This window comes from Kitasatospora albolonga, from assembly GCF_039535905.1.
Lineage (GTDB): Bacteria > Actinomycetota > Actinomycetes > Streptomycetales > Streptomycetaceae > Kitasatospora > Kitasatospora albolonga.
In genome coordinates this window covers 113,841-169,484 of the sequence record NZ_BAAAYB010000037.1, presented here as the reverse complement: position 1 = coordinate 169,484, position 55,644 = coordinate 113,841, and the positions used below count along the sequence as shown (strand labels likewise).

At 71.9% G+C, this 55,644-nt stretch carries 53 protein-coding genes (2 of these 53 running past the window's edge); 19 read left to right on the top strand and 34 right to left on the bottom strand.

What is annotated here, in order from left to right:
- From ABD946_RS10205 to ABD946_RS10140, 14 genes are all read right to left on the bottom strand, one after another.
- Positions 1-581 carry the 5' portion of an ABC transporter ATP-binding protein gene (locus ABD946_RS10205; RefSeq protein ID WP_345282166.1) on the bottom strand. 475 nt of this gene lie to the left of the window's left edge, so only the first 581 of its 1,056 coding nucleotides appear in the window; its start codon is at positions 579-581; its stop codon lies off the left edge, out of view.
- Between the two features lie 19 nt (positions 582-600).
- Positions 601-1,608 carry an ABC transporter permease gene (locus ABD946_RS10200; protein WP_345282164.1) on the bottom strand — a complete coding sequence of 336 codons (1,008 nt, stop codon included), beginning with the start codon at positions 1,606-1,608 and terminating at the stop codon, positions 601-603.
- A complete protein-coding gene (locus ABD946_RS10195; RefSeq protein ID WP_345282162.1) occupies positions 1,601-2,527 on the bottom strand; it encodes an ABC transporter permease in 927 nt (308 codons plus the stop codon). Before ABD946_RS10195 ends, ABD946_RS10200 begins: the two co-directional genes overlap by 8 nt.
- Before the next feature lie 82 nt (positions 2,528-2,609).
- Positions 2,610-4,229, bottom strand: coding sequence for a peptide ABC transporter substrate-binding protein (locus tag ABD946_RS10190; protein ID WP_345282160.1), 1,620 nt, complete (start codon positions 4,227-4,229; stop codon positions 2,610-2,612).
- A gap of 179 nt (positions 4,230-4,408) precedes the next feature.
- The gene (locus ABD946_RS10185; protein ID WP_345282158.1) at positions 4,409-5,422 is read right to left on the bottom strand and encodes an ABC transporter ATP-binding protein; all 1,014 of its coding nucleotides are present in this window, start codon (positions 5,420-5,422) and stop codon (positions 4,409-4,411) included.
- A complete protein-coding gene (locus ABD946_RS10180; protein ID WP_345282156.1) occupies positions 5,415-6,464 on the bottom strand; it encodes an ABC transporter ATP-binding protein in 1,050 nt (349 codons plus the stop codon). Before ABD946_RS10180 ends, ABD946_RS10185 begins: the two co-directional genes overlap by 8 nt.
- 14 nt (positions 6,465-6,478) lie before the next feature.
- Positions 6,479-7,420: an ABC transporter permease gene (locus tag ABD946_RS10175; protein ID WP_345282154.1), complete on the bottom strand. Its 942-nt coding sequence runs from the start codon at positions 7,418-7,420 to the stop codon at positions 6,479-6,481.
- Positions 7,413-8,342, bottom strand: coding sequence for an ABC transporter permease (locus ABD946_RS10170; RefSeq protein ID WP_345282152.1), 930 nt, complete (start codon positions 8,340-8,342; stop codon positions 7,413-7,415). Before ABD946_RS10170 ends, ABD946_RS10175 begins: the two co-directional genes overlap by 8 nt.
- Before the next feature lie 146 nt (positions 8,343-8,488).
- Entirely contained in the window at positions 8,489-10,114 is a 1,626-nt protein-coding gene (locus ABD946_RS10165; RefSeq protein WP_345282150.1) for a peptide ABC transporter substrate-binding protein, read from the bottom strand.
- A 406-nt stretch (positions 10,115-10,520) separates the two neighbouring features.
- A complete protein-coding gene (gene typA, locus ABD946_RS10160) occupies positions 10,521-12,428 on the bottom strand; it encodes a translational GTPase TypA (protein ID WP_345282148.1) in 1,908 nt (635 codons plus the stop codon).
- A 354-nt stretch (positions 12,429-12,782) separates the two neighbouring features.
- A complete protein-coding gene (locus tag ABD946_RS10155) occupies positions 12,783-15,362 on the bottom strand; it encodes a SpoIIE family protein phosphatase (protein WP_425558576.1) in 2,580 nt (859 codons plus the stop codon).
- A gap of 222 nt (positions 15,363-15,584) precedes the next feature.
- A complete protein-coding gene (locus tag ABD946_RS10150; protein WP_345282144.1) occupies positions 15,585-18,323 on the bottom strand; it encodes a SpoIIE family protein phosphatase in 2,739 nt (912 codons plus the stop codon).
- Between the two features lie 190 nt (positions 18,324-18,513).
- Positions 18,514-18,903: a (deoxy)nucleoside triphosphate pyrophosphohydrolase gene (locus tag ABD946_RS10145; RefSeq protein WP_425558577.1), complete on the bottom strand. Its 390-nt coding sequence runs from the start codon at positions 18,901-18,903 to the stop codon at positions 18,514-18,516.
- A 23-nt stretch (positions 18,904-18,926) separates the two neighbouring features.
- On the bottom strand, positions 18,927-19,100 hold the full coding sequence (locus tag ABD946_RS10140) for an SPOR domain-containing protein (RefSeq protein WP_345282140.1): 174 nt from the start codon (positions 19,098-19,100) through the stop codon (positions 18,927-18,929).
- 392 nt (positions 19,101-19,492) lie between these two features.
- On the opposite strand from ABD946_RS10140, the gene ABD946_RS10135 reads away from it, so the two are divergent.
- Positions 19,493-20,347 (top strand): DsbA family protein, encoded by an 855-nt coding sequence (locus tag ABD946_RS10135; RefSeq protein ID WP_345282138.1) that lies wholly within the window; start codon positions 19,493-19,495, stop codon positions 20,345-20,347.
- 20 nt (positions 20,348-20,367) lie between these two features.
- Here ABD946_RS10135 and ABD946_RS10130 read toward each other — a convergent pair whose 3' ends face one another.
- Positions 20,368-21,186: a methyltransferase domain-containing protein gene (locus ABD946_RS10130; protein ID WP_345282136.1), complete on the bottom strand. Its 819-nt coding sequence runs from the start codon at positions 21,184-21,186 to the stop codon at positions 20,368-20,370.
- Positions 21,187-21,334: 148 nt separating this feature from the next.
- Between ABD946_RS10130 and ABD946_RS10125 the strand changes: the two genes are divergently transcribed.
- Positions 21,335-21,916 carry a pyridoxamine 5'-phosphate oxidase family protein gene (locus ABD946_RS10125; RefSeq protein ID WP_345282134.1) on the top strand — a complete coding sequence of 194 codons (582 nt, stop codon included), beginning with the start codon at positions 21,335-21,337 and terminating at the stop codon, positions 21,914-21,916.
- Between the two features lie 46 nt (positions 21,917-21,962).
- On the opposite strand, the gene ABD946_RS10120 is transcribed toward ABD946_RS10125, so the two are convergent.
- The 3 genes from ABD946_RS10120 to ABD946_RS10110 form a co-directional block, all read right to left on the bottom strand.
- A complete protein-coding gene (locus ABD946_RS10120) occupies positions 21,963-22,616 on the bottom strand; it encodes an HAD-IA family hydrolase (protein WP_345282132.1) in 654 nt (217 codons plus the stop codon).
- Positions 22,617-22,690: 74 nt separating this feature from the next.
- Positions 22,691-23,137: a deaminase gene (locus tag ABD946_RS10115; protein ID WP_345282130.1), complete on the bottom strand. Its 447-nt coding sequence runs from the start codon at positions 23,135-23,137 to the stop codon at positions 22,691-22,693.
- Between the two features lie 65 nt (positions 23,138-23,202).
- Entirely contained in the window at positions 23,203-23,754 is a 552-nt protein-coding gene (locus tag ABD946_RS10110) for an excalibur calcium-binding domain-containing protein (protein WP_345282128.1), read from the bottom strand.
- Positions 23,755-24,143: 389 nt separating this feature from the next.
- Here ABD946_RS10110 and ABD946_RS10105 point away from each other — a divergent pair, with 389 nt between their 5' ends.
- On the top strand, positions 24,144-24,413 hold the full coding sequence (locus ABD946_RS10105) for a type II toxin-antitoxin system Phd/YefM family antitoxin (RefSeq protein ID WP_345282127.1): 270 nt from the start codon (positions 24,144-24,146) through the stop codon (positions 24,411-24,413).
- Complete coding sequence (locus tag ABD946_RS10100) at positions 24,406-24,669, top strand: type II toxin-antitoxin system RelE family toxin (protein ID WP_345282126.1); 264 nt, start codon at positions 24,406-24,408, stop codon at positions 24,667-24,669. Before ABD946_RS10105 ends, ABD946_RS10100 begins: the two co-directional genes overlap by 8 nt.
- 86 nt (positions 24,670-24,755) lie before the next feature.
- Here ABD946_RS10100 and ychF read toward each other — a convergent pair whose 3' ends face one another.
- Together ychF and ABD946_RS10090 are read right to left on the bottom strand one after the other, a co-directional pair.
- Positions 24,756-25,829, bottom strand: a complete 1,074-nt coding sequence (gene ychF / locus ABD946_RS10095) for a redox-regulated ATPase YchF (RefSeq protein WP_345282124.1) — start codon at positions 25,827-25,829, stop codon at positions 24,756-24,758.
- Positions 25,830-25,917: 88 nt separating this feature from the next.
- The gene (locus ABD946_RS10090) at positions 25,918-26,298 is read right to left on the bottom strand and encodes a VOC family protein (protein WP_345282122.1); all 381 of its coding nucleotides are present in this window, start codon (positions 26,296-26,298) and stop codon (positions 25,918-25,920) included.
- 282 nt (positions 26,299-26,580) lie between these two features.
- Here ABD946_RS10090 and ABD946_RS10085 point away from each other — a divergent pair, with 282 nt between their 5' ends.
- Positions 26,581-27,036: a DUF6542 domain-containing protein gene (locus ABD946_RS10085; RefSeq protein WP_345282120.1), complete on the top strand. Its 456-nt coding sequence runs from the start codon at positions 26,581-26,583 to the stop codon at positions 27,034-27,036.
- Between the two features lie 122 nt (positions 27,037-27,158).
- Here the strand turns inward: ABD946_RS10085 and ppgK are convergent, their stop codons facing one another.
- Positions 27,159-27,899: a polyphosphate--glucose phosphotransferase gene (gene ppgK, locus ABD946_RS10080; protein WP_345282118.1), complete on the bottom strand. Its 741-nt coding sequence runs from the start codon at positions 27,897-27,899 to the stop codon at positions 27,159-27,161.
- 95 nt (positions 27,900-27,994) lie between these two features.
- Complete coding sequence (locus tag ABD946_RS10075) at positions 27,995-28,972, bottom strand: 4-hydroxy-3-methylbut-2-enyl diphosphate reductase (protein WP_380149420.1); 978 nt, start codon at positions 28,970-28,972, stop codon at positions 27,995-27,997.
- Between the two features lie 85 nt (positions 28,973-29,057).
- Between ABD946_RS10075 and ABD946_RS10070 the strand changes: the two genes are divergently transcribed.
- Complete coding sequence (locus tag ABD946_RS10070) at positions 29,058-30,401, top strand: APC family permease (RefSeq protein ID WP_345282114.1); 1,344 nt, start codon at positions 29,058-29,060, stop codon at positions 30,399-30,401.
- A 6-nt stretch (positions 30,402-30,407) separates the two neighbouring features.
- On the opposite strand, the gene ABD946_RS10065 is transcribed toward ABD946_RS10070, so the two are convergent.
- Entirely contained in the window at positions 30,408-31,856 is a 1,449-nt protein-coding gene (locus ABD946_RS10065; RefSeq protein WP_345282112.1) for a TerD family protein, read from the bottom strand.
- Positions 31,857-32,136: 280 nt separating this feature from the next.
- Here ABD946_RS10065 and xseA point away from each other — a divergent pair, with 280 nt between their 5' ends.
- On the top strand, positions 32,137-33,348 hold the full coding sequence (gene xseA / locus ABD946_RS10060; protein ID WP_345282110.1) for an exodeoxyribonuclease VII large subunit: 1,212 nt from the start codon (positions 32,137-32,139) through the stop codon (positions 33,346-33,348).
- On the opposite strand, the gene ABD946_RS10055 is transcribed toward xseA, so the two are convergent.
- Positions 33,339-34,736, bottom strand: coding sequence for a helix-turn-helix domain-containing protein (locus tag ABD946_RS10055; protein ID WP_345282109.1), 1,398 nt, complete (start codon positions 34,734-34,736; stop codon positions 33,339-33,341). The genes xseA and ABD946_RS10055 overlap by 10 nt on opposite strands.
- Before the next feature lie 229 nt (positions 34,737-34,965).
- Between ABD946_RS10055 and ABD946_RS10050 the strand changes: the two genes are divergently transcribed.
- Both ABD946_RS10050 and ABD946_RS10045 read left to right on the top strand, forming a co-directional pair.
- Positions 34,966-35,139 carry a hypothetical protein gene (locus ABD946_RS10050; RefSeq protein ID WP_345282107.1) on the top strand — a complete coding sequence of 58 codons (174 nt, stop codon included), beginning with the start codon at positions 34,966-34,968 and terminating at the stop codon, positions 35,137-35,139.
- 30 nt (positions 35,140-35,169) lie between these two features.
- The gene (locus tag ABD946_RS10045) at positions 35,170-36,357 is read left to right on the top strand and encodes a glycosyltransferase family 4 protein (RefSeq protein WP_345282106.1); all 1,188 of its coding nucleotides are present in this window, start codon (positions 35,170-35,172) and stop codon (positions 36,355-36,357) included.
- A gap of 50 nt (positions 36,358-36,407) precedes the next feature.
- Here ABD946_RS10045 and ABD946_RS10040 read toward each other — a convergent pair whose 3' ends face one another.
- Positions 36,408-36,749, bottom strand: a complete 342-nt coding sequence (locus ABD946_RS10040) for an HAD family hydrolase (RefSeq protein ID WP_345282104.1) — start codon at positions 36,747-36,749, stop codon at positions 36,408-36,410.
- 482 nt (positions 36,750-37,231) lie between these two features.
- Between ABD946_RS10040 and ABD946_RS10035 the strand changes: the two genes are divergently transcribed.
- Entirely contained in the window at positions 37,232-37,552 is a 321-nt protein-coding gene (locus ABD946_RS10035) for a hypothetical protein (protein ID WP_345282103.1), read from the top strand.
- 7 nt (positions 37,553-37,559) lie between these two features.
- Here ABD946_RS10035 and ABD946_RS10030 read toward each other — a convergent pair whose 3' ends face one another.
- Positions 37,560-38,042 carry a GNAT family N-acetyltransferase gene (locus tag ABD946_RS10030; protein WP_345282101.1) on the bottom strand — a complete coding sequence of 161 codons (483 nt, stop codon included), beginning with the start codon at positions 38,040-38,042 and terminating at the stop codon, positions 37,560-37,562.
- A gap of 70 nt (positions 38,043-38,112) precedes the next feature.
- On the opposite strand from ABD946_RS10030, the gene ABD946_RS10025 reads away from it, so the two are divergent.
- Positions 38,113-38,355 (top strand): exodeoxyribonuclease VII small subunit, encoded by a 243-nt coding sequence (locus tag ABD946_RS10025; protein ID WP_345282100.1) that lies wholly within the window; start codon positions 38,113-38,115, stop codon positions 38,353-38,355.
- A 160-nt stretch (positions 38,356-38,515) separates the two neighbouring features.
- Positions 38,516-39,106: a malonic semialdehyde reductase gene (locus tag ABD946_RS10020; RefSeq protein WP_345282098.1), complete on the top strand. Its 591-nt coding sequence runs from the start codon at positions 38,516-38,518 to the stop codon at positions 39,104-39,106.
- 81 nt (positions 39,107-39,187) lie between these two features.
- On the opposite strand, the gene ABD946_RS10015 is transcribed toward ABD946_RS10020, so the two are convergent.
- On the bottom strand, positions 39,188-39,691 hold the full coding sequence (locus ABD946_RS10015; RefSeq protein WP_345282097.1) for a DUF4245 domain-containing protein: 504 nt from the start codon (positions 39,689-39,691) through the stop codon (positions 39,188-39,190).
- A gap of 233 nt (positions 39,692-39,924) precedes the next feature.
- Here ABD946_RS10015 and glpX point away from each other — a divergent pair, with 233 nt between their 5' ends.
- The gene (gene glpX / locus ABD946_RS10010) at positions 39,925-40,962 is read left to right on the top strand and encodes a class II fructose-bisphosphatase (RefSeq protein WP_345282095.1); all 1,038 of its coding nucleotides are present in this window, start codon (positions 39,925-39,927) and stop codon (positions 40,960-40,962) included.
- 64 nt (positions 40,963-41,026) lie between these two features.
- Here glpX and ABD946_RS10005 read toward each other — a convergent pair whose 3' ends face one another.
- Positions 41,027-41,374 (bottom strand): WhiB family transcriptional regulator, encoded by a 348-nt coding sequence (locus ABD946_RS10005; RefSeq protein ID WP_380149457.1) that lies wholly within the window; start codon positions 41,372-41,374, stop codon positions 41,027-41,029.
- Positions 41,375-41,678: 304 nt separating this feature from the next.
- On the bottom strand, positions 41,679-42,389 hold the full coding sequence (locus tag ABD946_RS10000; RefSeq protein ID WP_345282093.1) for a DUF1707 SHOCT-like domain-containing protein: 711 nt from the start codon (positions 42,387-42,389) through the stop codon (positions 41,679-41,681).
- Between the two features lie 161 nt (positions 42,390-42,550).
- Here ABD946_RS10000 and ABD946_RS09995 point away from each other — a divergent pair, with 161 nt between their 5' ends.
- Positions 42,551-44,218: a fumarate hydratase gene (locus tag ABD946_RS09995; protein WP_345282091.1), complete on the top strand. Its 1,668-nt coding sequence runs from the start codon at positions 42,551-42,553 to the stop codon at positions 44,216-44,218.
- 60 nt (positions 44,219-44,278) lie between these two features.
- Here ABD946_RS09995 and ABD946_RS09990 read toward each other — a convergent pair whose 3' ends face one another.
- Entirely contained in the window at positions 44,279-44,515 is a 237-nt protein-coding gene (locus tag ABD946_RS09990) for a hypothetical protein (protein ID WP_345282089.1), read from the bottom strand.
- A gap of 178 nt (positions 44,516-44,693) precedes the next feature.
- Here ABD946_RS09990 and ABD946_RS09985 point away from each other — a divergent pair, with 178 nt between their 5' ends.
- From ABD946_RS09985 to ABD946_RS09975, 3 genes are all read left to right on the top strand, one after another.
- Entirely contained in the window at positions 44,694-47,648 is a 2,955-nt protein-coding gene (locus ABD946_RS09985; RefSeq protein ID WP_345282087.1) for an AfsR/SARP family transcriptional regulator, read from the top strand.
- 588 nt (positions 47,649-48,236) lie between these two features.
- Positions 48,237-48,923, top strand: coding sequence for a class I SAM-dependent methyltransferase (locus ABD946_RS09980; RefSeq protein WP_345282214.1), 687 nt, complete (start codon positions 48,237-48,239; stop codon positions 48,921-48,923).
- Between the two features lie 117 nt (positions 48,924-49,040).
- Positions 49,041-50,909 carry a SpoIIE family protein phosphatase gene (locus ABD946_RS09975; protein ID WP_345282085.1) on the top strand — a complete coding sequence of 623 codons (1,869 nt, stop codon included), beginning with the start codon at positions 49,041-49,043 and terminating at the stop codon, positions 50,907-50,909.
- A 7-nt stretch (positions 50,910-50,916) separates the two neighbouring features.
- Here the strand turns inward: ABD946_RS09975 and ABD946_RS09970 are convergent, their stop codons facing one another.
- The 3 genes from ABD946_RS09970 to ABD946_RS09960 form a co-directional block, all read right to left on the bottom strand.
- Positions 50,917-51,645, bottom strand: coding sequence for an HNH endonuclease (locus ABD946_RS09970; RefSeq protein WP_345282083.1), 729 nt, complete (start codon positions 51,643-51,645; stop codon positions 50,917-50,919).
- Positions 51,642-52,739, bottom strand: coding sequence for an AAA family ATPase (locus tag ABD946_RS09965; protein ID WP_345282081.1), 1,098 nt, complete (start codon positions 52,737-52,739; stop codon positions 51,642-51,644). Before ABD946_RS09965 ends, ABD946_RS09970 begins: the two co-directional genes overlap by 4 nt.
- Before the next feature lie 249 nt (positions 52,740-52,988).
- On the bottom strand, positions 52,989-53,933 hold the full coding sequence (locus ABD946_RS09960; protein WP_345282079.1) for a LysR substrate-binding domain-containing protein: 945 nt from the start codon (positions 53,931-53,933) through the stop codon (positions 52,989-52,991).
- 130 nt (positions 53,934-54,063) lie between these two features.
- On the opposite strand from ABD946_RS09960, the gene ABD946_RS09955 reads away from it, so the two are divergent.
- Both ABD946_RS09955 and ahpD read left to right on the top strand, forming a co-directional pair.
- Positions 54,064-54,615, top strand: coding sequence for a peroxiredoxin (locus ABD946_RS09955; RefSeq protein ID WP_345282077.1), 552 nt, complete (start codon positions 54,064-54,066; stop codon positions 54,613-54,615).
- 3 nt (positions 54,616-54,618) lie between these two features.
- A complete protein-coding gene (gene ahpD, locus ABD946_RS09950) occupies positions 54,619-55,164 on the top strand; it encodes an alkylhydroperoxidase, AhpD family (protein ID WP_345282075.1) in 546 nt (181 codons plus the stop codon).
- A gap of 68 nt (positions 55,165-55,232) precedes the next feature.
- On the opposite strand, the gene ABD946_RS09945 is transcribed toward ahpD, so the two are convergent.
- On the bottom strand, positions 55,233-55,644 hold the final stretch of the coding sequence (locus ABD946_RS09945; protein ID WP_345282073.1) for an AI-2E family transporter. The gene runs 806 nt beyond the window's last position; only the last 412 of its 1,218 coding nucleotides appear in the window; its start codon lies off the right edge, out of view; its stop codon occupies positions 55,233-55,235.

The window sequence follows — 55,644 nt, the reverse complement described above, 5'->3', positions numbered from 1 at the left end:
ATGATCAGGTCCGGCTCCAGGGCCAGCGCCATGGCGATCATGATGCGCTGGCGCATGCCGCCGGAGAACTGGTGCGGGTAGTCGCCGACCCGGTCCTTGGCGGCCGGGATGCGCACCCGGTCCATCAGCTCGATGGCCTTGAGCTTGGCGGCCTTGCCGGACATGCCCCGGTGGGCGCGGTACATCTCGCCGAGCTGGTGCCCGACGGTGAGCACCGGGTTGAGCGAGGAGAGCGCGTCCTGGAAGATCATCGCGATCTTCTGGCCGCGGATCTGCCGCCGGGCCTCCCGGTCCATCTTCAGCATGTCCTGGCCGCGGAAGCGGATCTCGCCCTGCGGGATCCGGGCCGGCGGCATGTCGAGGATGCCCATGATCGCCTGCGCGGTGACGGACTTCCCGGAGCCGGACTCGCCCAGCACCGCCAGGGTCTCGCCCGCGCTGACGCTGTAGTTCACCCCGTTGACGGCCTTGGCCACCCCGTCCCGGGTCTTGAACTCCACGTGCAGGTCCCGGACTTCGAGCAGCGGGCCCTCGTACGGGGCTTCCCGGGCGGGCTTCTTGGTGTCGACTGCGGTGGTCATCGCCTTCGTTCCGCCTCTCTCAGCGCAGCTTCGGGTCGAGGGCGTCGCGGACCGCGTCGCCCATCATGATGAAGGCCAGCACCGTGAGGCTGAGCGCGGCGGCCGGGAAGAACAGCGCGAACGGCGCGGTCCGGATCACCCGCTGGGCCGAGGAGATGTCCACGCCCCAGGAGATGGTCGGGTCCTGGAGGCCGATGCCGAGGAAGCTCAGCGTGGCCTCGGCGGTGATGTAGCCGCCGAGCGCGATGGTGGCCACCACGATCACCGGGGCGATCGCGTTCGGCAGGATGTGACGGACCATCAGCCGCGGGGTCCCGGCGCCGAGCGCCTTGCCGGCCACCACGTAGTCGGCCTGCTTGACCGTCAGCACCGAGCCGCGCATCACGCGGGCCAGCTGGGTCCAGCCGAGCACCGCCAGGGCGATCACCACGGACCAGACGGTGCGGGTGGTGAAGGCGTTCAGCAGCACCAGGGCGCCGAGCAGCAGCGGGATGCCGAAGAAGATGTCGATGATCCGGGAGATCACCGCGTCCACCCAGCCGCCGAAGTACCCGGCCACCATGCCGGTCACCCCGCCGAGCAGGGTGACGGCGAGGGTGACGCAGACGCCGACGATGATCGAGGCGCGGGCGCCGTAGATCACCCGGGCGTAGATCGAGCGGCCCTGACCGTCGTAGCCGAACCAGCCGGCGCCGAACACGTCGGCCCAGTCCGGCTTGCGCAGGTAGTTCTGGGCCAGGTTCGCCTGTCGCGGGTCGGTGCTGGTGAACAGGCTGGGCCAGACCGCCATCAGCACCAGCAGCACGATCAGCAGGGCCGAGATGATGAAGATCGGCCGCCGCCGCAGGTCCCGCCAGGCGTCGCCCCAGAGGCTGCGGGCCTCCTCCCGCTTGGCCGGATCGGGCTGGTTCAGGGTGTCCTGCGCCACCGCCAGCCCCTGCTGGCCGACGTAGTCCAGGTGGTCGCTGTCGGTCGGCGGGATGCGCCGCAGCGGGTCGTGCTCGTCGGGGAGGTCGTTGCTAGGCATAGCGGATCCTCGGGTCCAGGATGGCGTAGAGCAGGTCCACCACGAGGCTGGCCACCAGGTAGACGATCACCAGCACGGTGACGATGCCGACGACGGTCGGGCCCTCCTTGGTCCGGATCGCCTTGTAGAGGATGTTGCCGACGCCCGCGATGTTGAAGATGCCCTCGGTGACGATCGCGCCGCCCATCAGGGCGCCCAGGTCGGTGCCCAGGAAGGTGACCACCGGGATCAGCGAGTTGCGCAGCAGGTGGCGCCCGATGATGGTCCGCCGGGGCAGGCCCTTGGCCACCGCGGTGCGCATGTAGTCGGCCCGCAGGTTCTCGCCGATCGAGGTCCGGGTGAGCCGGGCCACGTAGGCCAGCGAGAGCGAGGCCAGCACCAGCCCCGGCAGGATCAGTTGGAGGATGTCGGTGGAGTCCTGGACGGTGGCGGTGACCCAGCCGAGGTCGATCGCGAAGATGGTCTGCGCGATGTAGCCGAGCACGAAGACCGGGATCGAGATGACGATCAGGGTCAGGATGAGCACCGCCGTGTCGGCGAAGGAGCCGCGCTTGAGGCCGGCCAGCAGGCCGAGCGGCAGACCGATCACGATCTCGAAGAAGAAGGCGACCAGGGCCAGCCGGATGGTCACCGGGAAGGCGTCGGCCATGATCTCGGAGACCGGGCGGCCGGTGAAGCTGGTGCCGAAGTCCAGCTGGAAGACGTTGCCCATGTAGATCAGGTACTGCTTCCACCAGGGCTCGTCGAGGTGGTACTGGTGCCGCAGGTTGGCCACGGTCGCCGGGTCGGCCGCCTTGTCGCCGAACATCGCCGCGATCGGGTCGCCGGGCAGGGTGTACACCATGATGAAGATCAGGAACGTGGCACCGAAGAAGACCGGGATCATCTGGAGCACGCGCCGGATGACGTAGTGGCCCATCGAACCTCCTTCCGAGGGGGTGACTTGGTGCCCGGGCCCCGCCCTCCCCGAGGAGGGAGGGCGGGGCCGGCGGGGGTGGGTGTCAGCCCTTGACCTCGACCTGGGTCCAGGCCGGGTTGCCGAAGGAGTCGAACTTCACGTTCTGCACCTTGGTGGAGTAGCCGGAGTTGGTCCGGTAGTACCAGAGCGGGATCGCCGGCATGTCCTGGGCGAGCACCGCCTCGGCCTTCTGGTAGTCCGAGGCCGAGTCCTGGATCGAGGCGGCCTGGTCGGCCTGGTTCGCCAGCTGGTCGAACTGGGGGCTGCTGTAGCCGAAGTCGTTCGAGGCGGCGCCGGTCTTGTAGACGTCGGACAGGAAGTTCGCGTTCAGCGGGTAGTCCTGCACCCAGCCGGTGCGGAAGGCGCCGTTGATGGTGTGTCCGGTGATGGCCGCGCGGGCGGTCTTGAAGTCGGTCTTCGGGTCGCCGACGCAGTCCACCCCGGTGGACTGGCGGATGGAGTTGCAGACCGCGTCCACCCACTCCTTGTGCCCGCCGTCGGCGTTGTAGGTGATGGTCAGCTTGTTGCCGGGGACGCCGCCGCCCTCGGTGATCAGCTGCTTGGCCTTGGCGGCGTCGAAGGTGCAGGAGTCGCCGCAGGTACCGGACTTGAAGCCCTCGACGCCCTCGGCCACCCAGGAGTTGGCCGGCTTGCGGGAGCTCTGGAGCACCGTCTTGGTGATGGTGTCGCGGTCGATCGCCATCGACAGGCCCTGCCGCACCTTGGCCTTGTTCGCTCCGGCCCAGTCGGCCTGGTAGAGCGTGAAGCCGATGTTCTGGATGGCGCCCTGCGGGGCGTCGATCGCCCGGTCGCCGAGGTCGTTCTTGTAGTTGGCCAGCGCCGACGGCGGCACCTGGTCCATCACGTCGAGGTTGTTGGACTGCAGGTCCGCGTAGGCGGCCTCGGCGGTGGTGTACATCTTGAACACCACGCCGCCGTTCTTCGGCTTGTCCACGCCCTGGTAGTTCGCGAAGGCCTTGGTGGTGATCTGCGCGTTGTGGTCCCAGCTGACGAACTCGTACGGGCCGTTGCCCACCGGCTTCTGGCCGTACCCGGACGGGTCCTTGAAGAAGCCGTCCGGCAGCGGGGAGAAGGCGATGTAGCCCAGCTTGTACGGGAAGTAGGAGACCTTGCCGCTGAGCTTGATGGTGAAGTGGGTGTCGTCCACCACCGTGAGGCCCGACATGGTGGTCTTGGTGCCCGCGCCCTTGGCCGGGTGGACGTCCGCGTAGCCCTCGATGTCGGAGAACCAGGAGCTGTTGATCTGGTTGTTCGCCGTGGTGGCGGCCCAGTTCCAGGCGTCCACGAAGTTCTTCGCCTTGACCGGCGTGCCGTCGTGGAAGGTCCAGCCGGTCTTCAGGGTGACGTTGAAGGTCTGCGAGTCACTGGTGTCGATCTTGTCGGCCACCTGCATCCGCAGCTTGCCGTCCGAGGGGTCGTAGTCCGCCAGCCCCTTGAACAGGTTCTGCGTGATGCGGCCGCCGCCGACCTCGTTGGCGTTCGCCGGCTGGAGCGGGTTCTGCGGCTCGCTGCTCTGGTAGCTGAAGGTCTTGCTGGCGTCGGAGGAGCCTCCTCCCCCGCCGCTGCTACCGCATCCGGTGGCCACCAGGGCCACGGATGTCGCACCGACTACGGCCCAGCGGACTCTGGTGGCTGCGGGCATCGAGCTTCCTCCTCAGGGGTCTGTGACGCATCACACCCCATTCGAAGGGCACCGGCCGCACGGCGCGACCGTGGTACGGCCGGATGGGTGCCCGCCGCTACGCCGACGGCCCCACAGCGGGGAGCTGTGGGGCCGTCAGACTGAGCGGGCGTCAGATCGCGCCGTGGTTCACCCGTGGCTCACGCCGCGGTGAGCTCGCGCTCGGCGGCGAAGTGGCAGGCCGACTCGTGTGCCGCCGGGCCGTCCAGGGACGGCACCGCCAGCAGCGGGAGCTCGGTGGAGCAGCGCTCCTCCGCCTTCCAGCAGCGGGTGCGGAAGCGGCAGCCGGACGGCGGGTTGGCCGGCGAGGGGATGTCGCCCTGGAGCACGATCCGGTCCCGGTTGGCGCGGGCCGTCGGGTCCGGCACCGGCACCGCGGAGAGCAGTGCCTGGGTGTACGGGTGGGTGGCGTGCTCGTAGATCTCCTCGTCCGTGCCGATCTCGACCATCTTGCCGAGGTACATCACGCCGACCCGGTCGGAGATGTGACGGACGATCGAGAGGTCGTGGGCGATGAACATGTAGGAGAGCTCGAAGTCCTTCTGGAGCTGCTCCAGCAGGTTGATCACCTGGGCCTGGACCGAGACGTCGAGCGCGGAGACCGGCTCGTCGCAGATGATGACCTCGGGCTTGAGGGCCAGGCCGCGGGCGATGCCGATGCGCTGGCGCTGGCCGCCGGAGAACTGGTGCGGGTACCGGTTGATGTACTCCGGGTTCAGCCCGACCACGTCCAGCAGGTCCTGCACCGCCTTGCGGCGGTCGCCCTTCGGCGCCACCTCGGGGTGGATCTCGTACGGCTCGCCGATGATGTCGCCCACCGTCATGCGGGGGTTGAGCGAGGTGTACGGGTCCTGGAAGACCATCTGGATGTTGCGGCGGACGGCCTTCAGCGCGGCGCCCGAGAGCTTGGAGATGTCCTCGCCCTTGTAGAGCACCTGGCCGGAGGTGGCCCGCTCCAGGTTCATCAGCACCTTGGCCAGGGTGGACTTGCCACAGCCCGACTCGCCGACGATGCCCAGCGTCTCACCGCGCATCAGGTCGAAGGAGATCCCGTCAACGGCCTTGACCGCGCCGACCTGCTTCTTGAAGAGGACGCCGGCGGTCAGCGGGTAGTGCTTGACCAGGTCCTTCACCTCCAGGATGGGCTCAGCCATGGAGGGTCTCCTTCCAGAGGTGGCAGGCGCTCTTGCGGCCGGCGAGCTCGGCGCCGTCCTTGTCGAGCACCTGGTGCAGCGCGGGGATCTCGCTGCGGCACAGGTCGGTGGCCCGGTCGCAGCGCGGGTTGAAGGCGCAACCGGCGGGCACCTTCAGCAGGTTGGGCGGCAGGCCCTTGATCGCGTAGAGCTCCTGGCCCTTCTGGTCCAGGCGCGGGATCGAGCGCAGCAGGCCCTCGGTGTACGGGTGCGCCGGGTTGGCGTAGAGCTCGTGCACCGGGGCGGTCTCGACGATCCGGCCCGCGTACATGACCGCGATCTTGTCCGCGACGTCGGCGACCACGCCGAGGTCGTGGGTGATCAGGATCAGGCCCATGTGGTACTCGGCCTGGAGCTCGGCGAGCAGGTCCATCACCTGGGCCTGGACGGTGACGTCCAGGGCGGTGGTGGGCTCGTCGGCGATGATCAGGTCCGGCTCCAGGGCCAGCGCCATGGCGATCATGATGCGCTGGCGCATGCCGCCGGAGAACTGGTGCGGGTAGTCGCCCACGCGCTGACGGGCGGCCGGGATGCGCACCCGGTCCATCAGCTCGATGGCCTTCTCCTTGGCCTCCTTGCGGGAGGCGCCCTGGTGCACCCGGAACATCTCGCCGAGCTGGTAGCCCACCGAGAGCACGGGGTTGAGGGAGGAGAGCGCGTCCTGGAAGATCATCGCGATCTTGCGGCCGCGGATCTTCCGGCGCTCCTCGTTGGACATCTTCAGCATGTCCTGGCCGCGGTACAGGATCTCCCCGGAGGTGACCCGGCCGGGCGGCATGTCGAGGATGCCCATGATGGTCTGCGCGGTCACGGACTTGCCGGAGCCGGACTCGCCGAGGACGGCGAGGGTCTCGCCCGCGCTGACGCTGTAGTTCACCCCGTTGACGGCCTTGGCGATGCCGTCCTTGGTCTTGAACTCGACGTGCAGGTCCCGGACTTCGAGCAGCGGGGTGCCCGGAGTGAGCCTCGGCTCGGACTGCGTCTTCTCGATGACGGTGGTCATGCTCGATCCCTCTCTCAGCGCAGCTTCGGGTCGAGGGCGTCGCGCACGGCGTCGCCCATCATGATGAAGGCCAGCACCGTGAGGCTGAGCATCCCGGCCGGGAAGAACAGCGCGAACGGGGCGGTGCGGATCACCTTCTGGGCCGAGTTGATGTCGATGCCCCAGGAGATGGTCGGGTCCTGGAGGCCGATGCCCAGGAAGCTCAGCGTGGCCTCGGTGGCGATGTAGCCGCCGAGCGCGATGGTGGCGACCACGATCACCGGGGCGATCGCGTTCGGCAGCACGTGCTTGAGCAGGATGCGGCCGGTGCCGGCGCCGAGCGCCTTGGCGGCGGTGACGTAGTCGGCCTGCTTGACGGTGATCACCGAGCCGCGCATCACGCGGGCCATCTGGGTCCAGCCGAGCACCGTGAGCGCGAAGACCACGGACCAGACGGTGCGCTCGGTGAAGGCGTTCAGCACCACCAGGCAGCCGAGCAGCAGCGGGATGCCGAAGAAGATGTCGGTCAGGCGCGACAGCAGGGTGTCGATCCAGCCGCCGAAGTACCCGGCCAGCATCCCGACGAAGCCACCGGTGATGGTGACCGCGGCGGTGACGCAGATGCCCACGATGATCGAGGCGCGGGCGCCGTACACCACGCGGGCGTAGATCGACCGGCCCTGGCCGTCGTAGCCGAACCAGTCGGCCTGGAAGAAGTGGGTGTAGTTCGGCGCGCTCAGGTAGTGGTTGCGCAGGTCGCCGGCGCGCGGGTCCACCGAGGTGAACAGGCCGGGCACCACGGTCATCACGACCAGGACCAGGATGAGCGCGGCCGAGATCAGGAAGATCGGCCGGCGGCGCAGGTCCTCCCAGGCGTCCGAGCCGAGGCTGCGGGCCTTCTCCGGCTTGGGCTCCGCGACGGTGCCCCGCTGGGCCGGGATCGCGGGGGTCTTCTTCTTCTCGATCAGGTCAGGCATACCGAATCCTCGGGTCCAGGACCGCGTAGAGCAGGTCGACGATCAGGCTGGCGACGAGGTAGACGATCACGAGGACGACCACGAAGCCGACGACCGTCGCGCCTTCCTTCTGGTTGATCGCGCGGAAGAGCGCGTTGCCGACGCCCTTGACGTTGAAGATGCCCTCGGTGACGATCGCGCCGCCCATCAGGGCGCCCAGGTCGGTGCCCAGGAAGGTGACCACCGGGATCATCGAGTTGCGCAGCAGGTGGGTGCCGATGACCTTGCGGCGCGGCAGGCCCTTGGCGATCGCGGTCCGGATGTAGTCGGCCTTGATGTTCTCCACGATCGAGGTGCGGCTCAGCCGGGCCACGTAGGCCAGCGAGAGCGAACCCAGCACGATGGCGGGCAGCAGCAGGTCGATCCACTTGTCCGAGTTCACCGGCACGGTGGGGGTCACCCAGCCGAGCTGGGTGGCGAAGACGTTCTGGAAGATGTAGCCGAGCACCGGAACCGGGATCGAGATCAGCACCAGGGTGAAGACCAGGGTGCCCTTGTCCGCGAGCTTGCCGCGCTTGAGGCCGGCCAGCAGGCCGATCCCGACGCCGAAGACGATCTCGATGGCGAAGGCCATCAGCGCGAGCCGCACCGTCACCGGCAGCGCCTCGGAGATCACGTCGATGACCTGACGGCCCGACATGGTCTCGCCGAAGTTCCCGGTGAACAGGTCGCCCATGTAGTTCAGGTACTGCTGCCACATCGGCAGGTCGAGGCCCAAGCGGTGCTTGAAGGCCGCGAGTTGGGCCGGGTCCGGCGCCTTGTCGCCCCACATCGCGGCGACCGGGTCGCCCGGGAGCACGCGGACCATGAAGAAGATCAGCGCGGTGGTCCCCAGGAAGACCGGGATCATTTGGAGCAGTCGCCTCGCGACAAAGCGCCCCATCGTGCCTCCAATTGCTGCTCTCTGACGGGGCGTCATCCCGATTTCAGAGGTTCTAGGCGTGCCGACGGCCGGTGCCGGACCGCCCTCGTGGGGTGGTCGTGGACACCGGCCGTCGTCGAGTCAGGCCAGTGTGGTGGTGGCCCTGGTTACTTCTGCTTGACCTCGACCTGGGTGAAGACCGGGTCACCGAAGGAGTCGTACTTCACGTTCTGGACGTTCTTCGAGTAACCGGCGGTCGTCTTGTAGTACCAGAGCGGGATGGCCGGCATGTCCTTGGCCAGCTCGGCCTCGGCCTTCTGGTACAGCTCGGCGGTCTTCTCGACCGTGGTCGCCTTGTCCGCCTCGGCGGCGTACTTGTCGAACTCGGCGGACGAGTAGCCCGCGTCGTTCGCGGCGGCACCGGTGCCGTAGACGTCACGCAGGAAGTTGGCGTTCAGGGGGTAGTCCTGCACCCAGCCGGTCCGCATCATGCTCTGGACCTGCTTCTTCTTGATGATGTCGCGCGAGGTCTTGAAGTCCGGCTTCGCGTCGCCGACGCACTCCACGCCGGTGGACTGGCGGATGGAGTTGCAGACCGCGTCCACCCACTCCTTGTGGCCGCCGTCGGCGTTGTAGACCACGGTGATCTTGTTGTTCGGGACGCCGCCGCCCTCGGTCACCAGCTGCTTGGCCTTGGCCGGGTTGAAGGTGCAGGCCTCGCCGCAGGTGTTGTCCTTGTAGCCCATCGCACCGGGGGCGACCCAGCTGTTGGCCGCCTGGCGGGAGCCGTTCAGCACGGTCTTGGTGATGGTGTCGCGGTCGATCGCCATCGACAGGCCCTGGCGGACCTTGGCCTTGTCGACGCCCTTCCAGCCGTCCTGGTACATCGCGAAGGAGATGTTCTGGATGGCGCCCTGGGCCTGGTCGACCGCGCGGTCACCGAGGTCGTTCTTGTACGAGGCCAGGTTCGACGGGTCGACCTGGTCGAGCACGTCCAGGTTGTCGGAGACCAGGTCCTTGTACGCGGCGTCGGCCTGCGCGTAGTTCTTGAAGACGATGCCGCCGTTCTTCGGCTTGTCGCTGCCCGCGTACTTGTCGTAGGAGGCGACGGTGACGGCCTGGTTGTGCTCCCACGAGACGAACTTGTAGGGGCCGTTGCCGACCGGCTTCTGGCCGTAGGCCGCCGGGTCGGTGAAGAACGCCTTCGGCAGCGGCGAGAAGGCCGTGTAGCCGAGCTTGTACTGGAAGTACGAGACCGGGCCGGTCAGCTTGATGGTGAAGTGGGTGTCGTCGACGACGGCCAGACCGGACATCTTGTCGGCGGTCGGGTCACCCTTCTCCGGGTGGACGGCGTCGTAGCCCTCGATGTCGGAGAACCAGTCCGAGTTGATCTGGTTGTTCTTGGTGTTGGCGGCCCAGTTCCAGGCGTCCACGAAGGAGGCCGCGGTCACCGGGGTGCCGTCGTGGAAGGTCCAGCCGGACTTCAGGGTGACGGTGTAGTTCTGCGCGTCGGTGGTCTCGATCTTGTCGGCGACCTGGTTGCGCAGCGAACCGTTGGTGGGGTCGTAGTCCACCAGGCCCTTGAACAGGGTCTTGATGATGCGACCGCCACCGACCTCCATGGCATTGGCCGGCTGGAGCGGGTTCTGCGGCTCGGAGCTCTGGTAGCTGAACGTCCCGGCCGCGTTGGCCGCTCCGCCCTCGCTCGACGACGAACCGCTACCGCAGGCGGTGGCCGCGAGGGCGACCGCGACGGCTGCGACGACCCACTTGGCCTGGCTGGCACCGCGCATGGGTGTGCCTCCTGAATCCGTGTTGCATACGTGGAGCGCACCGCAGGGGGACTGGCCGGCGTCATCGCCGTTGGCCAGGCGGTGCTTTCCTCGCTCAGGCTTCGGCGCGCACCCCTGCGCGAAACCCTGGACCCGAGCTCGACTGGCTCCACTATCCGTCACGCAGGGATACGAACTACGCCATTACCGATCTCAATTTGGTCACATGAAATCTCGGTAAACGGACATTCCAGACATACCCAGACAGGTACTAAACGGACAGTTGCCATGAATGACGGTTCGTCACGTCCGATTAACGAACACCTCCCCCCTCCGGCGACTACGCGCGTTGACGACTCACCGTCACAGAAACGGACCGGCCGGCGCCCCGTGCGGGGCGCCGGCCGGTCCGGTGTTACGGGGTGGTTCAGGCCTTCTTGGCCCGCGAGGCGGTGCGGCCGCGCTCCTTGGCGTCCAGGACGACCTTGCGGATGCGCACGGTCTCCGGGGTGACCTCGATGCACTCGTCCTCGCGGCAGAACTCCAGGCTCTGCTCCAGCGAGAGCTTGCGCGGCGGGACGATCGACTCGGCCACGTCCGCGTTCGAGGAACGCATGTTGGTGAGCTTCTTCTCCTTGGTGATGTTCACGTCCATGTCGTCGGCGCGCGAGTTCTCGCCGACGATCATGCCCTCGTACACCTCGGTGCCGGGGTCGGTGAACAGCACGCCGCGCTCCTGCAGGTTGGTCATCGCGAAGGCGGTGACCACACCGGAGCGGTCGGCCACCAGCGAACCGTTGTTACGGGTCGTCAGGTTGCCGAACCACGGCTCGTGGCCCTCGTGGATCGAGTGCGCGATGCCGGTGCCGCGGGTGTTGGTGAGGAACTCGGTGCGGAAGCCGATCAGGCCGCGGGACGGCACCACGAACTCCATCCGGACCCAGCCCGAGCCGTGGTTGGACATGTTGTCCATCCGGCCCTTGCGGACGCCCATCAGCTGGGTGACGGCACCCATGTGCTCCTCGGGCACGTCCACCGTGAGGCGCTCGACCGGCTCGTGGGTCTTGCCGTTGACCTCCTTGGTGACGACCTGGGGCTTGCCGACGGTCAGCTCGAAGCCTTCCCGGCGCATGGTCTCGATCAGGATGGCCAGCGCCAGCTCACCGCGGCCCTGCACCTCCCAGGCGTCCGGACGCTCGGTCTCCAGCACGCGGAGCGAGACGTTACCGATCAGCTCGCGGTCCAGGCGGTCCTTCACCTGACGGGCGGTCACCTTGCGGTCGACCTTGCCGGCGCCGGCCTTGGCGTCGGCGCCCTTGCCGGAGCCGCCCTTGCCGACCAGCGGCGAGGTGTTGGTGCCGATGGTCATCGAGATGGCGGGCTCGTCGACCGTGATCAGCGGCAGCGCGATCGGGTTCTCCGGGTCGGCCAGGGTCTCGCCGATCATGATCTCGGAGATGCCCGAGACGGCGCAGATGTCACCGGGGCCGGCCACCTCGGCCGGCTTGCGGGTGAGCGCCTCGGTCATCAGCAGCTCGGTGATGCGGACGCTGGAGATGGAGCCGTCGCGCTTGATCCAGGCCACGGTCTGGCCCTTGCGCAGCTCGCCCTGCTCGACGCGGAGCAGCGCGATGCGGCCGAGGAAGTTGTCGGCGTCCAGGTTGGTGACGTGGGCCTGGAGCGGGGCGTCCTCGTCGTAGGTCGGGGCCGGGACGTGCTCCAGCAGGGTGGAGAAGAACGGCTCCAGGTTCTCGGAGTCGGCCGGCACGGTGCCGTTCTCCGGCTTGGTCAGCGAGGCGACGCCGTCACGGGCACAGGCGTAGACGATCGGGAACTCGATCTGGTCCTCGTCCGCGTCCAGGTCCAGGAACAGGTCGTAGGTCTCGTTGATGACCTCGTCGATCCGGGCGTCCGGGCGGTCGGTCTTGTTGATGCAGAGGATGACGGGCAGCCGCGCGGTGAGCGCCTTGCGGAGCACGAAGCGGGTCTGCGGCAGCGGGCCCTCGGAGGCGTCGACCAGCAGCACGACGGCGTCGACCATGGACAGGCCGCGCTCGACCTCGCCACCGAAGTCGGCGTGGCCGGGGGTGTCGATGATGTTGATGGTGATCGGGGCCCCGCCGTCCTTGGGGTGGTACTTGACGGCGGTGTTCTTCGCGAGAATGGTGATGCCCTTCTCGCGCTCGAGGTCGTTCGAGTCCATCATCCGGTCGTCCAGCTGCTGGTGGGCGGCGAAGGCACCGGCCTGCTTCAGCATGGCGTCGACGAGGGTGGTCTTCCCGTGGTCGACGTGGGCGACGATGGCAACGTTGCGGATGTCATTACGCGTGGGCATGCTGAGCGGATTCTCCCGGAATCGTGGGTTGCGGCGCCCGGCTGCGTCAGACCCCGCCTGCTACTACCGGTCCACCCGCCGGGGCACGACATGCCACGGCTTCCTCCTATGGTACGTGGAACCCCGCAGCGAGGCCGAAACGGGCAGGCCCGTACGGGCCCGGTCCCGGATCGGCCGCCGTTCTTCCCCTGCCGTTGGCGTGCTGTTCAACGTGGTCGGGCGAGCGATCACCGGCTCGCTCGGACACCCGCCGGTCCGGAGCCGCGCCACCGGTCCGGAGCCGTCCACCCGGGCCGAGGTCCCCGCCGAGCGGGCCCGGGGGCCTGCGGTGGAGCGCCGGGGCGTGGCGGCGTGTCAGAGGGCCAGCTCGAACCAGACGATCTTGCCCTTGGGGGTGCGGCGGCTGCCCCAGCGTTCGGCCAGCAGGCTGACCAGCTGGAGGCCGCGGCCGCCCTCGTCGGTCTCCTGGGCGCGGCGCTGGCGGGGCTGGGCGTAGCCGTCGTCCCAGACCTCGCAGACCACGGTGCGGTCGCGCAGCAGCCGGAGCCGGATCTCGCCGTGGCCGTGCCGCAGCGCGTTGGTGACCAGCTCGCTGACCAGCAGCTCGGTGGTGTCCACCAGCTCGTCCAGACCGCGCACCAGCAGCCAGGAGCAGGCGAGCTCGCGGGCCTTGCCGACGGAGGTGAGCTCGGCGGGGAGCCTCCAGTCGCCCACCGAGTCCTCGGGGAGCGCCTGGACCTTGGCCATCAACAGCGCGATGTCGTCCTCGCCGTGATGGGGGATCAGCTCGTCCAGCACCTCGTCGCAGAGCCGCTCCAGCTCGCGGGAGCCGCCGTTGAGGGCCGTCCGGAAGGCCCGCAGGCCCTCGTCCAGCTGGTGCTTGCGGGACTCCACCAGGCCGTCGGTGTAGAGGCCGAGCACGGCGCCGTCCGGCAGCGTGACCTCGACCTCCTCGAAGGGCTCGCCGCCGACGCCGAGCGGCAGGCCGGGCGGCACCTCCAGCATCCGGGCCGGCTCGTCGGGGGCGAGCAGCACCGGCGGCAGGTGGCCCGCGTTGGCGAAGACGCAGCGCTGCTTGACGGCGTCGTAGACCGCGTAGACGCAGGTGGCGAGGTAGACCTCGACCTCCTCGCCGGGCACGGTGGGCTCGCCGCCGAGGCCGCGGGCGATCTCGTCCAGGGCGGAGAGCACCTCGGCCGGGTCGAGGTCGAGCATGGCCAGGGTGCGGACGGCGGTGCGGAGTTGGCCCATCGCGACGGCGGCCCGCAGGCCGCGGCCCATCACGTCGCCGATCACCAGCGCGGTGCGGCTGCCGGGCAGCGGGATGACGTCGAACCAGTCGCCGCCGACCTCGGTGTTGTTGTTGCTGGGCAGGTAGCGGCGGGCGATCTCCAGGCCGCTGGCGGCCGGCTTGCCCGGGGGTAGCAGGCTGCGCTGGAGGATCAGCGCGCGCTCGTGCTCGCGGCGGTAGAGCCGGGCGTTGTCGACGCAGACGGCGGCGCGGGCGACCAGCTCCTCGGCGATCGCCACGTCCCGGGCGTCGAAGGGCTCGCTGCCGATCGCGCGGGAGAGCTGGACCAGGCCGAGCACCTGGTCACGGGCGACCAGCGGGACCACCAGGGTGGAGCGCAGCAGCGGGTCCGGGCCGGGCTGCGGGACGACGCTGCGGCCGGTGCGCAGGGCCCGGGCGTGCGGGGAGCGGCGGGGGTAACAGAGCGAGCCGCCGGCCTCGGCGACCGGGACGGCGCCCTCGGCGCCCAGCACGCTGGAGGCGCCGCCGACCACGCTGGAGACGGCCACCCGGCGCAGCTCGCCGGAGCCGTCCGAGGCGCCGGGCCCGGCGGTCGGGCCGGAGTCGCCGGAGAGCAGGGCGGTGTACAGGTCGACGGTGGCCAGGTCGCAGAACTGCGGGACGATCACGTCCAGCAGCTCCTTGGCGGTGGTCTCCAGGTCGAGGGTGGAGCCGATGTGGGTGGAGGCCTCGTTGAGCAGCGCCAGGCTGCGGCGCACTCCGGCGGCCTCCCGCTCGGCGATGTGACGGCTCGTCACGTCCAGCACCTGGCCGGCCACGCCCATCGGGTGGCCGTTGGCACCGTTCAGCCGGTAGAGCGAGATGGCCCAGCGGCGGCCGCCGTCCCGGGACTGCACGGTGGCGGTGCGCGGGACCGCGCCGGTGAACCGCAGGTCGACGATGGGCCCGCCGCCGCCGAGCACCTTGCGCAGGGCGACCATCAGCCGGTCGGCCTCGCCGGGCAGGAAGAGGTCGTACGGGGAGAGGCCGGGCAGCTCGCAGGCGGGCAGGCCCACGGCGGTGGCGAAGGCCTGGTTGACCCGCTGGAGGCGCAGCTCGTTGTCGAAGAGGAAGAAGCCGGTCGGGGTCTGCCCGAAGACCGCCTCGGAGGCGGCCAGGTCGGTCTCGATCCGGCGCAGCCGGCCGAGGTCCACGGCCAGGCAGGTGGCGCCGCCGGGGGTGCCGCTGTCCGGCATCACGTAGAGCTCGGCCAGGCCCTCGGCGCCGGTGGCGTCCTTGTACGGGGCGGTGCCGACCCACTCCTCGCCGGAGAGGATGGCCTCCATCCGGGCCCGGCCGCGCTGCCAGAGCTCACGGGGCATCAGGGTGGTGACCGGGTCGGTGCCGACCGCCTCCTCGGCGGGGACGCCGAAGAACTCGGCGGCGCGGCCGCTCCACTGGGTGATCCGGCCGTCCGGGCCGATCGCGAAGGTGGCGACCCGGATGTAGTCGTAGATCGAACCGGCCTTGCCCTGGACGTCCCAGTCGTCGGCCGGGCGGCCGCCCAGCGAGGGACCCGCGTGCACGCCGCTTCTCGGACCGGCGACGCCCGCCGCACCGCTGCCCGCACCACCGCTCGGCTGACCGGGCACGGCCGCATGGCCGCTGCCGCTCGACGTCTTCCACGCCGGGATGCTGTTCAACGGTCCGATCCCCTCCAACCCGCGCCCATCCGGATGTCGAGAACACCGAGTATTCATCATCCGGGGGCGGGCGCACACGTCCCCAACATCACAAAACGGCTCAGCCTTCCGCTTCCCCGTCCCCCTTACCCGGGAGCGCCTGTTCGAACCGCCCCGGGAGCGGGTCTCCTCCGGCCCGCTCCACCGCGATCACCTGCGACGATGCCCGGTCGCCGGATCCGGTCAGCCGAGGTGGTCGTCCATGGGGTCGAGCTCGAACCAGACGACCTTCCCCATGCCCTCGGCGCGCGCGCCCCAGCGCAGAGCGAGACGGCGTACCAACTCCAGGCCGCGGCCGCCCTCGTCGGCCTCGGCGGCGTGCCGCTCGCGGGGCGGATCGGGCAGCGGGTCGGAGATCTCCACCAGCAGGGTGTCGCCGAGCGTGAGCCGGACCCCGATCGGCGCCGAGGCGTACCGGACCGAGTTGGTGACCAGTTCGCTGACCAGCAACTCGGCGGTGTCGGTGAGGTGTTCCACCCCCCAGTCGGTCAGCGCGCCACGGACCAGCCGGCGGGCCCGGGAGACGGCGGTGGGCTCCGCGGGGAGGGTCCAGCCCGCGGTGGGGGTGCCGGACTGACCCCGGCTCAGCCGCGCCACCAGCAGCGCCACGTCGTCCGGCTCCCGGCCCTGCTCCATGGTGTCGAGCACCGCCTCACAGGCCTGCTGGATCGACGGGTAGGGCTGTTCCAGCACGGTCAGCAGCCGGCCGAGGCCGACGTCCAGGTCCTTGTCCCGGGACTCCACCAGACCGTCGGTGCACAGCGCCAGCAGGCTGCCCTCGGGGATGTCCAGCTCGATCGACTCGAAGGGCACCCCGCCCACCCCGAGCGGGGCGCCGGAGGGCAGGTCGAGCACCTGGCCGACGCCGCCGAGCAGCGGGCCGCCCGTGCGGACCGGCTCCTCGCCGGGCTCCTTGGGCACCACCAGCACCGGCGGGATGTGCCCGGCCTTGGCCGCCACCAGTCGCCGGGTGGCCGGGTCGAAGACCGCGTACACGCAGGTGGCGAGCAGCGCCTCGTCCGGGCCCTGGGCCAGGTCGTCGGCCAGCTCGTGGACGTGCCGCAGCAGGATCTCCGGCGGCAGGTCGAGCCCGGCCAGGGTGCGGACCGCGGTGCGCAGCCGGCCCATCGTGGCGGCGGCCCGCAGGCCGTGGCCCATCACGTCGCCGACCACCAGCGCGGTGCGGCCGTCGGGCAGCGGGATGACGTCGAACCAGTCGCCGCCGACCTCGGTGCCGCTGCTGCCGGGCACGTAGCGGTAGGCCACCTCGACCCCGGCGGGCTGCGGCACCTGCTGGGGCAGCAGGGTGCGCTGCAGGGTCAGCGCGGCGGTCCGCTCGCGGGCGTACAGCCGGGCGTTGTCCAGCGAGCTGCCGGCCCGGTCGGCGAGCTCCACGGTGAAGGCCAGGTCGTCCCGGTCGAAGCCCTCGCGGTAGCCGGCCCGGCTCACCGCGAGCAGGCCGATCACGATGCCGCGGGCGCGCAGCGGGACCACCAGCCGGGAGTGCACGCCGAGGTCGTGGGCGGCCTGCACCTTGGGGTCGCCCGGGTAGGTGAGGTCGCTCAACTCCTCCGGGTTGGAGAGGAGTTCGGGCACACCGGTGCGGAGCACCCGGCCGAAGGCGGAGTCCTCGGCGAAGGTGATCCGGGCTCCCCGGCGGAGCATCACCTCCACTTCGGAGGAGTCCTGCACGGCGGCGGTGCCGAGCTGGAGCAGCGAGGTGCGTCGATCGTGGCCGTGCCGGGGCAGGTCGTCGCCGTGGGCCACCGCCTGCAGCAGGATCACCGCCGCGTAGTCGGCCAGCCGGGGCACCACCGCGGTGGCCAGTTCCTGGGCGATCCGGCCGGCGTCCAGCAGGTCGCCGACCCGGGAGCCGAACTCGTTCAGCAGCGAGAGCCGGCGGCGGGCGTGCTCCACCTTGGCCACCGCGCGGTACCGCTCGGTCACGTCCATCACGGTGCCGGAGATGCCCAGCACCCGGCCGGCCCGGTCGGTCATCCGGCTGTAGGAGATCGAGCGGAAGCCCGAACGGGCCGTCACCGGCGAGGCCAGCGTGACGTCCACCACCGGCTCGCCGGTGGCCAGCACCTGGCGCTGGATCGCGGTGATCTCGTCCGCCGCCCGCTCGGGCAGCGTCTCGCCGGTGGTGCGGCCGACGTGCTCCTCGGGCGGCAGGCCGTTCATCTCGGCCATGGTCCGGTTGACCGCGGTGTAGCGCAGCTCGGTGTCCAGGATCACGATGCCCAGCGGGGACTGCTCGAACAGCGCGTCCCGGACCGCCAGGTCGTGCTCCACCGCCTGGAGGGTGGCCGCCTCGGCCAGCGCCACCTGGAGGAACGGGGTGCCGTCGCCGTCCACCAGCAGGGAGATCCGCGCCTCCACCGGGACTTCGCCGTCGTCCCGGTGGCGCAGCTGGGTCCAGCCGTGCCAGCGGCCGGTGCGCAGGGTCTCCTGGATCGCCGCCTTCACCCGGAGGACCAGGTCCTGATCCTCCATCAACTCCTCGATCCTCCGGCCCACCAGCAGCTCGCTCGGCCAGCCGAGCAGCTCCTCGGCGGCCGGGCTCCACAGCACCACCCGGCCCGCGGTGTCCAGGATCGCGATGGCCACCTTCACCACGTCGAAGAGGCTGCCCTCGGGGCGCTCGCCGACCCGGGGCCGCCGGTCGGTGCCGGGCCCGCCCGGGTACGGGGCGCTCGGCGCGCCGCGGACGCCGCCCAGCCGGGGGTCGGCCGGGGCCGACGGGGGCTGGAGGAGGTGCTGCGGCCGGTCCGCCGCGGAGCGCTTGGGCGTCAGACGGCGGAGCCGGGCCCGGGCCGAGGCACTGCCGATGCTCCGGGGGCGCGGGGAGCCGCTCAGCCCGCGCCGTGCGGCGCCGTCAGCCGACGGCTGCTCGCCCTCGCCGAATCCCGTGCTCGACACCGACCGCCTCACCTATGGTGACGAATACCGCCGAAAAGTGACATACCCATCAGAACGCCCAGGCTACCCCGGGGAGCGAGGCGGCTTGTCCGATTGGCCTACCTGGCCCAACGGACGGGTCGTCAGGCGGTACCGGTACGGGGGCGGGGTGTGTCAGGTCGGCGGTGCGGCCGGCCACGCTGACCCGCCCTCAGGCCAGCAGGGCGGCGAGGTGGGGCAGCACCTCGCGGTCGTGCTCCAGCCAGGTGACCTGGTCCAGCTCGGCCGGGCCGAGCCAGCGCAGCTCGTCGTGGTCCTCCAGCGGGCGGGGCTCACCCTCGATCAGCTCGGCGGTCCACAGGCGCAGTTCGAGCCCGGGGCGCACCTGCCACCTGCCGGGCAGCCGGCCGAGGGCGCGGGCCTCGACGCCCAGCTCCTCGCGCAGCTCGCGCTCCAGCGCCTGCTCCTCGGTCTCCCCCGCCTCGACCTTCCCACCGGGGAACTCCCAGTAGCCCGCGACCGCCGCGGGCGCGCTGCGCCGGGCGGCCAGCACCCGCCCGCGGTGGACGAGGGCCCCGCCGACGACGATCCGGATGTCCATGGGCTTCTCCATGGACACCGACCCTACTGACCGTCCGGCTCGACCCAGTACAGCTGCTTGTGCCCCCGGGCCTCGAACTCCTCCGCCAGCGCCTCGGCCTCCGGCCGGGTCAGTCCCTTGGCGACCAGGGCCCGGTTGCCGTTGTCGTCCTGCCGCATCACCCGGTGCGTACCGCCACCCGCGCCCTCGCTCCCCATGGGCCTCACCCTAACGAGCGCCGCGCGGGCGGCACCACGGGCGGGTGGTGGGGCGTGGGCGGTGGGCGTGGGCGGTGGGCGGCTGACGTCGGGCGGGCGCCCCGGTCCGGTGGGGGGCGGACCGGGGCGTGGTGCTCCGCGAACGCTACGAGCCGACTGCTACCGGTGGGTACGGCGGCGGTTAACGGGAGGTAAGCGGTACGGGCTGAGCGGGCGTCAGCCGGACCACGGGCTCCCCTCGCGCCGCTCCCGCCCCGGCCGCCCCACCCCCGCAGGGACCAAGGTCTGGCCGGGTGCGGGCCCTGCGCCTCTGCTCCGACGGCCGGGGGCTCACTAGCGTCACAGGCACGGAGGCCCGCTCCCCCGGGCCTCCGGCCGGAGAGGAGCGCCCCATGCCCGCACCCGTTGTCCCCGCCGACGCGCCCGCCGAAGCACTCGCCGACGTGCCCGCTGGCGGGCCCACCGGCGGGGCAGCCGACGTGCCCGCCGGGCCGGCCCGCGGCCGGATGCCGCGCCGCCGCCGGGTGCTGGCCGGCTCGTTCGCCGCCGGGCTGCTCGCCGTCAGTCTGGCCGGGTGCGGCGGGGCCGCCGAGGGGCAGTCTTCCTCGGCCGCCGGCGAGCGGACCACCGTCCAGCCGAAGGCGCTGCCCGCCGCCGAGGCGACCACGCTCTCCCAACTCCCGGCCCGGCTCGGGGCGGACGGCACCACGGTGGTGGTCGGCGACCCGGACGCCCGGCACACCGTGCAGGTCTACGCCGACTTCCGCTGCCCCTACTGCGCGAAGTTCGAGGCGGCGGCGGGCGAGCTGCTGGCCTCGGCCGCGGCCAAGGGCGAGCTGCGGATCGAGTACACCCTGGCCTCCTTCCTGGACGGCAAGCTCGGCGGCGAGGGCTCGGTGAAGGCGGTGAACGCCGCCCGGGCCGCGCTGGAGGCCGGGAAGTTCCCGGAGTACCACGCCGCGCTGTTCGCCAACCAGGCGGCCGAGGAGCGGACCGACGTCTTCACCGACCGGTTCCTGCTCGAACTCGCCTCCGGTGTCCCGGGGTTGCGCAGCGACACCTTCGACCGGGCGGTGGAGGGCATGGCCCACCGGAGCTGGGCCTCAGCCGCCGAGCACGCCTTCGAGCAGTCCGGGGTCGGCAGCACGCCGACCGTGGTGGTGGACGGGCAGCGGATCACCGACGGCTCCCGCTACGACCGGGCGGCCTTCGCCGAGGTGCTGGAGCGGGCCGGCGTCCAGCTCTGACCCTCCGGCGCCACCTCTCCCTACCACTCCTTGCGGGCCAGCAGCTCCCCGTGCAGCACCGCGAACCAGCCGTCCGGCTCGGCCGCCCAGCGCCGCCAGCCCTCGGCGATCCGCACCAGGTCCTCCGCACTCGCGAACCCCCGCCCGACCGCCGTCGCGGCGGTGGCGGACCCCTCGGTGCGCTCCGCCCAGGTGCCGCCCCACCACTCGCGCCGCTCCGGAGTGGCGAAGGTCCAGGTCGCGGTGGAGGCGGCCAGCTCGGTGAAGCCGGCCTCCCGGGCCCAGGCGGTCAGCCGGCGGCCCGCGTCCGGCTCGCCGCCGTTGGCCCGGGCGATCCGCCGATAGAGCGCCAACCACTCGTCCAGCTCGGGCAGTTCGGGGTACCAGGCCATCGCCGCGTAGTCCGCGTCCCGGACCGCCACCACCCCGCCCGGCGCCGTCACCCGGCGCAGCTCGCGCAGCACCGCCACCGGGTCGGCCACGTGCTGCAGCACCTGGTGCGCGTGCACCACGTCGAACTCCCCGTCCGCGTACGGCAGTCGGTGCGCGTCGGCGGTCTCGAAGACGATGTTGCCCAGCCCCTGCTCCGCCGCGTGGGCGGCCGCCTCGGCCAGCACCTGCGGCTCACGGTCCACCGCCACCACCCGACCCTCGGGGCCGACCAGCCGGGCCAGGTCCGCGGTGATCGTCCCGGGGCCGCACCCGATGTCCAACAGCCTCTGGCCGGGCCGGAGTTCGGGCAGCAGGTAGGCCGCCGAATCGGCGGCCGTGCGGGAGCGGTGCGAGCGCAGCACCGACTCCTGATGGCCGTGGGTGTAGGCGTTCTGACGGTCACTCACGGGAGGTCCCCCTCGACTCCGGGCGACCGGTCAGCCGCCGTGGCGAGCGTACGACACCGTCTCGCTCTCCGAGAAGTTCTTTCTCTCATCCTGAGACAGGCCTCGTAAGCCCTGGCCCCTGGCAGGCGATTTCGCGAGAATCGGAGCCATGGGAAAGACATACGAACGCATCGACGGCCGCCTGCGGAAGTTCATCGAGGCCCAGCCGGTCTTCTTCACGGCCACCGCCCCGCTCGCGGCCGACGGGCACGTCAACCTCTCCCCCAAGGGCCGCTCCGGCACCCTGGCCATCATCGACGAACTCACCCTGGCCTACCTGGACTTCGGCGGCTCCACCGCCGAGACCATCGCCCATCTGCGGGAGAACGGCCGGATCACCCTGATGTGGTGCGCCTTCGACGGCCCGCCCACCGTGGTGCGGGTGCACGGCCGGGGCGAGCCGGTCTTCCGCGACGACCCGCGCTTCGCCGAACTGCTCGGCCACTTCCCGCCGGAGGCCGACGGCAGCGCGCTGCGCGCGATCGTCCTGGTGCACGCCACCCGGGTCAGCGACTCCTGCGGCTTCGCCGTCCCGCTGATGGACTTCCGCGAGGACCGCGCGCTGCACGCCCAGTACTTCGACCGCAAGACGGACGAGGAGTTCGCGGTCTACTGCGAGGGCAAGCCCTACGTGCCGGTCAGCGTGGACGGGCTGCCCGCCCTCCCGATGCCGCTGCCGCCCCGGCCGTGAACCCTTCGCCGCCCGGGCCTCCCCGGGCGGCGCCCCGCTCCGCCCCTCATCCGATCTCGAGCACCAGGCCGCCGTCCGCCGCCGCGACCACCCGGACCTGCTCCAGGGTGTCCACGTGCACCGTCGGCCCGAAGGCGGCCGCGCGCGGGCCCACGCCGACCACCCGCATCCCGGCCGCCTTCCCCGCCTGGACGCCGGCCTCCGAATCCTCGAACACCACGCAGTCCGCCGGGTCGACCCCGAGCCCGGCCGCCCCCTTCAGGAAGCCCTCCGGGTCCGGCTTGCTGGCCCCCACCGACTCGGCCGTCACCATCAGCTCCGGCAGCGGCAGCCCCGCCGCACCCATCCTGGCCCGGGCCAGCACCTCGTCCGCCGAGGTCACCAGCGCGTGCGGCCGCCCCGCCAGCGCGGCCAGGAAGACCGCCGCCCCCGGCACCTCCACCACGCCGTCGACGTCCGCGGTCTCCTCGGCCAGCATCCGCCGGTTGTCCGCGAGGTTCTCCTCCATCGGGCGCTCCGGCAGCAGGATCGACATCGACAGGTGCCCCTGCCGGCCGTGCACCACGCTCATCGCGTGGTCACCGTCAATGCCGTGCTCCGCCGCCCAGCGACGCCAGCAACGCTCGACCGCCGCCTCGGAGTTGACCAGCGTGCCGTCCATGTCGAGCAGCAGGGCGCGGGCGGGCAGGGTCACGGGCATCGGAAACTCCTCCGAACGGGTGTACGTACCCCCAGGCTACAAAACCCGGGCATACGACCACACATCACCCGTCCTCACCCCAACAGGTGCGCGTTCACCGCCCGCGCCTCCGCCGCCAGCTCCGGCAGCTCCACCACCTCGACGCCCGCCGCCTCCAGCAGCGCCGTCCCCTGACACGCCGTCACGAACAGGTCCGGCTCCCGCCAGGCCACCACCACCCGCGGCACCCCCGCCGCCACGATCAGCTCCGCACAGGTCCGCGGCCGCGAGGCCCGCTCCCCGCACGGCTCCAAGGAGCTGTACACCGTCGCCCCGCGCAGCCGCTCGTCCCCCACCGCCAACTTCGCCAGCGCCGCCTCCTCCGCATGGTCGTGCGGCGCCGTCTCCCGGCTGTACCCCTCCGCCAGCACCTCGCCGTCCGCACCGACGATCACCGCCCCCACCGAGAACGCGGTCTCCGACGGCGGACACTTCCGCGACAACGCCACCGCCCGCGCCAGCCACTCCAGATCCGTCTTCACCCTGTTGCCTCCTCCACCGCGCGCACCCCGCCGGCACCGCGCGGCTCACCGTACGTCACCCCGGCTCACCGGTCGTTCCACTCGCAGGCGACACCGTCCGCGTCCCCGTCCAGCCCCGGCCGGTAGCCGGGCTGCCCGGCCAGGAACGGCCCGGCCCCTGCCCGCTCCGCCTCGGCGCAGCTGCGCCAGTACCGGACGGCCGCCCACCCACCGGTCTGCCGCACCTCCGCACCGGTGATCACTCCGTCCCGGACGATGTAGGTGCCCTCGAAGAGCTTTGCGGTCCCGTCCGTCTGGAGCGCCACCAGGCTCATCGCGACCGTCGAGCCGTTGCTGGACAGCACTGTCAGGTCGTCCGCCAGCAGGCCGTCGAAGGCCTCCACGAATGCCGGGTAGCTCCGGGCCAGGTTGCGGCCGCCCAGCTCCCAGGCGGTCTGCCAGTCCCGGGCGTTGATCGCCGCGTAGTACCGCTCCACCACGGCCCGCGCCGACGGCCCGACGGCGGTCGGCGACGCGACGGTCCTGGCGGTGCTGCTCGCCCCGGCACTCACAGTCGCGGTGGCGTTGGCGGTCACCAGTTCGGTGGCCGTCGCCGTGACGGTGGGCCGCTCGGTCACCGTCACCACCTCCGTGGGAGCGGTCGTCGCTGACCGGGAGGCCGAGGTCCTGCCACCGGCCACGGACTGCCCCTCGGGTGAGGATCCGTCACAGGCAGCCAGCCCGATCCCCAGGGCCAGCACCGCGACTGCCATCAACGGACGCCGACGCATCACGCCCTCCGAGCCGCCCACGCGCCGACCGCCGGCCGGTCCGACGGACCGTGGCGGGCTTCCACCGCCCATCGTCCTCCGCCACACCGAGTCCGGCACGGGCGCTCCGAACCGTGCGCCGTGCACCGACACCCACCGGCCCTTCGGTCCGTGCACGCGCGACCGCGGCGAGGTTGGCCGCCCGCCACTGCAGGAGGCCGTTGTGTACACATGGGACACTCGGTACGCTTGGGCGCATGACGCAGCCACTGCCCATAGAGTCCATCCGCGACGTGCGCGCGCATCTGGCCGAGGTCGTGGAGCGCGCGGACCGGGACGACGTGCCCACCGTGATCACGCGCCGCGGCAAGGAAGTCGCCGCCGTCGTCTCCATCGAGGTGCTGCGCAAGTACCAGGAGTGGGAGGAGCGCGAGATCAACCGGATCATCGACGAGCGCATGGCCAACCCCGCACCCGGTATCCCGCTCGAGGACGTCATAAGGGAGACCCTGGCGCGCGGTGAGTGAGTACCGAACCGTCTTCCGCCCCGAAGCCCAGGCCGAGCTCCGGAAGATCCCCCGCGACGTGGCCCTGCGCATCCTGGCCAAGCTGACCGAGCTCGAATCCGACCCGTTCGGCTTCAACACCACCGCCCTGGTGTCCCGGCCCGACCGTCGCCGCCTGCGAGTCGGCGACTACCGCGTCGTCTACACGGTCGACAACGGGGAACTGGTCGTCTGGGTGGTTCACGTGGGGCGCCGGTCCACCGTCTACGGGACCTGATCGCCGCTGACCCCGCATCAGAACGTCCACGACGACGAAGGGGCCGGGCTCCACAGAGCCCGGCCCCTTCTCGACACCACGTTGGACTAGACGTTGAAGCGGAACTCCACGACGTCGCCGTCCTGCATGACGTACTCCTTGCCCTCGATGCGGGCCTTGCCCTTGGCGCGGGCCTCGGCGATGGAGCCGGTCTCGACCAGGTCGTGGAAGGAGATGACCTCGGCCTTGATGAAGCCCTTCTGGAAGTCGGTGTGGATGACACCGGCGGCCTCGGGGGCGGTGGCGCCCTTCTTGATGGTCCAGGCCCGGGTCTCCTTGGGGCCGGCCGTCAGGTAGGTCTGCAGGCCGAGGGTGTCGAAGCCGACGCGGCCGAGGGTGGCCAGGCCGGGCTCCTCCTGGCCCATGGACTGGAGGAGCTCGAGGGCCTCGGCGTCGTCGAGCTCGATCAGCTCGGACTCGATCTTGGCGTTGAGGAAGATGGCCTCGGCGGGGGCGACCAGGGCGCGCTGGGCGTCCTTGAAGTCCTCGTCGGCCAGCTCGTCCTCGTCCACGTTGAAGACGTAGAGGAAGGGCTTGGCGGTGAGGAGGTGGAGCTCGCGCACCAGGGAGATGTCGAAGCCGGCCTCGAAGAGGGTCTTGCCGGTCTCCAGGATGGCCTGGGCCTCCTTGGCCGCGGCGAGGACGGCCACGGTGTCCTTCTTGAGGCGGGCCTCCTTCTCCAGGCGGGGGAGGACCTTCTCGATCGACTGGAGGTCGGCGAGGATCAGCTCGGTGTTGATGGTCTCGATGTCGTCCTTGGGCGAGACCTTGCCGTCGACGTGGACGACGTCCGGGTCGCTGAACGCCCTGATGACCTGGCAGATGGCGTCCGACTCGCGGATGTTGGCGAGGAACTTGTTGCCCAGGCCCTCGCCCTCGCTGGCGCCGCGCACGATGCCGGCGATGTCGACGAAGTCGACGGTGGCCGGGAGGATCTTCTGGGAGCCGAAGATCTCGGCCAGCTTCTGCAGGCGCGGGTCCGGGACGCCGACGACGCCGACGTTGGGCTCGATGGTGGCGAACGGGTAGTTGGCCGCCAGCACGTCGTTCTTGGTCAGGGCGTTGAACAGGGTCGACTTGCCGACGTTCGGCAGGCCGACGATTCCGATCGTGAGCGACATGAAGCGATGTCCCGGGGCTTGGAGGGCGTGGAGCGGACCGGACGGGCCGGACCGATCCCCCAGTCTACGGGCCCGTGGGAGGGGGACCTCAGGCCGAGGGGGCGGGCTCCAGGAACTCCAGGCGGTTGCCGAAGGGGTCGGCGGAGTGGAAGCGGCGGTAACCGGGGAAGTTGTCGTCCCAGGTCACGGGGTGGCCGTGCTCGGCGAGGCGGGCGGCGAGGGCGTCCAGGTTGGTGATCAGGAAGCCGGGGTGGGCCTTGGGCGAGGCCTGGTGCTCGCCGACCGCGCCGAGGTGGACCTCCACCCCGCCGCCGCCGAACCAGCAGCCGCCGCGGGCCGCCAGGACCGGGGGCTTGGGCAGCTCGGTCAGTCCGAGCACCCCGCCCCAGAAGGCGCGGCAGGTCTCCTCGGAGCCCTTCGGCACGTCCAGCTGGACGTGGTGCAGACGGGCGAACCCGAACTCGGTCATGCTGCCTCCCCGTTGGGCAACGAACGATCACGAACGGCCCGCACACTACTCCGTTCGGGGACACGGTGGGAGGTCGCCGCGCCATTACACACTGTGGCGATGATCCGACCGTACGTTGGGCGGGTGGAGCAGAGCATCCGAACCCAGCCGCCAGGGCCCAGACGCCGACCGCCGAGCGGTCCGGGCGGGGCCGCCGTACCGGGACCCTCCGGTTCCCCCGAGTCGAGGGGCGGTGGGACGAGGGGCACCGGGCCCCGGAGCGGCGGGCCGCTCCGGCTGCCGATGCGGCTGGCCGCCCGGGCGCGGGGCGGAGGTGGCAACGGCAGCGGGGCCAACGGCGGGAGGAGCGGACCGCCGGCCCGGCTGACCGCCGTCGGGACGGGGTTGCTGGCCCTGGTCGGGACCTTGGTGGCGGCCGGGGCGGACCGGCTGGTGTTCGGCGGGCTCGGGGTGTTGTTCGGGCTCGGCTACGTCGCGGTGTGCTTCCAACTCGCCGTGCGGGTACGGCTGGCGGACCTGCCCGCGGCACCGATCAGCGGGCCGATCGCGTTCGCGGTGGCGCTGCTGGTCCTCGAACCGGTGGCGGCGCCGGGGGTGACCGGGCAGGTGGTGGGGCTGGCGAGCGGGCTGGCGCTGCGGGCGGGGTGGCTGTTCACCGGGACGGGGCTGGCGGCGGTGATCGTGGCCGCGCGGTTCCTGGCGCAGCGGCGGATCAGGCGGGCGCGGCGGGCCTCTTGAGGGTGCGTCAGGTCACGGCGAGGCAGCACTTGCAGGTGCTTGTCCGCGCCTGAGTGACGGGTTGTCGCCTTCCGCAGCGCGCAGTTCCTCGCGCCCCCGGGGTGGCCACTTTCGCCCCGAAGCTACCCCGCTGCGGCCGCCATCGCGGCGCCGACGATGCCGGCGTCGTTGCGCAGGACGGCCGGGACGACCTCGGCGGGGCGGTCGGCGAGGAGGGGGAGGAACTTGTCGTGCTTACGACTGACTCCGCCGCCGATCACGATCAGCTGCGGGGAGAAGAGCTTCTCCACCAGGTCGAGGTACTCGTCGACCCGGACCGCCCAGTCGGCCCAGCTGAGTTCGTGGCGCTCCCGGGCGGCCGAGGAGGCTCGGCGCTCGGCGTCCTTGCCGCGCAGTTCGAGGTGGCCGAGTTCGGTGTTGGGGACCAGGACGCCGTCGGAGAAGAGGGCGCTGCCGATGCCGGTGCCGAAGGTGAGGACCAGGACCACGCCGGAGCGGTCCCGCCCGGCGCCGTGACGGACCTCGGCGAGGCCGGCCGCGTCGGCGTCGTTGAGGACGGTGCAGGGGAGGTCGAGGCTCTCCCGGAAGAGCCCGGCCGCGTCGAGGCCGATCCAGTCCTTGGAGACGTTGGCGGCGGTCTGGATGCGGCCGTCGACCACCACCCCGGGGAAGGTGAGGCCGACCGGGCCCCGGTGGCCGAAGTGGGAGACCACCTCGTGGACGGCGGCGACCACCGATTCGGGGGTGGAGGGCTGAGGCGTCAGCACCTTGTGCCGCTCCTCCGCGAGCTGACCCCCGGTCAGGTCGACCGGGGCGCCCTTGATGCCCGAACCACCGATGTCCACACCGAAAACCGCCGCCACCGTCGCCCTCCAGGGAGTGAGTCCACAGGCCTGTGGACAACCAACCTAAGGGCGGCGGTGGCGGTTCGCGCTACGACCGGGGGCGGGCGGGCGTACTACGCCAGCTTGCCGGCGGCCTCGGCGCGCAGGTCGCGGCGGAGCTCCTTGGGGAGCGAGAAGACCAGGTGCTCCTCGGCGGTGCGGACGGTCTGCACGTCGGCGTAGCCGCGCTCGGCCAGGAAGGCCAGCACGCCGTCGACCAGGATCTCCGGGACGGAGGCGCCGGAGGTGAGGCCGACGGTCTCGACGCCCTCCAGCCAGGCCTCGTCGATCTCGTCGGCGAAGTCCACCAGGTGGGCGGCCTTGGCGCCGTACTCCAGGCCGACCTCGACCAGGCGGACCGAGTTGGAGGAGTTCTTGGAGCCGACCACGATCAGCAGGTCGGCCTCGGGGGCGAGCTGCTTGACGGCGACCTGGCGGTTCTGGGTGGCGTAGCAGATGTCGTCGCTGGGCGGGCTGACCAGCAGCGGGAAGCGCTTCTTGAGCTCGCCGACGGTGGCCATGGTCTCGTCCACCGAGAGGGTGGTCTGGGAGAGCCAGACGACCTTGGACTCGTCGCGGACCTTGACGTTGGCCACGTCCTCGGCGCCGTCGACCAGGTGGATCCGGTCGGGCGCCTCGCCCATGGTGCCGATGACCTCCTCGTGGCCCTCGTGGCCCACCAGCAGGATGTCGTAGTCCTCGTCGGCGAAGCGGACGGCCTCCTTGTGCACCTTGGTGACCAGGGGGCAGGTGGCGTCGATGGTGGCGAGCTTGCCCTCCTTGGCCTCGTCGTGGACGGAGGGGGCGACGCCGTGGGCGGAGAAGACCACGATCGAGCCCTCGGGGACCTCCTCGGTCTCGTCCACGAAGATCGCGCCCTGCTTCTCCAGGGTCCGCACCACGTACTTGTTGTGGACGATCTCCTTGCGGACGTAGATCGGGGCCCCGTACTGCTCCAGGGCCTTCTCCACGGCGATGACGGCGCGGTCGACGCCCGCGCAGTAGCCCCGGGGGGCGGCGAGCAGGACACGGCGCTGCGCAGAGTTGGACATGCGAACCATGGTACGGGCGTGCGGGGGCCGCGCCGACGGTACCCGGATACCAGAGCAGAACCGGCAAAAGTGTTCAAATCTGAGCATGAGTGAGCAGGCTGAACGGCCGGGCGAGCTGCGCAGGAGCCTCGGCGTCCGGGATCTGATGGTCTACGGGCTGCTGTTCATCGCCCCGATGGCGCCGGTCGGCGTGTTCGGGGTGCTGGACGCCAAGAGCCACGGCGCGGTGGCGGCGGTCTACCTGGCGGCCACCGTGGCCATGGGGTTCACCGCGTACAGCTACGCGCAGATGGTCCGGGCGGTGCCGAGGGCCGGTTCGGTCTTCGCCTACGCCCGGGCCGGGCTCGGGGAGGGCTGGGGCTTCGTGGCCGGCTGGATGGCGATGCTGGACTACCTGCTGATCCCGGCGGTCGCCTACCTCTTCTCCGGGATCGCGCTCAACTCGCTGGTGCCGGAGGTCTCCCGCTGGGTCTGGACGGCGCTCGCGGTGCTGGTCACCACCGCGCTCAACCTGCTCGGGGTGCGGACGGCCGCGGCGGTCGGCCTCGCGGTGCTGGCGCTGGAGCTGGTGGTGCTGGCGGTCTTCGTGGTCTCGGCCGTGGTGGTGCTGGCCCGGGACGGGGCCGAGCGGGACTGGCTGAGCCCGCTGACCGGGATCGGCGGCTTCTCGCTCACGGCGGTGATGGCGGCGGTCAGCGTGGCGGTGCTGTCGTACCTGGGCTTCGACGCGATCGCCTCCTTCGTGGAGGAGGCGTTGGGCGCCTCGGCCGCGGTGGCCAGGGCGGTGCTGTGGTGCCTGGCACTGGCCGGGGTGCTGTTCGTCGCGCAGACCTACCTGGCGGCGCTGCTCAGCCCGGTGACGCCGGATCAGCTCGCCGCCGACCCGGCGGCGCAGGGCTCGGCCTTCTACGACACCGTGGACGCCTCGATCGGGCACTGGCTGCAGACCCTGGTGGCGGCCAGCAAGGCGGTCGGGGCGGCCTTCGCGGCGCTGGCCGGGCAGGCGGCGGCCGGGCGGCTGCTGTTCGCGATGGCCCGGGAGGGGCGGCTCCCCCGGGTGCTGGCGGCCGTCGACCCCCGGACGGCGGTGCCGCAGCGGGCGCTGCTGACCGCGGCCGTGGTGACCCTGGTCGCGGCGGTCTGGGCGGCGAGCCGGGACGACGGGCTGGACCAGCTGACCTCGGTGGTGAACGTCGGCGCGCTCTGCGCCTTCGGCCTGCTGCACGCCTCGGTGATCGGCTGGTACACCGTCAAGGGCTCGTCCCGGGACTGGTTCCGCCACCTGCTGGTGCCGCTGCTGGGCATGGCGGTGATCGGCTGGGTGCTGGTCGAGGCGTCCAGCACCGCGCAGTGGGTCGGGGCGACCTGGTTCGCGGTGGGGCTGGTGGTACTGGTGGTGCAGAGTCCGGCGGTCCGGCGGCGGGGGTGAGCAGGGCTACTTGGAGCCGGCGCTCCAGCTGAGGCCCCAGCCGTAGGCCTGGTCGATCATCTGGTGGTTCGACATCTGCGGGGTGGCCTGGAACCAGCGGCCCTCGCGGTGCACCACCAGGCCCTCGCCGTCGTTCTCCAGCAGGGCGACCACGCAGCTGGTGGCCGGGAAGTCGCAGCCGTCCAGCGGGAGCTCGACCGGCACCCCGGAGGCCGGGAAGAGCGTGGCCAGGCCGTTCAGCCCGTTGAGCGGGCGGCCGTCGAAGGCGAAGGCGAAGACCAGCAGGCGCTGGATCTCGGCGGAGCGGTCGAGGTTGATCCAGAGGTCCTCGCCGGTGGCCACCGCGCCCGTCCGGTCGTCGTTGGCCAGCTGGACGAACGGCGGCTCGTGCAGGCCGCCGAAGCGCTGCCCGATCGCCTGGACGATGCCCGCGCTGCCGTCCCGCAGCTGCCACAGGCAGGCCAGGTCGAGGTCGCGGCCGACCAGCGCGTTGGACCCCTGCGTCGCGTCGCGCAGCTTGGCCAGCCAGCCGCCGGACTTCTTCTGCGGCTGCCCGGCCGGGGCCGCCGGGGCGGCCGCCACCGCCCAGTTGAGGTTCACCCGGAGCAGGCCGCCGGTCGCGCCGTGCTTGCGCAGCGAGAGCTTGGGGGCCTCCTTGGTGAGGGTGATCTTGGAGAAGTTCAGCGGGGCCGGGGCGGGCGGCTGAGCGGGCGGCTGAGCCGGGTACGGGGCCGGGGCCTGGGCCGGCGGGGCCGTGGGCTGAGCCGGCGGGGCCGGGGGCTGAGCCGGCGGGGCCGGGGGCTGAGCCGGCGGGGCCGGGGGCTGAGCCGGGTACGGGGCCGACGGCTGCGGCGGGTACGGGGCAGGGGCCGGGTACGGGGCAGGGGCCGGCTGGGCGGCGGGGGTGCTCACCGGGGCCGGGGCGGGGGCCTCGTCCACCTGGATGCCGTAGTCGGTGGCCAGGCCGGCCAGGCCGGAGTCGTAGCCCTGGCCGACCGCGCGGAACTTCCAGCCCTCGCCGCGGCGGTAGAGCTCGCCGAGCACGAAGGCGGTCTCGGTGCTGGCCCCGGTGTCCTCGAAGCGGACCAGTTCGGCGCCGGTCGCGGCGTCGAACAGGCGCAGGTACAGCCCGGGCAGGGCGCCGAACGGGCCGCCGTCGCTGGAGGCGGCGAGCACCACCGTCTCGACGGCAGGGTCCAGACCGGGCAGACGGACCGTCAGGCCGTCGAGGACGGAGCCGTCCGGGAGCTGCTGCTTGCCGTTGTGGCGGACGGCGCCGGAGAGGTCCTGCGGCTGGTTGTAGAAGACGAAGTCGGCGTCGGAACGGACCCGGCCGCCGGAGAGCAGCAGCGCCGAGGCGTCGGCGTCCGGCACGCCCGGCCCGGCGCGCCACCCCAGCTCGACCCGCACCTCGGCCGCCGCCACCGGCACGTTCGCGCCCTTGGAGATCGCCATCGCCTCGCCACTCCCCGCAGTTGACACCCCGTCGTCCGGCCAGCCTAGGCCCTCCGGGCAGGGGCGACAGTAGTCGAGGGCGCGGGGAACGTACGGGGTGATGCCGGGGGCGCGGGGAACTGCGCGCGGGGGGGAACGGCAGCACGTGCAACTGGCTCGCCTGCCCCGATCTGACGCTGGTCCGCCTTCCGTACTCGCGCAGTTCCTCGCGCCCCCGGCATCACCACCCGGCGTGGGCTGCCGCGTACCGCGGTCGGTGGGCGGGGATAGCCTCGTCGGTATGGCGAACAGCAGCTCACCCGAGGCGCCGATCCCGGTCGGCAAGGTGTCCGCGCTCATCGGCGGCTGGGTGGACCGGCTGGGGGCGGTCTGGGTGGAGGGGCAGATCACCCAGTTGAGCCGCCGGCCCGGCGCCGGGGTGGTGTTCCTGACGCTCCGTGACCCGGACCGGGACGTCTCGCTGACCGTGACCTGCTTCCGGCAGGTCTTCGAGCAGGTGGCCGAGGACGTCCGCGAGGGCTCACGGATCCTGGTGCACGCCAAGCCCGAGTGGTACGTGGCGCGCGGCACCCTCTCGCTGCGGGCGACCGAGATCCGCCTGGTCGGGCTGGGCGAGCTGCTGGCGAGGCTGGAGCACCTGAAGCGGGAGCTGGCCGCCGAGGGCCTGTTCGACGCCGAGCGGAAGAAGCGGCTGCCGTTCCTGCCGCACTGCATCGGCCTGGTGACCGGCCGCGGCTCGGCCGCCGAGCGGGACGTGCTGGAGAACGCGCGCCGCCGCTGGCCGGCCGTCCGCTTCGAGGTGCGCAACGTGCCGGTGCAGGGCGTCAGCGCGGTGGCGCAGGTGACGGCGGCGGTCCGGGAGCTGGACGAGCACCCCGAGGTGGACGTGATCGTGGTGGCCCGGGGCGGCGGCAGCGTGGAGGACCTGCTGCCGTTCTCCGACGAGGGCCTGGTCCGGGCGGTGGCGGCGGCCCGCACGCCGGTGGTGAGCGCGATCGGGCACGAGCCGGACCAGCCGCTGCTGGACTTCGTGGCCGACCTGCGCGCCTCCACCCCGACCGACGCCGCCAAGCGGGTCGTCCCCGACGTGGGCGAGGAGCTGGCGCGGGTGCACCAGCTGCGGGACCGGGCCCGGCGGCACGTCGTCCAGCGGGTCGAGCGCGAGCGGGCGGGGCTGGCCGGGGTGCTCAGCCGCCCGGTGCTGGCCGCCCCGCACCGCCTGGTGGACGGGCCGGCCGAGGAGGTGGCCCAGCTGGTCGGCCGGGCCCGGCGGGTGCTCGGCCACCGGCTGGACGCGGCCGGCTCCGACCTCGGGCACACCCTGGCCCGGGTGGTGGCGCTCTCCCCGCTGGCCACGCTGGAGCGCGGCTACGCGGTGCTCCAACGGGCCGACGGACACGTGGTCACCGACCCGGCGGCGCTGGCGGCCGGCGAGCGGCTGCACGCCCGGGTGGCCGAGGGCGCCTTCGAGGTGACGGTGGATCAGGACTGAGACCGGCCGGGGTCGGCCGCCGACGGCCCGGCCCAACCTCGGTCCGCCACGAAGGCCGGGGCCGTGGCCGAGGCGGGCAGGCCGCGCAGGCCGAGCTGGGCGAGGGCCTTCTCGTACGCCTCCATCGCCTGGTCCTGACGTCCCATCAACCGCCAGAGGTCACCGGCGTTGCGCCAGACCCCGGCGGTGGCCCGGGTGACCGGGAGCTGCCCGAGCCGGCGGACCACCGAGCGCAGTGTCTTCTCGGCCTCGGCCGCCTCACCGGTCTGGAGCTGCGCCCGGGCCAACAGCACCCGCGTCGCGGCGGCCTGCTCCTGGGAGTCGTTGCGCAGCAGGCCGAGCGATCGGTCGGCGTGCACCAGGGCCTGCTCGGGTTCACCGCTGTGCAGCGCCAGTTGGGCGAGCTGGGCCTCACTGCCCGCCTGCTCGGCGGCGGTGCCGACCTCCAGCAAGGCCCGGTGGGTCTCGGCCAACAGCGCCCTGACGCGCTCCAGATCCGGCTCCTCGGAGTCCAACAGCAGGCTGGCGTAGGCGCTCTTCAGCATCGCCTGGTGCCGGGTGTTGTCGGTCTCGGCCAGCAGCATCAGCGCCCGCTCGGTGAGCGTGAGCGCCTCCTTGGTACGCCCCTGGGAGTTGGCGACCAGCGCCGCGTTCCAGTAGACGACACCGCGGGCCACCCGGGAGCCGGTGTTCTCGGCCGCGTTGATCAGCCGGTTGGCGAGCAGGTGGGCCTGCGTCAGGTCACCGCGCTGGTAGTAGCAGCTGATCAGGGTGGAGCCGATCTGCATGTGGTCGTCGGTGATGTCCAGGCCGAGCGTGTCCAGGGTCCGCATGGCCCGCTCGCCGACCTCGACACTGAGCGTCTGGTCCCCGGCGTTCCGGTAGCAGCGGCAGAGCGCGACCGCGAGCTGGGCCCACTCGGCCGAGCCGGGCACCGTACCCGTGTCGTCGAACAGGGCGGTGAGCAACTGGATCGCGGCCTCCAGCCGCCCCATCTTCTCCATCGCCAGCGCCTGCCCGATCCGCGCCCGGCGGAGCATCGCCTCGCCGAGGAACGGCGCGGCGGCCAGCGCCTCGCTGTAGGCCTGGAGCGCCTCGCCGTTGGATCCGTTGCGCATCGCCATGTCGCCGAAGGCGATCTTCAGCTCCAGCTCGTGCACCCTGGCGTCGTCACGCCCGGTCCGCAGGTACTCCGCCGAGCAGCCGACCCGCTCGGCGAGCGCCTGGATCACGGCCTCGGAGGGCACCCGCTTGCCCGTCTCGATCAGCGACACGTAGCTGACCGACAGGTCCGCCGAAGCGAGGTCCTGCTGGTTCAGCCCCTTCTTCTGGCGTAGCTCGCGGAGCCGCTTCCCGATGCCGCTCGCTGCGCTTCGTGCTTGCTCCATGGTTCTCCGGTCGCCTGGTTGTGACCCGAGGGCCAGCCTCTGAGGGAGTGTGCCCGCTTGACTGTCGTTTTTACAGAATCTACCAGCCACAACCAAGAGGATCCGCAGGCTTCGTTAAGTACACCGCGCAGAGTGGAGTCGCCCCGCGAGTTGATTGACAACGTCTGTCACGCGCGATTGACTACCCGAGTCAACAGTAGTCGAGTTCAGCGAAGGCAGCCGAGTAGCCATGCCCAGGATCTTCGTCCCCGCCGCCCTGATCGCCGCCGCCGTCGCCGGCCTGCTGCTGGTCGCCCCCGGGGCCTCCGCAACCCCGCCGGCGGGCTCCGGCACCGAGAGCACGACGGTGGTCAGCCCCTCTCCCTCCCCCACGCCGCTCGACCCGCCGATCTGGTGCTGCTGACCGACCCCGCACCAAGGAGAGGAGCCCACGATGCGCGTCGATCTTCTGACCCGGCAGTACCCCACCAAATCCCACAACGGAGCCGATGCCCACACCACCGGACTGACCAGGGCGCTGCGCCGCCTGGTCGACGTCCGGGTCCGGTGCTTCGACTCCGGGCCGGCCGAGCCCGACACCTACTCCTACCGAGAGCCGGGCGAGCCGAGCGAGAGCTCGGCGTTCCAGTTCCTGAACGCCGGGCTGGGCATGGCGGACGACTGCTTCTCCGCCGACCTGGTGCACAGCCACACCTGGTTCACCAACGCGGCCGGGCACGTGGCCGGCCGGCTGTACGGCATCCCGCACGTGATGACCATGCACAGCCTGGCGGCCTCCCGCGCCGGGGACTCCGAGCTGCCCGACGGCGAGCACGCGCTCTCGGACTGGATGGAGCGCAGCTCCGCCGGGGAGGCGGACGCTCTGATCACCGGCTCGGCCGCGCTCAGGGACGACGTCCTGGCCGCCTACCCCGAGGTGTCGGCGGAGAAGACCCGGGTCATCCGCAGCGGCATCGACACCGAGCTGTGGCGGCCGGACCACGGGACCGCCGCACTGGAGCGGTTCGAGATCGACCCGGAACGCCCGATCGTGCTCTTCGTCGGCCGCCCGACCAGGCGCCGCGGGCTGCCCCACCTGCTCCGCGCCGCCGCGCAGTTCCGGCCGGAGGCACAGCTGGTGCTCTGCTGCGACGGGCCCGGAAATCCGGAGGTCGAGCTCGAAGTCGCCGGTTTGGTGGACGAGTTGACCAGGAGGCGGTCCAGCGTGATCCGGATCGGCGGGGCGGTGACCCAGCCGGTCATGCGTCAACTCATCGCGCAGGCCACGGCATTCGTCCAGCCCTCACTCCGTGAGCCGACCGGCGCGGTCAACCTGAAGGCCATGGCCTGTGGCACCGCCGTGGTGGCGACCGCCGTCGGCGGCGTCCCGGAGTTCGTCGAGCACGGGGACACCGGGCTGCTGATCCGGTACCAGCAGCAGGCCGACGGGACCGGCGACCCGGTCGACCCGGAGCAGCTGGCCGCCGACCTGGCCACCTCGGTCAACACCCTGATCGACGACCCGGAGCTGGCGCGCCGCCTCGGTGCGGCCGGCCGCCGCCGGGCCGCCGACGACTTCTCCTGGGACGAGGCCGCCGACCGCACTCTCGCGGTGTACCGGCAGCTGACCGCCGGCCGCTAGCGCCGTGCCCGGCAGCGGAAACCGGCCACGGGGGCGCGAGCCGACGCGCCTCAGCAGGCCAGCGGCGGTGCGGGGGAAATTATCGGCCAGCCCCGATTGCGGGCGTACTCCACCAGCTCCGGGTCATCTCCGAGAACTCGCGGATTGCCGACCACGCCGAGGATACCGAGGGAATCGGGGTGGTCGGCATAGGCAAAGCAGCACGAGGCGTCCAGGCCGAGTCTTGCCATAGTCTCGACGACCGCCCAGGATTTTCTCTCATCCGATCCTGTGTCAATTGTCAGACAATCTCCGGGGAGCAGCCCGGCGCCTCCGGCGCCCGCCTTCGTGCCCGGCCCGCCCACCAGCAGGATCAGGAGATCGCCCGCAGCCCGGTGGGCTTCCAGTGCCACGCGGGCCGCCTCGAACGACTCCCACGTGCCCAGCACAAGATCGAAAAAGGCGGCACGCCGAACATCTCCCCCCATGCCCCAAGCCCCCGGTTCTGCCGTGCCGTCCCCTGCGACAGTCCGAGATTAGCGCACTGGGTGATCAAGAGCGCACGGTACGTCTTCCATTCCGCCTGGCGGGCGGCCCGGCGATTACCTGATTCGGCATCAGCCCGACATTCACCCCACCGCGCTGAAATTGCTCAAAGTCACCGCTTCTCGACATCCCTCCCTGTGAGCTCGGGAGTCAATCGCCCCGCTCCAAACCGACCGTCCTGATCTGTTTGGCCTCGAGCCGGCCGGGTCACGCACCCACCCAACTGGGCACACATGGGCCCGTCGGCATCGACGCAAAATGTTACTGATAGTCAATCATCGAGTTGACACACCTGCCCGCCCGTCCCCGGCGGGGTGTCAACCGTGACCCGTCGTCAGGAGAGAACGTCTTGTCCCGAGGTTTCGCCGAGTTCCTGCTCGCCCTCCAGAGCGACGGAGCGATGCTGCGCCGCTACTACCGCCAGGACCTGCACAACCTGGTGGCCTGCGCGCGCGGCGAGGGCTTCGACTTCACCCCCGACGAGGCCAGGTCCTCGGTGCTCGCCCTGGAGTCCGCAGTGGCGCTGGGGCGGGAGGGCCAGGGGGTGGACAGCGGCCACGCCCTCTGGCTGGACCGCTGGGGCACCACGCACCTGGAGTACCTGGTCGGCCGGGTGGCCTGGCGGTTCACCGGGCCGGAGCTGCACCACCTGCTGGCCGGCGCGTCCTGACCGGCCGTCAACCCCTCAGCCGCTGCCGGGAGAGCGGGACGGAGTGCTCCGCGAAGCCGAGCTCGCGGTAGAGCCGCTCGCCGTCGACGGTGGCGTGCAGGTCGATCCGGGTGGCCCGGCGGGCGTCGAACCAGTCCAGCAGGGCGGCGGTGCAGGCCCGGGCGTAGCCGCGGCGGCGGTGCTCCGGGTCGGTGGAGATGTTGAAGACGAAGCCGAACAGGCCGTCGGGGTGGCCGGGCGCGGGGAGCCGCTGCTCCAGGGTCCCGACGGCACAGGCGGCCAGCCGGCCCGGGCGGCCGGGGTCGTCCACCACGAAGGCGGGCATGGTGAGCCGATCCGGCGGTGCCGCGAGCCGCTCCCGGAGCACCGCCCCGGTGGCGGCCTCCCACTCCCCCGGCGCCGCGGCGCCGGACATCTCCTCGAACATCAGCCGGCGCAGCCGCACCAGCTCGGCGGCGTCGGCGGGGGTGGCGCTCCGTACGGTGGTCATGCGGCGAAGGCTAGCCGCCCCGGTCGGGACGTGACCGTGAATTGTCCCCCGCTGCGCCTACCCTGACGACATGACAGAGTCTGCGGGGAATAACGGCGACGACGCCCTCGGTTACGAGCAGGCGCGCGATGCTCTCCTTGACGTGGTCCGGCGGCTGGAGGCCGGCGGGGTGCCGCTGGAGGAGTCGCTGGCGCTCTGGGAGCGCGGCGAGGAGCTGGCGAAGGTCTGCCAGCGGTGGCTGGACGGCGCGCGGGCCCGGCTGGACGCGGCGCTGGCCGCCGAGGAGGACGCCGGGGGTGCGGCGGGGGCGTGAGCGGTGGTGCCGACGGGGCCACTGTGAACTCGATGTGACAGAGACCACCAGAGAGTTGCGGAATAGTTTAAGTTTCACCTAACGTTGGACTCGTACGAACGGCGCACGACCGGCTGTTCGCAAGCTTCCGACGTTCCCTTTCCGCATGAGGTGGACTGCAATGACCCTGGTTCTCGACGCCGCCGCTCAGGACCTTCTGTTCCGCGAGGCCCGCACCGCCAACACCTTCACCGACGAGCCGGTCACCGACGAGCAGGTCCAGGCGATCTACGACCTGGTCAAGTACGCGCCGACCTCGATGAACCAGTCGCCGCTGCGCATCGTCCTGGTCCGCTCGGACGAGGCCCGCGCCCGCCTGGTCTCGCACCTCGGTGACGGCAACAAGAAGAAGACCGAGGCCGCCCCGCTGGTCGCCATCCTGGCCGCGGACCACGACTTCCACGACCAGCTGCCGAAGCTCTTCCCGCACTACCCGGCCGCCAAGAGCCACTTCGAGGAGGTCGAGGGCCGCACCGCCTCGGCGCGCTTCAACGCCTCGCTGCAGCTCGCGTACTTCATCATCGGCGTGCGCGCCGCCGGCCTGGCCGCGGGCCCGATGACCGGCTACGACGCCGACGGTCTGAACAAGGACTTCTTCGGCGACGGCAAGCACTCGGTGCTGGCCGTGGTGAACATCGGCAAGCCGGGCGAGGACGCCTGGTTCCCGCGTTCCCCGCGCCTGGAGTACGACGAGGTCGTCACCACCGTCTGACCTCCCGTCAGCGGCTGAAGCAGTAGACGGAGGAGCCCCCGGCCACCAGGCCGGGGGCTCCTCCGTCGTCTCCGACGCGGATCACTTCAGGGTGCGGGCGAAGCCGGTCAGCTCCTCGTAGCTGGCCGTGCCGGCGACCACGGTGGTCGCGCCGCCGGTCCTGAGGACCAGGCCGCGGTAGGACTTGCCCTGGTAGCGCTGCCACTCCTGGCCGTCGACCGGGGCCGTGCCGTCGGGCTTGGCGCCCTCGACCACCTCGGCCACCGCCTTGTCCGGCTCGGCCACCCGCTGCTCCACCGCGATGTACTGGCCGGAGGGGGTGACGAAGCCCAGGTGCCAGGCGGCGCTGCCCTTGGCCCCGCCGTCGTAGCTGACCGAGGTGGCCTTCCAGTCCGCGCCCAGGCCCTCGGGGGCCAGCACCGGGTACGGCGCGACGCGCTTGGCCGAGGCCAGGGTGGAGCGGTAGTCCACCGCCTTGAGCCCGTCGCCCTCCGAGTGCGGGATGAACAGGTAGCCGAAGAAGACCACGACACCGACCGCCAGCATCGACAGGACCATGTCCCGTACCGTCTGCCGGCCTCTCATGCTGCTTTTGCCTGCCACCCCCACATGGTGACCCATGCCCCTCGGACTTCGGACAACCGGGGTGCACTCCGACGGGTGAACCGGGACGGAAGCGGACGGAACACCCGGTCATCGGGGGTGCGCCACAGACAGTCATCTGATGGACGGATACGATCGCAGCACCCTCATCACGGCGTTCGACCAGGCAAGCTCTGTCGGGCGCTCTGGCCGTCGCGTACAGAGAGGTAACGACGATGACCGCCCCGCACAGCAACTTCCCCAGTTCCCTGGTGGTGGCCCCGGAGGCCCCCGACCGCAACCTCGCCCTCGAACTCGTCCGGGTCACCGAGGCCGCCGCGATGGCGGCCGGCCGCTGGGTCGGCCGCGGTGACAAGAACCGCGCCGACGGCGCCGCCGTGAAGGCGATGCGCACCCTGGTCTCCACCGTCTCGATGAACGGCGTGGTCGTCATCGGCGAGGGCGAGAAGGACGAGGCGCCGATGCTCTACAACGGCGAGCGGGTCGGCGACGGCACCGGCGCCGAGTGCGACGTCGCGGTGGACCCGGTGGACGGCACCACGCTGACCGCCAAGGGCATGGCCAACGCGGTGGCGGTGCTGGCGGTGGCCGACCGCGGCACCATGTTCGACCCCAGCGCGGTCTTCTACATGGACAAGCTGGTGGCCGGCCCCGAGGCCGCCGAGTACGTCGACATCACCGCGCCGGTGGCCGTCAACATCCGCCGCGTCGCCAAGGCCAAGGGCACCGCGGTCGAGGACGTCACCGTGATGGTGCTGGACCGCCCGCGCCACGACACCCTGGTCCGGGAGATCCGCGAGGCGGGCGCCCGGATCAAGTTCATCTCCGACGGCGACGTGGCGGGCGCGATCATGACCGCCCGCGAGGGCACCGGCGTCGACCTGCTGATGGGCGTCGGCGGCACCCCCGAGGGGATCATCGCGGCCTGCGCCATGAAGTGCATGGGCGGTGTGATCCAGGGCAAGCTCTGGCCCAAGGACGACGCCGAGCGCCAGCGCGCCCTGGACGCCGGCCACGACCTGGACCGGATCCTCACCACCGACGACCTGGTCAGCGGCGAGAACGTCTTCTTCGTCGCCACCGGCATCACCGACGGCGAGCTGCTGCGCGGCGTGCACTACCGCTCCGAGACCGCCACCACCAGCTCGCTGGTGATGCGCTCCAAGAGCGGCACCATCCGGGAGATCCACTCCACCCACAAGCTGTCCAAGCTGCGGGCCTACAGCGCGATCGACTTCGACCGGGCCAACTGAGCACCGGGCGCCGAAGGGCGGCGGCGGCCGGGCGCTCCCCGGCGGCCGCCGCCCTGACGGGCGGTCAGCCCGCTATCCGGCGGGCAGCCGGGATCCGGCGCTCGGTGTCCCGGCGGCGGCGACGGGCCAGCACCACCCGGCGCTCGGCCGCCGTCAGCCCGCCCCAGACCCCGTACGGCTCCGGCTGGTTGAGGGCGTGCTCGCGGCACTCCAGCAGTACCGGGCAGCGGGCGCAGACCTGCTTGGCCTGCTCCTCCCGGGAGAGCCGGGCCGCCGTGGGCTCCTTGGACGGGGCGAAGAACAGCCCCGCCTCGTCCCGGCGGCAGGCCGCACCGGTGTGCCAGGGGTTGTCGTCCTGGGAGTCGAGCCGCTGCACCACCACCACGGGGGAAGAGGCGGCGTGGGCCGCCACGGAGACGGCTCGGGGGCTGGACTCGATCGGATGCAGCACGGCTTACTCCTGACGAGGCTCAAGACTCGGGGAAAAGGGCTCCCTGCCCGGCTGCCCCGCAGCGACCCCGCGCGCGCGTCGGGTCGAACCTCAGCCGCCCCCGGGGTCACAGCCGTACAAGAAACGATGTGCGTCTGGAACTACCCCGCCGTAACCCGGTTCATGCACACCGCATGCGCATGACTACGGACTGCACTCGCCCCGGCGCCGGGTGCCGACCCCACGGGTGACGCCCCGTCGGCCCGGCCCCGGCCAACTGCCTTGCTCAGCCTTCGAGTTGCTTGCGCACCCACTCCTTGAGCTTCTTGCCGCGACGCGGCTTGGCGCTGCACCCGCCGAAGATCGCCGCGCCCTTGACCCGGACCACCGGGGCGTACGGGTCGGCCACGGTCTGCTCCTTGACGTCGAAGCCGCCGAACAGGCCGAGGCCGCTGCCGTGCAGCGAGACGTTCTCCGGGACCTTGACGTCCACCCCGCCGAACATCGCGAAGACCTCGATCTCCACCTCGGGGGACTCGAAGACCGCGTCGGTGAGGTCGATGTCCACCCCTCCGAAGAGCGCCACGGCCCGCAGGTGCGAACCCACCCGCCAGCGGCCCTTGCGGGCCGCCCCGCCGAAGATCGCCACCACGGTGGGCGCCTCGGCCCGGGCCGGTAGCACCGGCGGGCGGTCGGCGGCGGGCTGCGGCTTGGCCACCGAGACCGGCGTGCCGGGGGCCGGCAGGTCCCGGGTGAGCGGCGCCAGGTCGCCCAGGGTCTTCGCCCCGTAGGCGAGTTCGATCCGCTCGGAGTGCTCCTCGACGGTCAGCCGGCCCTCGGCGTAGGCGTCCCGGAGCAGCTCGGCGACCCGCTCGCGGTCGGCGTCGGAGGCGCGCAGCTCGGCCTCGGTGACGGGCGCTTGGGCAGGGACGGAGGCGGGCGCGGCGTCCACCGGACGCTTGGTCAGATCGGCCTTGGACGGCTCGGAGTTCTCCACCCTCCAAGCCTAGTCACCGGAGGTCTGTTCGAACCGGCCTTATGACCAAGTCGTAGTGACTCCCGTCACGCAGGCTCACCTGCGCGCACCCCTTCCTCCGGGGGCACCTAACCTTGAGGGTGCTTCGTCGACGCAGCCGGATCAGTTAAGGACCTCCAGCCATGGCTCCCACGCCAGAGTTCGCCTACTCCGACCTCCTCCCCCTCGGTGCGGACCCGACCCCGTACCGCAAGCTCACCTCCGAGGGCGTCAGCGTCGTCGAGGCCGCCGGGCGCCGCTTCCTGCAGGTCGAGCCGGAGGCCCTGCGCCTGCTCACCGCCGAGGCGATGCACGACATCTCGCACTACCTGCGCCCGGACCACCTGGCGCAGCTGCGCCGCATCCTGGACGACCCGGAGGCCAGCCCGAACGACCGCTTCGTGGCGCTGGACCTGCTGAAGAACGTCAACATCTCGGCCGGCGGCGTCCTCCCGATGTGCCAGGACACCGGCACCGCGATCGTGATGGGCAAGCGCGGCCAGAACGTGCTGACCTCCGGCGGCGACGAGTCCGCCATCGCGCAGGGCGTGTTCGACGCGTACACCAAGCTGAACCTGCGGTACTCGCAGATGGCGCCGGTGACGATGTGGGACGAGAAGAACACCGGCAACAACCTGCCGGCCCAGATCGAGCTGTACGCCACCGACGGCGACGCGTACAAGTTCCTCTTCATGGCCAAGGGCGGCGGCTCGGCCAACAAGTCGTACCTGTACCAGGAGACCAAGGCCATCCTCAACGAGGCCTCGATGCTCAACTTCCTGGAGCAGAAGATCCGTTCGCTCGGCACCGCGGCCTGCCCGCCGTACCACCTGGCGATCGTGGTCGGCGGCACCAGCGCCGAGTTCGCGCTGAAGACCGCCAAGTACGCCTCCGCGCACTACCTGGACTCGCTGCCCACCAGCGGCGACGCCGCCACCGGCCACGGCTTCCGGGACCTGGAGCTGGAGGCCAAGGTCACCGAGCTGACCCAGAAGATCGGCATCGGCGCGCAGTTCGGCGGCAAGTACTTCTGCCACGACGTCCGGGTGATCCGCCTGCCGCGGCACGGCGCCTCGCTGCCCGTCGCGATGGCCGTCTCCTGCTCCGCCGACCGCCAGGCGCTGGGCAAGATCACCGCCGAGGGCGTCTTCCTGGAGCAGCTGGAGACCGACCCGGCCAAGTACCTGCCGGACACCACGGACGAGCACCTGGACGACGAGGTGGTCCGGATCGACCTGAACCGGCCGATGTCGGAGGTCCGTTCGGAGCTCTCCAAGTACCCGGTCAAGACCCGCCTCTCGCTCACCGGCACGCTGGTGGTCGCCCGTGACATCGCGCACGCGAAGATCAAGGAGCGGCTGGACGCGGGCGACGGCATGCCGCAGTACATGAAGGACCACCCGGTCTACTACGCCGGCCCGGCCAAGACCCCGGAGGGCTACGCCTCGGGCTCGTTCGGCCCCACCACGGCCGGTCGGATGGACAGTTACGTCGACCAGTTCCAGGCGGCGGGCGGCTCGATGGTCATGCTGGCCAAGGGCAACCGGTCCAAGCAGGTCACCAAGGCCTGCAACGAGCACGGCGGCTTCTACCTGGGCTCGATCGGCGGGCCGGCGGCGCGGCTGGCGCTGGACTGCATCAAGAAGGTCGAGGTGCTGGAGTACCCCGAGCTCGGCATGGAGGCGGTCTGGCGGATCGAGGTCGAGGACTTCCCGGCCTTCATCGTGGTCGACGACAAGGGCAACGACTTCTTCGCCGAGGTCACCGACGGTCCGTTGATCACCAGTCTGCGGGTGCGTTCGGCGGAATAACGGCGAGTGCCCCGCCCCACCTGCGAGGTGGGGCGGGGCATTTGACGCTCATTCGCCGGATTACGGACGGTTTACCACGTTGCCGAGCGGCTCGTAGGGGCCGTCCTGCTTCGGGGCGGCGGCCGTCTCGGCCGCCGCGGCGGCCTCCTCCTCGGTCTCCGGCTCGGCCAGGATCTCCACGACCTCCAGGAGCCCGCGGTCGGGCTCCACGGCGGTGAGGCTCTGCTCGACGGGTGCGGCCTCGGCCACCGGCTGGGCCTCGTTCGGGGTAGCGGTAGTGGTCTCGGTCTCGGCCATGACGCCGCCTTTCGGGTAATCAGAACAGTCGGCCCGGACGGACGGGTCAGGGCGTGCGCCCAGTATCGTAGGGCCCGCTAAATGTCTTATAAACATCCCGAGGCCCGCCCACTTCTCCAACGTTTGCCCGCTTGCTCATAAGCTGGCGCCTCACCTTGGCCATCATCGGGGGAATTCCATGGAACTTGAGCCGCAGCCACCCACGCTGCGCTTCCAGGTGCTCGGCCCCGTCCAAGCCTGGCGCGGGGAACAACCCCTGTCTCTCGGCTCACCTCAACAGCAGGCAGTGCTGGTCGCGCTGCTCCTCAACCAGGGCCGGCCGGTCACCACCCAGGACCTGGTCGACGGCCTCTGGGGCGACCGGCCGCCACCGCAGGCGGTCGCCGCGCTGCGCACGTACGTCTCGCGGCTGCGCTCGCTGATCGAGCCCGACCGCGAGGTCCGCGCGCCGGCCGAGCTACTGATTTCGGTCAGCGACGGGTACGCACTGCGCATCCCGGGCGAGGCGCTCGACCTCTCGGTCTTCGAGCGCGAGTTCACCCGCGCCGCGATAGCCAAGGCCGGTGGCGACTTCCGGGAGGCGCACCGCCTGCTGGCCACCGCACTGGAGCTGTGGAGCGGACGGCCGCTGGCCGGCATCCCGGGTCCGCACGCGGAGGCGCACCGGAGCAGACTGGCGGAGCGTCAGGTCGCCGCCTGGGAGGAGCGCTGCTCCGCCGCGCTGGAGATCGGACTGCACGCCGAGACCGTCTCGGAGCTGAGCTCGCTCTCGGCCGAACACCCGCTGCGCGAGCGGCTGCGCGAACTGCTGATGCTCGCCCTGTACCGCTGCGGCCGGCAGGCGGAGGCGCTCGGCGTCTACACCGACACCCGGAAGCTGCTGATCGAGGAGCTCGGCGTCGAGCCGGGCGCCGGGCTGGCCTCGATGCACGCCCGCATCCTGGCGGGCGACCCCACCCTGATGCCGGCGACGGCGCGCCTGGCCGATCCGGAAGAGCTTCCGGCGTTCGTCCCACCTGCCCAACTCCCGGCGGACGTCTCGGACTTCAGCGGCCGATCCGAACTCGTGACGGAGCTCCGGGACGTCCTGCGCAGCGGTTCCGGCCAGGCCGTGGTGGTCACCTCGCTGGCCGGCATCGGGGGCGTCGGCAAGACCACCCTCGCAGTGCACCTCGCCCATTCGATCCGCTCGGAGTTCCCGGACGGGCAGCTCTACGTGGACCTCCGCGGCCCCAGTGCCTCGCCGGCCGACCCGGCCGTGGTGCTCGGTGACTTCCTCTACGCCCTCGGGGCACCGGAGACCCCGGACGCCCTGGAGCAGCGCGCCGCGCTCTACCGCTCCCTGCTGGCCGACCGCCGGATGCTGATCCTGCTCGACAACGCCAAGGACGCCCGGCAGTTGCTGCCGCTGATCCCCGGCGTCTCGGGCAGCGCGGTCCTGGTCACCAGCCGTTCGCGGCTGGCCGAGCTTCCCGGCGCCCACCTGGTGGACGTGGAGGAGCTGACGCCCGAGGAGGCGCTGGCGCTGTTCTCGGCCATCGTCGGCGAGCAGCGGGTGGCGGCCGAACCCGAGGCCGCACTCGCGGTGGTGACGGCCTGTGGGTTCCTGCCGCTGGCCGTCCGCATCGCGGCCGCCCGGCTGGCCAGCCGCCCGCGCTGGAGCGTCTCGGACCTGGCGAGGCGGTTAGCGGACCAACGGCGCAGGCTGCACGAGCTCCAGCTCGGCAACCTGGCCGTGGAGACCACCATCGGCCTCGGCTACGGGCAGCTGCGGCCGGACGAGGCCCGGGCCTTCCGCCTACTGTCGGTGATCGACACCCCCGACCTCCCGCTGGAGGCCGTCGCCGCCCTGCTCGGCACCGACGAGCACGAGGCGGAGTCGCTGGCCGAGGCGCTGGTCGAGGCGAACATGCTGGAGTGCTTCACCCCCGGCCGCTACCGGTACCACGACCTGCTCCGGCTCTTCGCGCAGCGGCAGAACGAGAAGCTGGAGAACGCCGACGAGCTGCAGGCCGCGGTGCTGCGCCTGCTGGACCAGTTGCTGGCCACCATGCGGAACGCGGCCCGCGCGCTGGAGCCCGACGACATCCTTCCCGAGACCCTGCACCAGCCGGTCTCGCCCGGCCGGCAGCTCCGGGACAGCACGGACGCGCACACCTGGCTGCGGTCCGAACTCGCCCTGCTGCTCAGCACGATCGAGGCCGCGGTCCAGGAACCGCTGACCCTGTTGCGCCCGACCGTCGACCTGCTGATGGTGCTGAACAGCCTGGTCGAGGACCCCACGCACGCCCAGCGGATACGGGTGGCGCTGCACGCGGCGGCACACCCGAACGCCGACGCGGCCACCCTGGCCCGGGTCCGGCTCGGGCTCGGGTACCTCCAGCACGTCGCCGGGGACTTCCAGGAGGCCGAGGCCTCGCTGCGTCAGAGCCTGGCGCTCCAGGGCCCGGACGACCGCACCCACCTGCGGGTGAACGCCGCCAACCTGCTCGCCGTGGTGCTCAGCCTCGCCGACCGGCCGGCCGAGGCACTGCCGTTCTTCGAGCAGGCCAGCGAGATCAGCCGCAGCCTGGGCGCCACCATCAGCGAGGCCAGGCTGCTGGGCAACATCGCCCGGGCCCACCTGGACCTCGGCCAGCAGGAGGACGCGGCCCGTTCGGCCGAGGCCGCGGTGGCGGCCGCGCGGGCCTCGGGCAACACGCCGTGCCTCGCGGACACGCTCTACCAACTCGGTGTGGTCCTCAGGTCGACGGGCTCCCCCGGCGAGGCCGCGCCGCACCTGCGCGAGGCGCACAAGCTGTACCAGTCGGAGCAGCGCCGGATCTGGGAGGGCTACTCGCTCGCCCGGCTGGCGCCGTGCCTGCTCGCGGACGACCAGCTGCCGGAGGCGGTCGAGGCCGCCGACGAGGCGCTGGCGATCGGTCAGGAGCTGGACGCCGCCTACTGCCAGGGCCTGGCCAACGCCGCGCTCGGCGAGGCGCTGCTGAAGCTCGGTCAGCCGGCCCGTGGCCTGGCCTGTCTCCAGGAGGCGCTGGCCGTCTTCACCCGGCTCGGTGTGCCCGAGGTCGTCCCCGTACAGGACCTCATCCAACTGCAGCAGCACACCGAGCCCACGGCACCCCCCGCGCCGTGACGCCTGCCCCCCAGCAGGTCCCCCGTCGTGGCGTCAGCGCTCCCGCAGCCCCCCGGCTGCGGGAGCGCCTCGACGCTTCCCCGGCGCTGAGACCACTCTGGCAGGCCCCGATTGACAACCGATAAACGCCGTCCGGCCCGGCTCCGTCAGGTCCGGGGGCGGGCCCCGTCGGCCGCCGCCCCGGTCCGCCGCCGGGTCGCGCCACCCGGTCGCGCCACGCGGCGCGGAGGGAGAGCACGCACCACCCCCTCCCGCTCCTGAGTGCTCCCGTCATCCCGGCCAAATTCGTCCCGACCGGCACGAGTTGGCCGGAAATGGACCCTACGGTCGGTTGATCGCGCCTATTCTCGGAGGCCAGCGACGTATTGACGGCGAGCCGACAGAGGCAGAGGGAGCGGCAGGGCGGCGGCGCGGAGCAGGGTGTGACGCGGGAGCGTGACGGACCGTCACGAGCGGCGCACGGGGGGCGATGGAGACCTCCGGGTACCGCCGGCCGACGGCCAGGGTGAAAGGTGCCTCTCAATCGTGACGACCGGACAGATATCCGATCCCGCCCAGGGTCACGGCTCCCAGCGCGACCCGCACCACCTGTGCCTCCGACGGGCCGAGCGCGCGCTCCAGGCCGTGGCCTTCGACGCGATCGGGGCCCGGTACATGGAGGCCTTCCCGGCCAAGGCCGGGCAGCTGGACGCGGGCGAGTGGCTGCTGGAGGAGCTGGAGCCGGGCGCCCGGGTGCTGGACGTGGGCTGCGGGACGGGCGATCCGACGGTCCGTCAACTCACCGAGGGCGGCCTGCGGGTGACCGCGGTCGACCTCTCGGACGGCATGCTCCGGCTGGCCCGCGCCGCGGTGCCGGGAGCCGAGTACCACCGGATCGACATGTACGACCTGGCCACGCCGCGGGCGGTCCGGGCCTGGGGCGCACCGGAGCTGGGCCCCGAGGCGGCCGGGCGGTACGCCGCAGCGACGGCCTTCTTCTCCCTCATCCTGCTGCCGCAGGCGGAGATCCCCGAGGTGCTCGGCCGGATCCGGACGCTGCTCAGGCCCGGCGGCCTGCTCGCGCTCGGCATGGTCGAGGCCGACCTGGACCACGCGCCGCTGCCCTTCCTCGGCCACGAGATAAGGATCAGCGGGTACCTCCGGGAGGAGCTGGAGCAGACCCTGCACCGGGCCGGCTTCACCGTGGAGTGCCACGACGGCCACCCGTACGCTCCCGCCTGCACCACGCTGCCGCCGGAGGAGCAGCTCTTCCTCCGCTGTCGCCGGACGGGCTGACGCCCCGTCCGCGACGCAGCCCGGCCCGACCGCAGACCGACCGCAGACCGACCGCACCGTGACCGCCCGTACAGAGACCGCCCCCTAGAGACGCCAACCCTCGCAGAACGGCAGCCCGTGCGCGACCTTCCCGAGCCCCGGACGGGGCAGTCACCCGTCGTGCCGCCGCAGCGGCGTCCCCCGCTGCTGCCCGGCGGCCGGGCCCGCACCGCCGAGCGCCTGGCGTACCTCGACAACGCCACCCGGCGGATCAACAGTTCGCTCGACCTCGCCGCGACGCTGCGCAACCTCGGCAAGGTGGTGGTCCCCGCGCTGGCCGACGCGGCCGTGGTGCACCTGCGGGACCCGCTGCCCGACATGGAGCGCTTCTCCGGCAGCCCGGCCGCGCTGACCATCCACCACCTGCACGGCACCCGGCTCGGCCGCCGCTCCCGGACCAGGCGGCTGGTGCCGGGCGGTGCGGTGGCCAGGGCGCTGAACCAGCAGTTCCCGACCGGCCCGGTGGTGCTGGGCACCCCTTCCGCGGCCCGGCTGCGGCCGCTGCTGGAGGAGCTGTACGGGGCCCGCACGCTCGGCCGCCTGGCCGCCGGGACCGCGCTGCTGGCGCTGCCGCTGCGGGGGCGCAAGACCGTGCTCGGCCTGCTCCTGCTGATCCGCCGCCCCGGCAAGAGCCCCGCCCCGGCCACCACGGCCGGCGCCGCCGCGAGCAGCGCACTCCCGCCCCCGGAGCGGCAGTTCACCGGCCCGGGCGCCCCGGACGCCTTCGCCCTGACCGCCGCCTACGACGCCGCGCTGGCCTTCGACGCCACCGACACCGCGACCGCCTCCCACCTGGCCACCCAGGCCGGCCTGGCGGTGGACACCGCGCTGCGCTACTCCCGCGAGTGGGAGATCGCCGACGAGCTCCAGCGCTCCATGCTGCCCACCCACCTGCCGCAGCGGCACGGCGTCCGGCTGGCCCACCGCTACCTGCCCTGCGAGCGCGGCGCCCAGGTCGGCGGGGACTGGTACGACTCCGTCCCGCTGCCGGGGAACCGCGTCGCCCTGATCGTCGGCGACGTGATGGGCCACTCGCTCACCTCGGCCGCCATCATGGGCCAGCTCCGCACCAGCGCCCAGACCCTGGCCGCGCTCGACCTGCCGCCGCACGAGGTGCTCTACCACCTCGACGAGCAGGCCCAGCGGCTCGGCCGGGAGCAGCACCTGGCCACCTGCGTGTACGCGGTCTACGACCCGATCGCCAACCGGGTGGTGCTGGCCAACGCCGGGCACGTACCGCCGGTGCTGGTCCAACCGGACGGCACCGCCGAGCTGTTGGAGCTGCCGGCCGGGGCGCCGATCGGCGTCGGCGGGGTGGACTTCACCTCCGTCGAGCTGCCCGCACCGCCCGGCTCGGCCCTGCTGCTCTTCACCGACGGCCTGGTGGAAACCCGGCGCCGCCCGCTGGCCACCGGGCTGGAGCTGCTCCGCAGCCGGCTCGGCCACGCCCTACCGCGCACCCCCGACCAGCTCTGCCAGGAGGCCCTGCGGATCCTGCCGCCGGGGGACCGGGCCGACGACATCGCCCTGCTGGCCGCCACCTTCGACGGCATCCCGGCCGAGGACGTCGCCTACTGGTACCTCCAGCCCCGGCACGAGACCCCGGGCCGGGCCCGCCGGCTGGCCGGGCACGCGCTGCGCCGCTGGGGCCTGGAGTCCCTGGTGGACAACACCGAACTGATGGTCAGCGAGCTGGTCACCAACGCGATCCAGCACGCCACCCGGCCGGTCACCCTCCGGCTGGTGCGCACCTCGGTGCTGCGCTGCGAGGTCGGCGACGACAGCGCCCTGCTCCCCCGGGCCCGCCGGGCCGGGCCGGAGGACGAGCGGGGCCGGGGTCTGCAGATAGTGGCCCGCTGCGCCGAGCGCTGGGGCGCCACCCGGCTCGGCGCGGGCAAGGTGGTCTGGTTCGAGCAGCGGCTCCCGGCGGCCCGGCCGATCGCCTGACCAGCCGTCAGCCGCGGTACGGGCGGGAGGTCAGGGCGTACAGCGCCCCGGCCGCCTCCGGGCCGAGGACCGCCTCGGCCAGCGGCGGGTTGGCCGACAGCCGGTGCACGGCGCGGACCACGTCGGCCTGCCAGAGCAGGTCCAGTGCGTCGGCCACCTCGGCGGCGGTGGTGTGGTCCCCCGCCTCGGTGCGGGTCAGCCAGTCCCGCAGCAGTGCCTTGACCACCGCGAAGGCCAGCCGCCGCCCCCGGACCAGCTCGGCACGGGAGTTGAGCGCGAAGACCTCGATGGTGGCCTCGCCCTTCGCGGTCAGGCCCTGGTAGGCGCCGGACTCCAGGTAGAGCAGCAGGTGGTCGGCCGGGTCCTCGGCGGCCGGGTCGATCAGCAGCGGATCGCCCGCCGGGTCGCAGGGGAAGCGGTCCCGCTTCTGGTTGGAGTTGCAGTACGCGCAGGCCAGCAGGTGGTTGTGCCAGTCGAAGGTGCGCAACGGGGCCCGGGCGATCGGCTCGAAGTGGTCGATGTCGGTGCCCAGGTTGTCCCCGCAGTACATGCAGCGCAGCAGCCCCGGGGACATCTCGTGCAGCAGCGCGCGCAGCCGGGCCTTCGGCACCCGGGCGGTCCGCCAGGCCGCCCGCCCGCTGGCGGTGGTCACCCCGGCCCGCCGGATCGCCTCCGTCCGCTGCGCCAGCTCGGCCGCCAACCGGTCGTTCAGCGGCGGCCGTTGCAGCGGGATCACCGCCCACCGCCCAGTCTGTCCCGGGCCTCGTCCACCCGGGCCGCCAGCGAGGCGTTCAACTTGGCGCCCAGCTCCCGGTACTCGGCCAGCTCGGCGGCCGAGGCCCGCCCCGCGTACAGCTTCTGCTCCAGCGCGACCAGCAGCCGCCGCTCCGCCTCCGCCTGCGGCGAGTACACGCTGGGCATGGCGAACAGCTCGGTCAGCGCGGTGTCGTCGCCGCTGCCGTAGACCACCCGTTGGTGCAGGTCCTCGTCCAGCACGTACGGGCCACGGCGCTCGGCCGGGCCCGGCACCCGGACCAGCCCGCCGGGGTCGGCGGCCTGGCAGACGTACGGGCTGTGGGTGGAGACGATGAACTGCAGGCCCGGGAAGTGCGTGACCAGCCAGTCGCCGAGCCGCTGCTGGCCCTCCGGGTGCAGGTGGGCCTCCGCCTCGTCGATCAGCACCACGCCGGTGACCGGCACCGTGGGCGGCGTGCCGTCGACCACCAACTCCTCGTCGGGGTGGGTGCGGTGGACCCTGGCCAGCAGGTCGAGCACCAGGCCGACCAGCTCGCCGGTGCCGCCGTCACCGAGCGGGGCCTCCCGGCCGGCCCCCGTGATGCGGATGCCGTCGCAGTCGATCCGGCCCAGGCGGCTGCCCTCCGGGAGCAGGCCGTCGTCCAGCAGCGCCCTCACCCCGCGGACCAGCTCGACCGAGCCCGGCTGGCGCTCCAGGGCCAGCAGCTGCTGGCCCGTCAGCCAGGAGACGCCCTCGGCGAGGTGGCGGCGGGCCGGGTAGTGCGCCAGGAAACCGAGCGGGCCGTTGCGGCGGCACTGCAGCCCGCCGGTCTCGGTCCTGGTCACCCGCCAGTGCGCGCCGTCCAACCGGACGCCGCCCTCCTCCGCCCCCTCCGGCAGCCAGCCCAGCGGGTCGGTCGGCTCGCCGAGGGCGGCCGCGACGGCGGCCAGCAGGGTGGTCTTCCCCGCTCCGTTGGGGCCGGCGAGCACCGTCCAGCCGGCGTGCGACCCGTCCGGCCTGGTCAGGTCCAGATCGACCGCCCGAGCGCCCCGGAAACCGCGCAGGTTCTCCACCTCGACCCTGGCGACGTACATCCGCCCACCCCCATGTCCAGTGCGATCAGCCTAGGAGTTGAGTACCCGTCAGGACATGATCCGGACCGGCAACTCCACGAGAACCTTTGGGTTGACCGGCGAACGTGGCTACGCCATCGGGGGCGCGAGGAACTGCGCGCAGGGGAACGGCACCACGTGCGACTGGCTCGCCTGCCCCGATCCCACGCTGGTCCGCCTTCCGCACTCGCGCAGTTCCTCGCGCCCCTGCGGGGCGCTCCTCCCGGAGCGTCAGGTGACGATGCGGACCGGGAGTTCGGCGAGGACGTCGCGGAGGGCGACGGCGAAGCGTTCGTACTCCGGGGCGCGGGCGGAGCCGGGGCGGGTGGCGAGGCCGATGCGGCGGCCGGGGGCGGGGTGGGCGAAGCGGACGGCGGAGAGGCGGTCGGTGCGGCCGGTCTCGACGTCGAGGGCGGTGGCCGGCAGGAGGGTGACGCCGAGGCCGCCGGCGACGAGCTGGACCAGGGTGGAGAGGCCGGCCGCCCGGGTGGAGCCGCCCGCGTCGGCGCCGACCTCGCGGCAGAGGTCGAGTGCCTGGTCCCGCAGGCAGTGCCCCTCCTCCAGCAGCAGCACGTCCAGGTCGAGCAGCACGTCCCGCGGCACGTCCGCCCGCCCGGCGAGCTCGTGCTCGGGCGGCACGACCAGCACGAAGTCCTCGTCGAAGAGCGGGACGTCCCGGGTCGGCGAGGAGCCGCCGGCCGGGAGGGCGAGCAGCAGCAGGTCGAGCCGCCCGTGGGCCAGCCCGTCCAGCAGCGAGGGGGTGCGCTCCTCGTGGACGTGCAGTTCGAGGTCGGGGTAGGAGCCCCTGACCAGCCGGAGCACGGTGGGCAGCAGGTACGGTGCCACGGTCGGGATCACCCCGAGGTGCAGCGGCCCGGTGAAGGGCCGCCGGGCGGCCTCGACCTCCTCGGTGAGGGCGTGCAGGGTGGTGAGCACCCGGCGCGCGTGGTCGGCGACCCGCTCCCCCAGCGGGGTGATGATGACCTTCCGGGTGGTCCGCTCGACCAGTTGGGCGCCGAGGGTCTCCTCCAGGGCGGCGACCGCCCCGGAGAGGGCGGGCTGGCTGGTGCCGCTGGCGGCGGCGGCCTCGCGGAAGTGGCGGTGTTCGGCGACGGCCAGGAAAGCCTTCAGCTGGGCGATCGTGGGGGTGCGGGACGTGCGGGGCCTGGTGCTCATGGAACTGATAGCTCTCTCCGATCAGATGGATCGAGTCTAACGATTTCCCCTATCAGTCTCGGTGTGCGACTGTGGATGTTGTCCGGATACCGGACAAATCCCCTCAGTTTCCAAGCCTGGAGAAGCGAACGTGCTTACGATCGGTGACAAGTTCCCGGAGTTCGAACTCAACGCCTGTGTCGACCTCGACGCCGCGAACGCCTTCGCCGAGATCAACCACAAGTCCTACGAGGGCAAGTGGAAGATCGTCTTCTTCTGGCCGATGGACTTCACCTTCGTCTGCCCGACCGAGATCGCCGCGTTCGGCAAGCTGAACGAGGAGTTCGCGGACCGCGACGCCCAGATCCTCGGCGTCTCCGGCGACTCCGAGTTCGTGCACCACGCCTGGCGCAAGGACCACAAGGACCTGCGCGACCTGCCCTTCCCGATGCTGGCCGACGTCAAGCACGAGCTCATGCGGGCCTGCGGCGTCGAGGGCGCGGACGGCACCGCCCAGCGCGCGGTCTTCATCGTGGACCCGAACAACGAGATCCAGTTCGTCATGGTGACCGCCGGCTCCGTCGGCCGTAACCCCAAGGAGGTCCTGCGGGTGCTGGACGCCCTGCAGACCGACGAGCTGTGCCCGTGCAACTGGAACAAGGGCGAGGACACCCTCGACGCCCAGTCCCTGCTGGCGGGCTGACCCATGGCGCTCGACGAACTGAAGGCGGCCCTTCCGGAGTACGCGAAGGACCTGAAGCTCAACCTGAGCGCCGTGATAGGCAACTCCGAGCTGCCCTCCCAGCAGCTCTGGGGCACCGTGCTCTCCTGCGCCATGGCGACCCGCTCGGCCTCCGTGCTGCGCGAGCTGGAGCCGGTGGCCAAGGCCGAGCTGAGCCCGGCGGCGTACAACGCCGCCAAGGGCGCGGCCGCGATCATGGGCATGAACAACGTCTACTACCGGACCACCCACCTGCTGTCCGACAAGGACTACGCGGGCATGCGGGCCGGTCTGCGGATGAACATCATCGGCACCCCGGGCGTCGAGAAGGCCGACTTCGAGCTGTGGTGCTTCGCGGTCTCCGCGATCAACGGCTGCGGCCAGTGCCTCGACTCGCACGAGGGCGTGCTGCGCAAGGCCGGCGTTGACCAGGAGACCATCCAGGCCTCCATCAAGATCGCCGCGGTGGTCCAGGCCGTCGCCTCGGTGCTGGACGCCGAGGCCGCCATCTCCACCGACGCGCTGGTCTGACACCGCGTCAACCGACGAGGGGCCCCTTCCGGGTGAACCGGAAGGGGCCCCTCGTCGCGTGCGCGCCCTCAGGAGCGCTCGGCCGCCTGCGCGGCCTGGGCCGCCTCCAGCGCCTCGAAGACCTGCTGCCCGGCCGCCGCCCGGCGGCGCAGGTGGGAGACCACCGTGTTGGTCACCGCGATCAGCGGCACCGCCACCACCGCCCCGCCGATCCCCCCGACGATGGTGCCGGCCGCGACGCCGAGCACCACCGCGAGCGGGTGGACCCGCACCGCGCGGCCGAGGATCAGCGGCTGGAGCAGGTGCCCCTCGATCTGCTGCACCGCCACCAGCACCACCAGCACCATCAGGGCGGTGAACGGGCCCACCGTCACCAGCGCGATCAGCACCGCGATGGTCCCCGTCACCAGCGCGCCGACCAGCGGCACGAAGGCCCCCAGGAAGACGATCACCGCCAGCGGCATGGCCAGCGGCACCCCG

Excerpts from the sequence above, each read along its gene's own strand:
- ABD946_RS10200 (WP_345282164.1), bottom strand. The coding sequence starts at position 1,608 with ATGCCTAGCAACGACCTCCCCGACGAGCACGACCCGCTGCGGCGCATC.
- ABD946_RS10195 (WP_345282162.1), bottom strand. The coding sequence starts at position 2,527 with ATGGGCCACTACGTCATCCGGCGCGTGCTCCAGATGATCCCGGTCTTC.
- ABD946_RS10190 (WP_345282160.1), bottom strand. The coding sequence starts at position 4,229 with ATGCCCGCAGCCACCAGAGTCCGCTGGGCCGTAGTCGGTGCGACATCC.
- ABD946_RS10185 (WP_345282158.1), bottom strand. The coding sequence starts at position 5,422 with ATGGCTGAGCCCATCCTGGAGGTGAAGGACCTGGTCAAGCACTACCCG.
- ABD946_RS10180 (WP_345282156.1), bottom strand. The coding sequence starts at position 6,464 with ATGACCACCGTCATCGAGAAGACGCAGTCCGAGCCGAGGCTCACTCCG.
- ABD946_RS10175 (WP_345282154.1), bottom strand. The coding sequence starts at position 7,420 with ATGCCTGACCTGATCGAGAAGAAGAAGACCCCCGCGATCCCGGCCCAG.
- ABD946_RS10170 (WP_345282152.1), bottom strand. The coding sequence starts at position 8,342 with ATGGGGCGCTTTGTCGCGAGGCGACTGCTCCAAATGATCCCGGTCTTC.
- ABD946_RS10165 (WP_345282150.1), bottom strand. The coding sequence starts at position 10,114 with ATGCGCGGTGCCAGCCAGGCCAAGTGGGTCGTCGCAGCCGTCGCGGTC.
- typA (WP_345282148.1), bottom strand. The coding sequence starts at position 12,428 with ATGCCCACGCGTAATGACATCCGCAACGTTGCCATCGTCGCCCACGTC.
- ABD946_RS10145 (WP_425558577.1), bottom strand. The coding sequence starts at position 18,903 with ATGGACATCCGGATCGTCGTCGGCGGGGCCCTCGTCCACCGCGGGCGG.
- ABD946_RS10140 (WP_345282140.1), bottom strand. The coding sequence starts at position 19,100 with ATGGGGAGCGAGGGCGCGGGTGGCGGTACGCACCGGGTGATGCGGCAG.
- ABD946_RS10135 (WP_345282138.1), top strand. The coding sequence starts at position 19,493 with ATGCCCGCACCCGTTGTCCCCGCCGACGCGCCCGCCGAAGCACTCGCC.
- ABD946_RS10125 (WP_345282134.1), top strand. The coding sequence starts at position 21,335 with ATGGGAAAGACATACGAACGCATCGACGGCCGCCTGCGGAAGTTCATC.
- ABD946_RS10120 (WP_345282132.1), bottom strand. The coding sequence starts at position 22,616 with ATGCCCGTGACCCTGCCCGCCCGCGCCCTGCTGCTCGACATGGACGGC.
- ABD946_RS10105 (WP_345282127.1), top strand. The coding sequence starts at position 24,144 with ATGACGCAGCCACTGCCCATAGAGTCCATCCGCGACGTGCGCGCGCAT.
- ychF (WP_345282124.1), bottom strand. The coding sequence starts at position 25,829 with ATGTCGCTCACGATCGGAATCGTCGGCCTGCCGAACGTCGGCAAGTCG.
- ABD946_RS10090 (WP_345282122.1), bottom strand. The coding sequence starts at position 26,298 with ATGACCGAGTTCGGGTTCGCCCGTCTGCACCACGTCCAGCTGGACGTG.
- ABD946_RS10085 (WP_345282120.1), top strand. The coding sequence starts at position 26,581 with ATGCGGCTGGCCGCCCGGGCGCGGGGCGGAGGTGGCAACGGCAGCGGG.
- ABD946_RS10075 (WP_380149420.1), bottom strand. The coding sequence starts at position 28,972 with ATGTCCAACTCTGCGCAGCGCCGTGTCCTGCTCGCCGCCCCCCGGGGC.
- ABD946_RS10070 (WP_345282114.1), top strand. The coding sequence starts at position 29,058 with ATGAGTGAGCAGGCTGAACGGCCGGGCGAGCTGCGCAGGAGCCTCGGC.
- ABD946_RS10065 (WP_345282112.1), bottom strand. The coding sequence starts at position 31,856 with ATGGCGATCTCCAAGGGCGCGAACGTGCCGGTGGCGGCGGCCGAGGTG.
- xseA (WP_345282110.1), top strand. The coding sequence starts at position 32,137 with ATGGCGAACAGCAGCTCACCCGAGGCGCCGATCCCGGTCGGCAAGGTG.
- ABD946_RS10055 (WP_345282109.1), bottom strand. The coding sequence starts at position 34,736 with ATGGAGCAAGCACGAAGCGCAGCGAGCGGCATCGGGAAGCGGCTCCGC.
- ABD946_RS10050 (WP_345282107.1), top strand. The coding sequence starts at position 34,966 with ATGCCCAGGATCTTCGTCCCCGCCGCCCTGATCGCCGCCGCCGTCGCC.
- ABD946_RS10045 (WP_345282106.1), top strand. The coding sequence starts at position 35,170 with ATGCGCGTCGATCTTCTGACCCGGCAGTACCCCACCAAATCCCACAAC.
- ABD946_RS10030 (WP_345282101.1), bottom strand. The coding sequence starts at position 38,042 with ATGACCACCGTACGGAGCGCCACCCCCGCCGACGCCGCCGAGCTGGTG.
- ABD946_RS10025 (WP_345282100.1), top strand. The coding sequence starts at position 38,113 with ATGACAGAGTCTGCGGGGAATAACGGCGACGACGCCCTCGGTTACGAG.
- ABD946_RS10020 (WP_345282098.1), top strand. The coding sequence starts at position 38,516 with ATGACCCTGGTTCTCGACGCCGCCGCTCAGGACCTTCTGTTCCGCGAG.
- ABD946_RS10015 (WP_345282097.1), bottom strand. The coding sequence starts at position 39,691 with ATGAGAGGCCGGCAGACGGTACGGGACATGGTCCTGTCGATGCTGGCG.
- glpX (WP_345282095.1), top strand. The coding sequence starts at position 39,925 with ATGACCGCCCCGCACAGCAACTTCCCCAGTTCCCTGGTGGTGGCCCCG.
- ABD946_RS09995 (WP_345282091.1), top strand. The coding sequence starts at position 42,551 with ATGGCTCCCACGCCAGAGTTCGCCTACTCCGACCTCCTCCCCCTCGGT.
- ABD946_RS09990 (WP_345282089.1), bottom strand. The coding sequence starts at position 44,515 with ATGGCCGAGACCGAGACCACTACCGCTACCCCGAACGAGGCCCAGCCG.
- ABD946_RS09985 (WP_345282087.1), top strand. The coding sequence starts at position 44,694 with ATGGAACTTGAGCCGCAGCCACCCACGCTGCGCTTCCAGGTGCTCGGC.
- ABD946_RS09965 (WP_345282081.1), bottom strand. The coding sequence starts at position 52,739 with ATGTACGTCGCCAGGGTCGAGGTGGAGAACCTGCGCGGTTTCCGGGGC.
- ABD946_RS09960 (WP_345282079.1), bottom strand. The coding sequence starts at position 53,933 with ATGAGCACCAGGCCCCGCACGTCCCGCACCCCCACGATCGCCCAGCTG.
- ahpD (WP_345282075.1), top strand. The coding sequence starts at position 54,619 with ATGGCGCTCGACGAACTGAAGGCGGCCCTTCCGGAGTACGCGAAGGAC.